Below are 55,234 nucleotides of genomic sequence, written 5' to 3'. Positions count from 1 at the left end.
ACCAGCCGTGTGCGCACCGCGGGCCGCCGCGGGGCGGGGTCGGGGCCGGCGATGACGTAGGCGAACAGGCAGCCCGAGAGCAGGAAATGGGCGTGCAGCAGCCAGTGGGGCAGGGGCCCGCGCATGGCCATGGCGGACAGCGGCGTGAGGTAGAGCACCGCCAGGCTTCCCGTGCTCAGCAACACGGCCGTGCTCCAGTGGGTGAGCACTCCGGCGGGCCGGCTGCGCAGTACGGAGGTCAGCCGGCGGCCACGGACGGCGGGCAGGGCACGCAGCACGAGGGTGACGGGCGCGCCCAGCACGAGCGCCAGGGGACCGTACATGCCGAGGAGCATGTGCTGGGCCATATGGCCGCGGAAGTCCTCGTGCGCGAACGGCGCCAGCGGCGGGAGCAGCCCCGCGGCCAGCAGGGCGAGGCCGGTCAGGAAGCTCACCGTACGCCACCGCCCCCGGCCCCGAGCCGGATGGGCGCGCTGGGCTCGGTGGGCCAGCAGGAGGTAGCCGACGGCGATCAGCAGCAGCACGAGCGCGGGCAGCAGTACCTCCAGGGTGCCGCTGCCCGCGCCGTGGCGGTGTCCGGTGTGAAGGTGTCCGGTGTGAAGGTATCCGCTCATCAGGCGGGCCGCCCCGCACGCCCGGAGGCATCGGGAGCCTCGGGGTCAAGAGGCCGGCCGCCGCGCTGGAGCAGATAGCCCCCGGCGAGCAGCAGGGCGCCCAGGACGAGGAAGCCGATGTCCCACCAGAGCTGCCACGGGCCGCCGCGGACATGGTGGATTCCGAGGATGTGGTGGTCCAGTACGCCTTCGACGAGGTTGAACATGCCCCAGCCGGCCAGCACCCATCCCCACAGCACACGCGAGGCCCACACCCGGCGTCGGTCGTGGGCGACGCGGGAGTACAGGATGGCCAGGCCCAGCAGCACGGCGAGCCAGCACACGGCGTGGAAGATGCCGTCCCACACCGTGTTCATCTCCAGGCCGGAGACGGTGTGCGGGGAGTAGTACTTCACCCCGATGCGATCGTGGTCGGTGCCGGTGAGCATGTGGTGCCACTGCAGGAGCTGGTGCAGCAGGATGCCGTCGACGAATCCGCCGAGTCCCACCCCCAGCACGATGCCGGGCAGCCGGATGCTGTCGGGTGCGATGCCGTCCTCAACCCGACCAGCCGTGGTGGCCATCCGTGTGCTCCGTCCCCTCGAGTCCTGGGTCCGTGAACCGTTCTGGTCAAGACGCGTTTCCCGGCTTGGGCGGCGCGGTCACGGGCCCGCGCGAAACTTCACCGTCCGGCCGTGGTCCGGATGGCCTATTCGGGAGACCGTCCCCCGCCGCCCATCCGGTGGCTTACGCGGCCTTGGCTCCGACCTGCTCGCCCAGCCGCTCGCAGGTGCGGCTGATCAGGCGGGAGACATGCATCTGGGAGATGCCGAACCGGTCGGCGATCCGGCTCTGCGTCTCGTCGCAGAAGAAGCGCAGGTACAGGATCTCCCGCTCCCGGTCGGGCAATGCCCGCAGCCGCGGCTTGAGGGATTCCCGCTGTATGACCCGCTCGTAGGCCGGTTCGGCCGCGCCGAGAGTGTCGGCCAGCGAGTATCCGTCGTCCGCGCCCGGCAGTTCGACGTCCAGGGAGAGTGTCCTGAAGCTCTCCAGCGCCTCCATGCCGAGGAGGACGTCTTCCTCGCTCATCCCCGTGTGGTGCGCGATGACTGCGACACTGGGCGAACGGTCGTCCGCGGAATTGGTCAGTTCCCGCACGACGGTGCGGACGCGGTTGCGGAGCTCCTGCACCCGGCGCGGGACGTGCAGACCCCACATGTGGTCGCGGAAGTGCCGCTTGATCTCACCGACGATGGTCGGGACGGCGTAGCTCGCGAACGCCGAGCCGCGCTCCGGGTCATAGCGCCTGACCGCCTTGACCAGGCCGAGCATGGCGACCTGTTCCAGATCCTCAGGCGCCTCGCCACGGTTACGGAACTGCCCGGCGAGCCGCTCGGCCATCGGCATCCAGGCACGGACCACTTCCTGTCGCAGCGCCTCCTTCTCCGGGCCGTCCGGCAGGGCTGCGATCCTGCGGAATTCGGCGGAGGTGTCAGGGGCGTCATCGTGCGAATGCTTGGAGCCAGCTGCTCGTACGGCCATCACGCGCTTTACTCCCTTGGGCTGTGGTCGGTGTTATTCAGGAGCAAACCGGACACATAGGGTCGGCGAATGACACGCCGACTGGAGCCGGGATGCTCCATGGCGTGCCTCCGGTCCGAAGCACATGAGCCCGCCTGCCCCCGCCGGCCACCGCCAAACAAGATCTTTTCTCGTTCCTCCGGACGGTTTGTGGCCGATGCCCCGGGGGCACCCGGCGTCACAGTTGTGGCGCCGACTTTCGGGAGGCAAGTGACGTGAGTGGACAGGAACAGCGTCATCCCATGAAGCAGCATCCCCAGCCGGAGTTCCCGCAACAGGACCAGCGCCATCCCGGTGAAACGGACGCGATGGAGCCGCGGCCCGACCACGGGGAGGACAGCTACCGGGGCCATGGGCTGTTGCGGGACCGGCATTCCCTGATCACCGGCGGCGACTCCGGGATCGGCCGGGCGGTGGCGCTCGCATTCGCCAGGGAAGGCGCGGACGTCGCTTTCAGCTATCTGCCCGAGGAAGAGAAAGACGCCCAGGAAACCGCGCGGCTGGTCGAGGAGGCCGGGCGGCGTGCGGTGCCGGTGGCCTGTGACATCCGCGAAGAGGCCGAATGCCGGCGGCTGGTGGACCGCGCCGTCGATGCCTTCGGTTCCATCGACGTCCTCGTCAACAACGCCGCCTTCCAGATGTCGCAGCCCGAGGGGTTGGAGGCCATCTCGACGGAGCAGTTCGACCGGGTGATGCGCACGAATCTGTACGGGATGTTCTGGCTCTGCAAGATGTCCCTGCCGCACATCCCCGAAGGCGGCAGCATCATCAACACCACGTCGGTGCAGGCATACAAGCCCAGCGCCCACCTGCTCGACTACGCCACCTCAAAGGGCGCCATCGTCACCTTCACCCAGGGCCTCGCGGGAAACCTGGCGGAACGGGGCATCCGGGTGAACGCCGTGGCCCCCGGCCCCGTATGGACGCCGCTGATCCCCGCCACCTTGCCCGACACCTCGACGTTCGGGCAGCAGAGCCCGCTGAATCGGCCGGCCCAGCCCGCCGAGATGGCACCCGCCTATGTGTTCCTGGCGTCACAGCAGGCCAGCTACATCACCGCCGAGATCCTGAACGCCACCGGGGGCACGCCACTGCCCTGACGCCACGACCGCGCCCCCGGCCCGGGCCACCGCGATCACCCCTCTGCCACACATGTCCGCATCGCCTCCGGGGTACCCCGATGCCGTGCGCAGCAACTCTCCCGAGGACGTGACGGCGTCCGAACCCTCCGTCGGAGTGGTCATCGCCACCCGCGACCGCGCCGATTCGCTCGCCACCACCCTGGAGCACGTGACGGCCCTCCCGGAGCGGCCGCCGGTCCTCGTCGTGGACAACGGCTCGACCGACCACACCAGAGCCATGATCGCCGACCGCTTCCCCCAGGTGCGCGTCCTGGCGCACTCCGCCAACCGCGGGGCGCTCGCCCGCAACGACGGCGTACGTGCCCTGGAGGTGCCGTACATCGCCTTCAGCGACGACGACTCCTGGTGGCGGCCCGGCGCGCTGGCCCGGGCCGGCCGGGTCATGACCGAGCATCCACGCCTCGGCCTGCTGGCGGCCCAGGTCCGGGTCGGTCCGGACGAGCGCCCCGACCCGATCAACGCCGCGCTGGCCGCGTCCACCGCCGGCTGGGCCGACGACCTCCCGGGACCGGAGGTCTTCGGCTTCCTCGCCTGCGCGGCCGTGGTCCGCCGCAGCGCGTATCTGCAGGCGGGCGGGTTCCATCCGGTGATCTTCTTCGGCGGCGAGGAGACCCTGCTCGCCTACGACCTCGCGGCCAACGGCTGGGGCGTCGCATACTGCCCGGAGGTGGTCGCCCACCACCACCCGGCCGCGACGCAGCGCGAGGGCCGCAGCGCCGTCATACGCCGCAATGAGCTCCTCGGCTACTGGCTGCGGCGCCCGCTCCCCCTCGCGGCCCGGCACACCGGCGGGCTCCTCCTCGACGCCCGCCGGGACCCGGTGGCACGTACGGCCCTGCGCGGCGTATGCGCCCGTCTCCCGGCCGCGCTACGGCAGCGCCGTCCGTTGCCGCCGCATGTCGAGAGGGCCGTCCGGCGGATGGAGGGGAACGGCGCGTCCGGGCCGTGAGCGCCGGGCAAGGTGAGACTGACGGGCCGGGGTGGACGCGCCGAGCACGGGGCGCCGCCCGCATGGGCCGACCCGCCCGCCTGGGCCGACCCGCCCGCCGGGGTCAGCCCCGGCGCCAGGCGTCGCTGTCGAGATGGGATCCGGCCATCGGTCCCATGCGGAGCATGCCGCCGTCGACGGCCCAGGAGGCACCGGTGACGTAGCCGGCGTCCGGGCTCGCCAGGAAGGCGATCACGGCGGCGACCTCCCGGGCGTCGCCCGGGCGGCCCAGGGGCACCCCCGGCCGGTGCTGGGTTCGGACGTCGATGTCCTCCTGGCCGGTCATCGGTGTGGCGATCTCGCCCGGGGCGACCGCGTTGACTCTGATCCCGTGCTCGGCCAGTTCCAGGGCCATCACCTGGGTGAGCAGGCCGAGTCCGCCTTTCGCGGCGCAGTAGGGTGCGGCGCCGACGCGCGGCTGGTGCTCGTGGACGCTGGTGACATTGACGATGCTGCCGCCCCCGCCCTGGCGGATCATGCGGCGGGCGGCGCGCTGCCCGCACAGGAACGGGCCGATGAGGTCGACGTCGAGGATCCGCTGAATGGTGGCGAGGTCGGCGTCGAGGAACGGGGTGGCCGTTCCGACGCCGGCGTTGTTGACCAGTACGTCGAGGCGGCCGAGCCCGTCGGCGAGCCGGTCGATCGCGTCGGCGGCGTCCGGGAGGCCGGTGAGGTCCATCGGCTCGACGACGGCCCGGCGGCCGGTCTCCCGGACCTCGGCCGCCGTCCGCTCGGCGCCCTCGCCGTCGTTGTACCAGGTGATGCCGACGTCCATCCCCTGGGCGGCCAGCCGTACGGCCGTGGCGCGGCCGATGCCGGAGTCGGCGCCGGTGACGACGGCGGCACCGGCCACGGTCATCGGTCGGCTCCGGTGAGCGTGCCGAGGGGGTCGGGGAGCCGGTTCACCGCCTCCAGCACCTCGGCCACGGTGATCCGCAGCAGCCGCTCGTCCGGGACGTCCCCATGGGCGTCCCCCGGCCGCGCCGCGTCGCTGTCCGGGTGCCACAGCACGCGATGGAGCGCGCTGGGCGGTGGCCCCCACAGCCGGGGGGCCACCGGGCCGAACAGCACGACCGAGGGGGTGCCCAGAGCGGTCGCCAGATGGGCCGGACCGGTGTCTCCGACGACCACGGCGCGGGCGCCCGCGGTGAGCGCGGCGAGGTCGGCGAACGGCACATCGGCGTCGCCTCCGAGCACGGCCGACCGGGGCAGCCCGGCGCCGCGGGCCACGGCGTGGGCCGACCGCGCCTCCCCGGCGCCCGCCGTGACGACGACCCGGTGTCCGGCCGCGCGCAGCGCGCCGCCCACGGCCGCGAAGCGTTCCGCGGGCCAGCGGCGGGCCGCGGCGTCCGCGCCGGGGTGGAGCACCACGGCGCCGGGCGCGGGCGAGGGCCGCTCGGGCGGGGGGACGCGCAGGTCCGAGGGGTCGGCCCGGATTCCGTACCAGGACAGCAGCCGGCACCAGCGGGTCCCCTCGTGCTCGTCGTCGCGCCACGCGGGCCCGGGGAGGTCCGGGGTGCCCGGGTGCGCGTAGGCGAACAGCCGGGCGGGGCGCAGTGCGCGCAGCGGCAGATGGCTGGGCGGGCCGTTGCCGTGCAGGTCCACCGCGACATCGGGGGGCGGCCCCGCCCAGTCGATCCGCCCGGGGACGCTCCGGCCGGGCGCGGACGTGGGAAGCAGCCGGTCGACGGCCCCCGTCGCTCTGGCTGCTTCCGCCATCCGGGCGGGTGCGGCCAGCATCAGCCGGTGGCCGGGGTAGGCCCGGCGCAGCGCCCGCAGGGCGGGGACGGCGGTGAGCAGATCGCCTAGCCCGAGGGCGCGCAGGACCAGCAGCCGCGGGTCGCCGGTGTGGCCGGTGTCCGTCAGCGGAGGGGCGTCCGTGCGTCGTGTCATCGGTCGGCCCGCAGCGGAGCGTCGCCGGGCAGGGACACCGGCGCGAGGGCGGCGCGGCGGGCGAGTTCGGTGGTGGAGCGGCCGTCCAGGTACGGAAGGACGAGGGCCTGGCCGTCCCACTCGCGCAACACGGCGGCCTCGGGCAGGGAGTCGGCACTGTAGTCGCCGCCCTTGACCCACACATGGGGGCGCAGCCGCCGCAGCAGCGCCTTGGGGGTGTCCTCGTCGAAGACGGCGACGGCGTCCACGCAGCCCAGTCCGGACAGGACGTGTACCCGGTCGGCCACCGGGTTGATCGGCCGGCCGGGGCCCTTGAGGCGGCCGACCGAGGCGTCGGAGTTGACGCAGACGATGAGGCAGTCCCCGGTGCGGCGGGCGTTCTGCAGCAGGCCGACGTGGCCGGCGTGGAGCAGGTCGAAGCATCCGCCGGTGGCGACGACCGTGCCGCCCCGGGCGCGGACGGCGTCGGCGAGGGCGTAGGCGTCGGTGGGGCGGCGGTCGCGCGTGCTCTGTCCCCGGGCGCCGCCGCGGGTCTGCCAGAGGTCCGCGTTCCCGGCGCCGCCCGCCGCGACGAACGTGGCGGACCGGACGACGGCCAGCTGGACCGCCTCCTCCAGGAGCCCGCCGTCGGCCAGCGCGCCGGCCGCGGTCGCGGCGAAGCAGTCCCCGGCGCCGCAGGGGTCGCCGGTGGCCCGCCTGGACGCGGGCACGTACATGGGGTTGTCGCTGTGCGGGAGGGTGAGGATGGCGCCGCGCTCGCCGAGGGTTACGGCGACGGCGGCGGCCCGCCAGCGCTCGGCGAGCCGGGCGCCGCGGCTGCCGTGGGCCTGCAGGGAGTCGGCCTCGCCCGCGTCGAGGTACGGGCCGGCCGGTACGTCGACGCGGTGCCGGGCCTCGGCGGCGTTGGGCGTGGCGAGCCGTATGCCGGGGACGGGCTCGGGGCCGCGCGGGTGCGGGTCCCAGACGACGGGCACATGGCGCGCGGCCTCGCCGAGGTACGGGCGCAGGACGGCCGCGATGCCGCGGCCGTAGTCGGCGACCAGGACGGCGCGGGCTTCACGGAGCGCGGCGACCACGGCCGGCCCCGCGTGGCCGGGGGTGCCGCCGCCGCGGTCGACGCGGACGAGCGGCCGGCCCGCGGCGCGGACCCGGGTCTTGACCGGAAGGGTGCCGTCCAGCGGCAGTTCCACGAGCGTGACATGCGGCGCCAGGGCGTCCCGTACGGCCTGGCCGACGGCGTCATGGCCCAGCGCGGTGACGAGGACGACCTCGCGTCCCTCGCGCGCGGCCAGGTAGGCGGCGAGCCCGGCTCCGCCGGGCCTGCTCCGGTCGCTGAGCACATCGACGACCGGCGCCGGGGCGTCGGGCGCCAGGCGGGTGGCCTCGCCGTTGATGTCCTGGTCGAGCAAGGCGTCACCGACGACGAGAAGCGGTCGCTGGGCGGCGGTCATGGCTACCTCCGGTCAGGGGACGGGTACGGGCCCGGGGCCGGAGCGACCGTCCGGCCGGTGATCAGGGGCTCGGCGGCGTCCGCCGCCGCGTCGAAGCTCTCGCAGAGCAGATGGAGGGCGACCAGGTGCGATTCCTGAATGGTCGCGGTCGAGCCGGAGCTGATGCACAGGGCCTCGTCGGCGCGCAGGGCGAGCGGATTGGGGCGCGGGCCGGTCATGGCCCATACCCGCAGTCCGGCGGCCCGGCCGGTGTCGGCGGCGGCCAGCAGGTTGGGGCTGCGGCCGGAGGTGGACATGAGGATCAGCACATCGCCGGGCCTGCCGTGGGCGGCGACCTGACGGGCGTACAGCTCCTCGAAGCCGTAGTCGTTGCCGATGGCGGTGGTGCTGGAGGTGTCGGCGTGCAGGGCGATGGCCGAGTACGCGGGCCGCTCGCGGTGGTAGCGCCCGACGAGTTCGGCGGTGAGGTGCTGGGCCTGGGCGGCGCTGCCGCCGTTGCCCGCGGCGAGCAGCCGGCCGCCGACGGGGAGGGTGGCGGCCAGGTGCCGGCCCCACTCGGCGACCTGCTCCAGGCCGTGTTCGCGGAAGCGGGCCAGAGCGTCCTGGAGCGCCTGGCAGTGAGCGTGGGCGGTGCGGAGTGTGTCGGTCATAACTGTTCGGGCCTGCCGGTCCCCGGGCGGACGGGGGCGTGGGCCCGTACCTCCCTCCCGCGGGCGGGGGTCACGGGACGAGTCGGCCGACGGGGCGTTCATGCCGCTCCCGGGACGGCCGCCGGGTGACGGGCCAGGACGTCGCGGTAGACGTCCTCGGTGGCCGCGGCGACCCGGTCCCAGCTGTAGCGGGTGAGGACGCGCCGACGGCCCGCGGCGCCGCAGGCCGCACGCAGCTCGGGGCGGGCGAGGAGCCCGGCGGCGGCCTCGGCCAGGGCGGCCGGGTCGCGCGGTGGGACGAGTCGGCCGGTGCCGGGGTCGGCCACGGTGTCGCGGTGGCCGCCGACGGCGGTGGCCACCACGGGTGTTCCGCAGCTCATGGCCTCCAGGGGGACGATCCCGAAGGGTTCGTAGTCGGCCGGGCACAGGACGATGTCGGCGGCGCGGAACAGGCTCGGCACCCGCTCGGGCGGCAGACCGCCGGTGAAGCGGACCCGGTCGGCGACCCCCAGATGGTGGGCGAGCGCGCGCAGCCGTCTGGCCTCCGGGTCCTGGCCCAGGCGGCCGGCCGGGGGGCCTCCGGCGATGACGAGTTCGGCGTCGGGCAGCAGGGCGAGGGCGGCGATGGACACTCCGGCTCCCTTGCGCCGTACCAGCCGTCCCAGCTGGACCAGCAGGGGCCGGCGGGTCGAGCGGGGCGCGACCGGCCCGCGCGGGGTGCACTGCTGGGGGTCGACGCCGCAGGGCACGACCGTTGTCCGGTGGTGGCCAAGGCCCATGGCGGCCAGTTCCTCAACCTCGTCGCGGCAGGTGGCGATGATGCGGTCGCAGCCCGCACCGACCGCCGTCTCCCAGCCGATCCGCTCCGGGGGGCTGCTGTCGGCGTCCTTTTGGTGGCGCCGTTTGACGGTGCCGAGCGCGTGATACGTGTGCGCGAGCGGCAGTGCGAGCGCGCGGGCCGCCCGCAGGGATGCGACTCCGGACATCCAGAAGTGGGAGTGGACCAGGTCGGGCGGCGTGTGCTGCCATTCGCGCTCCAGATACGCGCCGAACTGCGCCATGTACGGCAGGAGTTCGTCCTTGGGCAGTGCCCGGTCCGGCCCCGCGGGGACATGCCGCACCTCGACGCCCGCGCGCAGCCGTGTGCCGGCCGGCAGGTCGGGCGCGTCGCGGCGGGTGTAGACGCGGACGTGGTGACCGCGGTCGGCAAGCGCACCGGCGAGCCGGGCGACATGGACGTTCTGGCCGCCGGCGTCCACGCCACCGAGCACGGCCAGGGGGCTGGCGTGCTCGGAGACGAGCGCGATGACCAGTGGTGCGGGCGGGTCGTGACGGGGGATCATCGGGTCACCTCCTCCATCAGCCGCTCCCAGTCGTCGAGGAAGCGCTTGAGTCCGTACCGGTCAAGCGCCACCCGGCGGGCCCGCGCCCCGTCCTCGGCGGCCGCGGCCGGGTCGTGCAGATATACATGTGCCGCGCGGGCGAGGACCTCTGGCCGGGTGGAGAGCACACCGGCGCCGGCGGGCACCGCCTCGACGGCCTCCGTAGTGGCCAGGGCGACGACGGGCATGCCCAGGTGCATGGCCTCCAGGAGGGAGAGCCCCAGCGAGGTCCAGCGGACGGGGTGCAGATAAAGGCGGCGGCGCGCCATGGCCTGGTGCAGGCCGGCCTGGGGCAGTTCCTGGGCGCGGCAGCGTCCAGCGGGCAGGCCGAGCTGGTCGGCGAGCCCTTCAGTGCCCATGCCGAAGACGTCGAGGGGCGCGGCCTCGCTGAGCGCGGGAAGCAGGTCCGTGCCGGTGTAACGGCCGCGCCGTACCGGTTCGTTGACGACGAGCGCGGCGCGGGCGAGCTCGCCGGTGTACAGATGTCCGGGGTCGACGATGCCGTGCTCGATGACGGTGGCGGGGACTGCGCCGTTGTCCCAGAAGAGCCGGTTGAAGTGGGTGACGTGGACCAGCGTGAGGTCGTCCCGGCCTGCGCACGGGTGGCGGGTGCGCGGAACGTCTCCGTCCGGGGCGTTGTGCTCCAGATAGACGGCGGGCACCTCGCGCCCGGGGCGCCGGCCGCCGAGCCAGCGCTCGGCGAGCCGGGCCTCGTGCGGCCGCTGGAGGACGACGAGATCGACGGGGGCGTCCCGCAGTCGCTCGGGGGTGATCTCGGTGACGGAGTCGGGCCAGGAAAAGGTGCGGGCCCGGCCGCGCCCGTCGGGGCCCCGGCCGGGGAGGACAGGCACCAGGTAGCGGTGCGGGCCCTGGACGAAGGCCGTGGTCCAGGAGCCGTGCACATGCCAGAGAAGAATGTTCATGCGGTCGCCTCCGGACGGTCGTCGCGGGCTCGGCATGCCAGCAGCGCGTCCACCGCGGCGAGCACGTCGGTGTCGGTCACGGAGTCGAGACAGGGGTGGCCCGGTACGGGGCAGACCCGGGCGCGGCTGGCCGCGCACGGCGCCTCCTGGCGGCCGAGGAGACGGTGCGGGACGCGGTAGGGGGCCCACCGCTCGGCGGGCACGACGGGCGCGAAGAGACAGACGACGGGGGTGCCGACGGCGGCGGACAGATGGGAGGGCCCGGTGTTGCCGGTGACCACGACGCCGGCACCGGCGAGGACCCCGGCGAGCTCGGGGAAGCCGGTGCGGCCGCCGAGGTCGAGGGCGATGCCGTCGGCGACATCGGCCGTCAGCTCCTTTTCGGCCGGGCTGCCGGTGACCACCACCCGGTGACCCGCCTCGTCCAGGGCGGCGACCGCCCGGGCTGCCCGCTCGGGGCTCCAGGCGCGAGCCGGTACGGCGGCGCCGGGGTGGACGACCACATAGGGGTCGTCCCCGGTGAGCGGGGCCGTGTCGGGCAGCACGGTCAGGCGCAGGGCTCCCTCGTCGCCGGGCGGGAGGGCGAATCCGGCCGCCTCGGCGAGGTCGAGCGCCGCCCGCGCCTCGTGGTGGTGCGGCGCCCGCCGGTGCCGCAGATCGAGCAGGGTGCCGGGGTAGTGCTCGCTGTCCGCGGCGGTCCAGGGGATTCCGGCGAGCTTGAGCAGCAGGGCCGCCGGCAGCGGGCTCTGGTGGTACGAGGAGAGGATCAGGGCGCGGTCGAAGCGGCGGGCGGCGAGGGAGTCCACCAGGGCGTCGGTGGTCTCGCGCCGTACGGGCGGTGCCGAGAAGCCCACCCAGGGGGCGTTGTGGACCAGTACCTCGTCGACGCCGGGCAGCAGCCGGGCGGCCGGCTCGCCGAGCGGGCCGCACAGCATCGCGGTGTGCGCGGAGCCGGCGGCGACGGCGCGTACGGCGGGCCCCGCGAGCAGCACGTCTCCGGCGCTGTCGAGGCGGACGACCAGGGTGCGGGGCCCGGTGAGGTGGCTGCTGGTCAATGGTCACCTCCGGGGCCGGCGGATGCGCACAGCACGCCGCGTACCGCGGTCAGCAGGTCCGGCGCGGTCCGTTCGGCGGCGGCGATCTCCCCTGGGTGGGTCACCGGGGTGGGGACGAGCACCCCGCGCGCTCCGGCGGCGCGCGCCGCCGCCAGGTCCGCACCGATGTCGCCGAGCACCGCGGTCCGGCGCGGATCGACGCCCAGCGCGGCGCAGACGGTGCGGATCAGCCCCGGGGCCGGCTTGCGGCAAAGGCAGCCGTCGGCGGGGCCGTGAGGGCACACGGCCCGTACGTCGAAGGGCCCGAGCAGTTCCTCGAGGCGCTTGTGCACGGCCTGGACCGCGCCTCGGGTGAGGAGGCCGCGGGCGATGCCCGACTGGTTGGTGACCAGGCCGACGGGCAGGCCCCGGGCCCGTACGGCGTCGACCGCGGCCCGCGCGCCCGGCATGAGCCGCACGCGGTCCGGGTCGCCGTTGTACGGGACGTCGTGGATGAGCGTGCCGTCCCGGTCGAAGAGCACCGCCTCGGGCAGACCGGGCAGACCGGGCAGGCCGGGAGGGCCGAGAGGCACAGCCGGGCCGCCGCAGGGGCCGCGCCGCACACCCGGGGTGGACAGCCACGGCTCCCCTCCGGTGACCGGTGGGGCCCAACGGACTGCTGTGATGGACACCCGCCCCGAGTCTCCCGCAGACCGCATACTAAACGCGACAAAACGCTACATAGGTGTGATCTCGCCAATACCGGGCGTGGTCCCGTCCACGGCGGCCACCATCCGGTGGCGCACCAACCCGGCCAGCCAGTGAGCCGTGGCCACGGGCGGGATGAGGGCGCTGGTGACCACCATCGTGGCGATCTCGCCGGGCGTCGCGGGGCCCGGACGTATCCGGACGCGGGCGAACTCGGCCGTGCCCGCCAGCCACAACGCCGCGCCGCCCGCCGCCACCCGGCGCCGGCCCATGGCGGCGCCGACGAGCGCGGCGGCGCCTGCCACGGCGACCACCACATGCCGGGGCAGCCGGCCGCGCGGGGCGCCCGCCCTGGCCCACCAGTCGCGTCCGTGCACCCTGGTCATCAGCACGTCGTCGGCGTTCCCCGCCTGGGTGCGCACCGATACCCAGCGGTCGGCCGACCGCACGGGGTGGGCCGTACGCCGTGCGCCCGGGGTCAGCGTCCAGCCCGCGGCCATGATCCGCAGGGCCAGGTCGGCATCCTCACGGAAGGCGCGCGGAAAGCGCTCGTCGAAGCCGCCGACGGCCTCGAGCGCGGCCCTCCGGTACGCCATGTCGGCCGTGATCCAGCGGGCGGTGGCGAGCCCGGCGGTCGTGCGCTCCCAGTCGGTGGGCCTGCGGTCCGGCGGCAGCGGGACGGTGATCCGCCCCTGGACACCGGCCGTGCCGGCGCCCGCCGCCGCGAGGTCCGCGGCGAGGTCGGCCGCCCAGGTGGGACCGGGTACGACATCGTCGTCCAGGAAGACGATCCACTTCTCGCGCACCGACCGCCACCCGGTGTTGCGTGCGGCGGCGGGGCCCGCGGCGGGCCCGGAGACGGTGTCCACCACGTCGCGGAGCTCCTCGGGGACCACCAGGGGCAGCCCGGCGCAGTCGTCGAGCGGACAGTCGACGACGAGCACGATCCTGCGGGGGCGTGGCCCCTGTGCGTCGGCGAGCGCCCGCAGGCACACGGAGAGGCTGGAGCGGAGCACGGTGGGGATGACGACGGCGTACTCGGGTGCGGGGACCGGCTGCTGAGCGTCCTTCATACCTGGCTCCTCCTCCGTGGGCGCTACGCCTCCGGGGCCGTGGCCGTGGCCGTGTCCGGCAGGCCGCCGGCGAAGAAGGCGCCGCGCCGGATCACGAACGGCCCGATGGCCAGCAGGTCGACGGGAGCCGAGCCGAAGCACTCCAGCGCGTCGCGCGGATCGTCGACCATGGGCCGGCCCGAGGTGTTGAGGCTGGTGTTGACCACCACGGGCAGGCCGGTGAGCCGCTCGAACGCCCCCAGCATGCGGGCCACCAGCGGCTCAGCACCCGGGTCGACGGTCTGGATCCGGGCCGTGCCGTCCACGTGCACGACCGCCGGGATGCGCTCCCGCCACTCCGGCCGGACATCGTGGACGAACAGCATGTACGGGCTGGGCAGCGGGCCCTCGAAGATCTCTGCCGCGCGGTCGGCGAGCACCATCGGCGCGACCGGCCGGAACTGCTCCCGCCCCTTGACGTCGTTGAGCCGCTCCAGATTCCCCGACCGGCCGGGGTGGGCGAGCAGCGAGCGATGGCCCAGCGCCCGCGGCCCGTACTCGGAGCGCCCCTGGAACCACGCCACGATCGCATCGTCCGCCAGGGCCTCGGCCACCGTCTCGGCGACGTCGGCCGGGCGCTCGAACGGCACGGCGGCCGTCTTCAGCCACGCCTCCAGCTCGGCCTCCGACCAGCGGCGCCCGAGGTCGGCACCGGCCATCGGCGCGGGCCGGTCGCCGGCCTCCGCGGCGAGGTAGAGCGCACCGCCGAGCGCGGTGCCCGCGTCCCCGGCGGCGGGCTGGACCCAGACCCGGGCGAACGGGCCCTCGCGGGCGATACGGGAGTTGGCGACGCAGTTCAGGGCCACCCCCCCGGCCAGGGTAAGCACGCTGTCCCCGGTGCGCCCGTGCAGCCAGCGGACCAGCTCGAGCAGCGTCTCCTCCAGGCACGCCTGGGCGCTTGCCGCCATGTCCGCGTGCACCTGCGCCCACGCCTCGCCGGGTCGCAGCGGGGGGCACAGCTCGGCCCAGGGCACCCCGGCGGCATGGAAGCCGCCGTCGCCGGTGGCGTAGACGTACCGCCGCAGCTCGCTCAGCATCCGCGGGGCGCCGTATGAGGCCAGGGCCATCACCTTGTACTCATCGGAGGAGCGCAGAAAGCCCAGGTGCTCGGTGAGCTCCTCGTAGACGAGACCGAGGGAGTGGGGCAGCTCCTGGCCGTGGAGCGGCTCCAGCCGGCCGCCGACGCGGCGGGCTGCCAGATGCGAGGTGGCCTCGCCCCGGCCGTCGAGGACCAGGACGGAGCTGGTCTCGGCGCCGGGCGCGGCGAGCGCGCTGGAGGCGGCGTGCGCGAGGTGGTGGGGGACGAACCGCACGGCGTCCGGATCGAGCCCGGGCAGGGCGGTGCGCAGGAATCCGGGGGCCTGACGGGCATAGGTGAGCCGCAGATGGTCCCAGGGGTCGTTCAGGCCCATGCTGTCGGCCGGGTGGGCCAGGGCGGGGTCGAAGGAGTAGGCGACGGCGTCGAGGTCCTGGGGCCGCAGGCCCGCCTGCTCCAGACACCAGGTCGCCGCCCTACCGGGTAGCTCCCAGGCGGAGAAGGGCACGGGCCGTTTGCCGTGCTTGCGCCGCGAGAACCGCTCCTCCTCCGCGGCGGCCACGGTGCGCCCGTCGACCACCAGCGCGGCAGCCGGGTCGTGGAACAGGGCGTTGATGCCGAGAATGCGCATGGGCTGGCCTTTCGGCGGCCCGGGGCCGCGGCGAGGACGGGCGGTGACTCAGGCGGCGGCCTGCTCGCGGTACCAGTCGATGGTGCGGGCCAGCCCCTCGTCGGCGGGGACGACCGGCGCCCACTGGAGCTTGCCGCGCGCCAGCGTGATGTCCGGGCAGCGGACGGCCGGATCATCGGTGGGCCGCTCGACGAACTCCACGGTGGAGCGCGATCCGCTCAAGTGGATGATCTTGTGGGCGAGATCCAGCATGGTGATCTCGGCCGCGTTGCCGATGTTGACCGGTCCGAGCAACTCGGACCTCGCCATGGCGAGGACGCCGCGCACGGTGTCCTCGATATAGGCGAGCGACCGCGTCTGCCTGCCGTCGCCCGTGACCGTGAGCGGCTCCCCCGCCAGCGCCTGGCGGATGAAGGTGGGTACGGCCCGGCCGTCGTGACCGCGCATCCGCGGGCCATAGGTGTTGAACAGCCGGACGATCCCGGTGTCCGTGCCGTTCACCCCGGCCTCGGCGGTGGTCAGGGCCTCGCCGAAGCGCTTGGCCTCGTCGTAGACGCTGCGGGGGCCCACCGGGTTCACATTGCCCCAGTACCGCTCGGACTGCGGGTGCTGCTGCGGGTCGCCGTACGCCTCCGAGGTGGAGGCCAGAATGAAGCGGGCCCCGTGGCGGCGGGCCAGGGCCAGGGCGTTGCGGGTGCCCAGGCTGCCCGTCTCCAGGGTGTGCAGCGGCAGCCGCAGATAGTCGGCCGGCGAGGCCGGGGACGCGAAATGCAGGACGAGATCGGCCGGGCGCGCCACATCGAACGGCTCGGTGACATCGGCGCGCAGCAGGGTGAAGCCGGGGCGGTCCGCGAGGTCGGCGACGTTCTCGAGCCTGCCGGTGCAGAAGTCGTCCACGCACGTCACGGCGGCGCCCTGATCGAGCAGGGCCGTGCACAGGTGCGAACCGACGAAGCCGGCTCCGCCGGTGACCACGGCGTGCGACCAGGAGCGGACGGGGACGTTGGAGTCGGATCGCACCATGGCCGTTCCTTCCCTTCGCGCGATGGGCCCTCTCCGGTTACCCGCGCACTCAAGGAACAATCAGGACATCACGCTACTTACCGACGCTTGTCCGGCTATACGGCATCCGGTCAGGCGGTGGCCGGCTCCCCCACGGGCGCCCGCTGGGCGGGGATGCCCGCAGCGGCCGGTTGCGCCGGCGCGACCGACTCCACCGTCACCGGACGGGACCCGGCCCGGCGCCCATGGAGCAGCCATCCCACGCCGATCACACCGGCGATGATGAGCCCACCGGCGACCAGGGCGCCACGCACCCCCGCCCACTCCATGAGCAGCCCCAGCAGCGGCGGGCCCGCCAGCCCCCAGGCCGTCTGAGCGGTGGACCAGACCCCCAGGACACGCCCGCGCATACCGGGCGGCGGGTCGGTCTGGAGCACCGTGGTGCCGACCGTGTCGGAGACCGACTCCACGATCGCCATGGGAGCCACCAGCACCAGCAGCATGATCAGGCCGGCCGAGAACCCCGCCGCGACCTGCAGCAGCGCCCCGGTGGCGGCGAGCGCGCCGACCCACCGCACGGAGGGCCGCTGCATGCGCCCCGCCAGTACGGCGCCCGCGATGCCGCCCACGGCCAGCACGGTGGCCACGGTCCCGAACTGCTCCGAGCTCCCGGCCAGCGGGCCGGTGACGAGCACCGCCAGGGTCAGCTGGTAATTCCGCCCGAAGACGGCGCTCACCGCCGTGATCACCATGAGGCCGACAAGGCGCGGCCGACGCAGGAAGTAGGCCAGCCCCTCCCGGGCACCCATATCGGGCCGCCGCTCCTGCGGGTCGGGTGCGCGGGGCGCCGCGCCCGACCGGAGCACGAGACCGTCCCGAGCGACGGGCTTGAGGAAGGGGATGACCGCTGCCACGAAGAGGAACGAGAGCCCATTGGCCGCGTAGGCGGACGCGGTGCCGAGCGTCGCCACCGCGACACCGGCCAGCGCCACGCCGATGAGCCGTCCGGCGCTGTGCACGACGGAGCCCAGGGCGATCGCCGACGGTACGTCCTTGGTGGGCACCAGATCGTTGCCGAGCAGTGAGCAGGCCGGCGCGTCCACGGTGGCGATCAGACCGGTCACCGCGGCGAGGGCCATGAGCGAGACCATGTTGAGCAGGTCGAACGCCACCAAGGCGGCCGTGGTGAACGCGACGAGGCCGAGCGCCGCCTGACTGACGACCGCGGTGACCTTGCGTGGCCAGGCGTCCACAGCCGCTCCTCCGAGCACACCGAGGAGCAACCCGGGGGCGGCCTGTACGGACAGTGACAGCCCGGTGGCAGCAGCGGAGCCCGTGATGTGCAGCACCAGCAAGTTCTGCACGGTCAGCTGCATCCACGTCCCGATGTTGGACACCAGGTTCGCCGCCGACCACCACCGCATGCCGCGGTGGCGAAGACAGCGCCAGGGGGAACGCTCGCCCCGCTCGGGCGAGCGGGGCGTGGGTATCCAGGACAAGAGAGAGGAAGTCATCCGAAAGCCACGCCGGGTGCAGGTACAGGGCGGAAACAGTAGAGGGCAGAAAAAGAGCCCCTCTGCGAGGGCTCCGCTGACGACCGGCGTCTCGCCATGGGTCAGCAATGTGCCATGGTCACAGATCGCTCCCAGTAAGAAGGCCACAACGATCAGTGGCCTTCCTCACAGCACGGCGGGAGCCCGCCATTCGGGGCTCCCGGAACGCCGTGATGGCGCTGCTTGCGCACATGACGCCATGACTCCACATGACTCCCCCTCGGGCGGGTCAGCCCGAGGGGGAGTTCATCGTCTTCCCGGCGGCGCCACGCGCCGGCTATCCGGCCACCGTGTGGGGGCCGCCGGCTATCCGGCCACCGTGTGGGGAGCCTGGGCGAACTGGTCGAGGATGGCCGCGCAGAAGGCCGGCAGGTCCGCGGGCGAACGGCTGGAGGTGAACTGGCCGTCGATCACCACTTCCTCGTCGACGACCTCGGCTCCGGCGTTGCGCAGATCGGTCCGGACGCTCGGCCAGGAGGTCATGCGGCGGCCGCGGACGGCGTCGGCTTCCACGAGTGTCCACGGGCCGTGGCAGATCACGCCGATCGGCTTGCCACTCGCCACGAAGTCCTTGACGAACCCCACCGCGTCCTTGTTCATGCGCAGTTGGTCCGGGTTCATCGTGCCGCCCGGCAGCAGCAGAGCGTCGTAATCGTCCACGGAGGCGTCGGCCACCACCCGGTCGACGGGGAAGCTCCCCGCGGGGTTGAGGTCGAACTGCCGGGCCTGGATCTCACCGGGGTGGATGGAGATGATGTCGCTCTTGGCTCCGGCGCCGTAGAGGGCACCACGGGGCTGCTCGAGCTCCACCCGCTCCACGCCGTCGACTGCCAGGATCGCGACCTTCCGGTCGCGCAGGTCATCACGCATGATTTTTCTCCGCCTTTCTGCATCGCGTATCGGTGTGCAACGTGGATCAGGTGTTCCGCACAATGCGGGCCGGAAGGTGGCGCGCGGAGGTTGCCCCAGGTCCGGGCGTCGAAGCCACATCGCGCCACGCAGACGGCCCAGAATGAGGTGACGGCTCAGCTGCCTGCCGCACCATCGCTCCTGTTTTCACCCTCCCACTCCGCCCGGGCGTGTCAACCGAGGCCTTCGGGCCCTACAGGAGGTCGCGGGGCAGCGTCTCGTTCCAGCTGCGCGAGAACACCCGCCGCTCGTTCTCGAAACCGTCCAGCGTGGCGTCGACGAAGAACTCCGTCTCGCTGGACCGCAGCACCGTGTGCGTCACCACCCGTACGTCCCAGTCGTCGCGCCGGAACCGCATGGTCCAGGTCGACTCGCCGCTGACCGAGGTGAAGTCGTCCGCGACCGAGCTGTAGCGCTCGTAGGCGCGGCGGCCGACATCGAGGCCGATGTCCTCGTAGCGCACCGTCCCGGCGTCCTTGACGATCTCCAGCTCGGAGCGGTAGCCGACCAGGTCGCGCCTGACGTCCCAGCGCTGTTCTCGGGGCGTCAGCTGGGTGGTGGCGACCGGAGGTGTGCCCTCGGGTTCCGCGAAGGGGCGCTCCGGCGCCTCGTCGGCCTCATGGTTGCCGCGCAGCGGCAGAGTGAGTGCGCTGGAGCCCTCGTACACGGTCAGCATGGCCGGCTTGGGCGGGGCCCAGGCGAGGGGCCAGTACGACGTGGACAGCGACAGCCGGATGCGGTGGCCGGGCGGAAACGCCTGGGCCACGCCGTTGAGCCGCACGGTGGCGCGGTAGCGCCGGCCGGGCTCCAGCGGTTCGGGGGCGTCGGTGCCATCGCGGTGGGTGAGGTTCAGCAGACCGTAGGTAACCCGGGTGGCGCGCCCGTCGGGGGCCACATCGGACAGCCGGGCGGCGACCATGGCGACCGGTTCGCTGACCGACAGTTCCAGCTCGACGGAGGGGGAACCGAGGATTTCCACCCGCTCGGTGAGCACGTCGGTGTCGAACACCATCGACCCGCCGTCCTCCTCGCGCTGGTCGTACGGCAGGTCCGGCGGCGCGTTGTAGGAGGCCCACTTGCCGGCGAACTGGCCCACGGACAGCGGCGATTGCACGGTCAGCCCCTCGCCCCGCCCGGCCTCCCCGGGCGGCGGCTCACCGGGGGTGCCGATGCGGTGCCGGGTGAGGGGGTGCGGGATCGGTGTGATGTGCGGCGAGGGCCAGTCGGGCTCGCCGACCCAGCGGCCCGGCCGCTCCTCGTACGAGGTGGAGGGCGGCACGCTGTCCTGCATCCACGCCCGCAGCATGGGGCCGTCCATGACCCCGTTGTCGACGCCCTTGAGCCAGTGGTCCCACCAGCGCACGACCTCCTGCAGATAGCCGATGGCGGGGCCGGGCTCGCCCAGGTGCGGGAACTTGTGCGACCACGGGCCGATCAGCCCCTTGCGCGGTACGTCCAGATGGCTCAGCAGCCGGGTGACGGCGTTGGAGTAGCCGTCCGCCCAGCCGCTGGACGCGAGCACCGGGCACCGTACGGCCTGGTAGTCCTCGCACACCGAGGCGTGGCGCCAGTAGTCGTCGCGGCGCTGGTGGCGCAGCCATTCCAGCACCCAGGGGCGGGTGTTCTCCAGCCGTTCGTGCCACATCTCGCGCCATCGCTCGCCGACCACGGCCGGGTCGGGCGGGCAGGTGGCGTAGGCGAACATGGTGCCCGCCTCGGCCAGGTTGTCCGACAGCAGGGCGCCACCCATGTAGTGCATGTCATCGGCGTACCGGTCGTCGGTGAAGGACGCGATGACGATGGCGCGCAGGCTCGGTGGCTGCCGGGCGGCGACCTGGAGCGCGGCGAAGGCGCCCCAGGAGATCCCCATCATGCCGGTGGTGCCATCGCACCAGGGCTGGCCGGCCAGCCAGGCCAGGATCTCCTCGGCGTCGGACTGCTCCTGCTCCAGATACTCGTCCCGCAGCACGCCCTCCGAGTCTCCGGTGCCCCGCAGATCGACGCGCACACAGGCGTACCCGTGGCCGGCGATGTACGGATGGTGGAGGGAGTCGCGCACGGAGGTCAGATCGCGCTTGCGGTACGGGATGTACTCCAGCACCGCCGGCACCGGCTCCCCGTCCGAGGAGGTGGGGCGCCAGATGCGCGCCGACAGCCGGATGCCGTCGGACATCGGGATGGTGACGTGTTCTTCTTCCTTCGTCTCGCAGGGCAGGTTGCTCAGGAATCGCATGCGGCCGGATGCTCCTTTCGCCGCGGCACAGCTGCACGAGTGCCCCGGGCCCGCGGTCCTCACACCGGCCGGGCCCGGGTCCGTCCGTGCTCAGGTGTTCTTCTCGTCCCGGCCGCCCGGTGCGGTCTCGTCGAATGTGAGGTTCAGGGCCGCCACACACCGGTCGTACTTCTCACGCAGCTCGTTCTCGCTGTCCCCACCGGTGAAGATGTGCGCCAGTTCGAAGCTGTAGCTGTCCTGCTGCTCCATGTCCGACAGCCGCTGCCCCTCCTCGGGCACCACATCGATCCGCACCTCCGGGATCTCCCGCTCGATGCGCTCGATGGCCTCCTGGGTGGGCACGTTGTGCACCACACCGTCGGCGAACCACCGGTAGTACCACTTGGCGGCCATCTTGGAGGGGCCCTCGCGGTCCGGCAGGCGCGGATCGTCACCGAGGGCGAGGCTGAGCATGCAGTGGTGATTGGGCACCCCGTCGACGTACTCGAACAGCTCGGCGTGCGACTGGGAGTGCCGGGGGTTGATCTCCAGCAGATTGATCTCGTCGGTCCGCGGGTCGTAGAAGTACTCGATGCTGAACGTCGCGTCGTTCATGCCGATCTGCCGCATGACCCGCTCGGAGACGTCGCGCAACCGCCGCACCACCGGCTCCGGCAGGGCGGAGGGGTACTGGTGGCGCAGGAAGGACGAGCTGTCGGGGTAGTTGATGGAGTCCAGCGCGCCGTAGACGGTGACCTCACCCTGGTGGACGTAACCCTCCACCGCGACCTGGAGCCCCGACAGCGCTTCCTCCGCCAGACACACCTCGCCACCCACGCCGTCCATCTCCGGCGGGAGTTCGAGCATGTCCAGGATGTACTCGAAGGGCCGGCCGACGCGGCTGATGCCCTCACGGATCTCGGCGACCGCCGTCCGGAACTCCTCCATGTCCTTGACGCCGAAGGCCAGCTCCGAGGAGTACGAGAGGGCGGGCTTGAGCCACATCGGGAAGCGGACGCCCTCGGGCGGGCGCGGATCGTCCGCCGTGAGGTCGACCCGGCCGAAGCGGGGGTGTTCGTCGATGACCTTCTGCTGCTCCAGCCGACTCCAGTACTTGTGTTCACACTTGACGACCGATTCCAGACTCGTGCTGTGCGTGCCGTAGCGCTCGCTGAGGAGTGGCACCAGCGTGCTCACCGGGAAGTCCCAGTAGCCGACGATCGCGTCGATGCTGCCGTCGAAGGCGTCGAGCACCTTCTCCGCCTTCGCGCGGAGATCGGCCACCGATACCTCACCGACCTGCAGCTCCTCAATGGTGAGCAAGGGGTGGAAGCGGTACTCCGACGCCCCGGGAACATCCCGCAACGTAGGCAGGTTGGCCTCGTCCAGGCCGATCACAAAAACATTCTTCACGCTCAACGGGTCTCCTCCCCTGGTCAAAGGCTTTCGGCCACTGAGTACCCTGCTGCTCGTTCCTAATCCCCACCGCGGCATCCGCGGACCAGGGAGGTTCATGACACGGCACGTCGGGGAACGTGTGAGCGAACACGAAGGAGGCCCACCGTGCATGACCACCATGAACCAGCGACCGGCCGCGTCGAGACGAGAGAGGAGCGGGCCGACCGCAAGTGGAACGAACTGCTGCAGGAGGTGAGGGTTACCCAGACGGGTGTGCAGATCCTGTTCGCGTTCCTGCTCACCGTCGCGTTCACACCGCACTTCAAGGCCCTGGGCCGTGGGGATCACAACATCTACGTCATGACCATCCTCCTGGGCGCGGCGGCGACCGGGGCGCTGATCGCCCCCGTCTCACTGCACCGGATCGTCACCGGGCACCGGCTGAAGCCCGAAACGGTGGACTGGGCATCGCGTTTCACCAAGGCCGGGCTCGTGCTGCTGCTGTGCACGGTGGCCTCGGCGCTCCTGCTGATCCTGCGCGTGGTCGTGTCCGACGGCACTGCCTTGTGGCTGTCCGCCGGAGCTCTGGTGTGGTTCGCCGTCTGCTGGTTCGCGCCGGCGCTCTGGCTGCGCCACCGATCGGGCAAGAACCGCTGAGGGCCGTACGGCTCCCCAGCGTGCCCTCGCGCTCGCCCTTTTCTCCTCTCGGGGTGGCGGGAACCCGACCGGCATGGATCACACGGAGGTTCCCGTTCTGGAGGCCCTGGCCCGTTATCACGGGCGTGGGCACCTGCCCTTCACCCCACCCGGCCACAAGCAGGGCCGGGGCGCCGACCCGGAGGTCCGCAACCGGGAACACCACCACGTCGACGCGCACCTGGCCGACCACCGGCGCATCAGCACCCAGTTGACCCACGCGGACGATGACTCGACGACCGACGCGCTGCTGACCGCGCTGCGCGACCTCGTCGACCACGCGGACGAACTGCGGCCCACACCGGAGGTGGCCGTGCCGGCCCCGGCCGGGCTGCGGATGGACAAGTCCCGGCTTCCCCGGGACGCCTATTTCGGCTCCGTCGAGGACGTACCCCTGGACCGTGCGGTGGGCCGGGTGGCGGCCGAGATGGTCACGCCGTATCCGCCGGGCATTCCGGCTGTGCTGCCCGGCGAACGCCTGAAGCAGCCTGTCCTGGACTACCTGCGCACCGGTGTGGAGGCCGGTATGAACCTTCCCGACGCGGCCGATCCGGGCCTGCGCACCGTACGCGTCCTGGTCGAGGGGTCCAGCGCGGACTGAGCCGATCGAGGGAATGTGCCAGCCGCGCACGCTGCGGCCCAGGCCAACGGGTACAGATCTGACTTCCGCCTCAGAGGAGCCCGTATGTCCTTCAACCCTTTGGAGCAGCGGGGCATCCCGCTGGACCGCCAGGTGCGCAACTGGCGTGAGCTGGATGTCTCCCCGATCGATCCGGACCGCTGCGACCCCTACACGCGGTGCCGGATCATCGCGATGAACGGCATCGAGGTCGAGGCGATCATGTTCAGCCACCATATGGCCCGCCACTGCCCCGACCAGGAGGTGAGGCGGCAGCTGGCGAGCACCCGCTACGCCGAGGCGCAGCAGCAGAGGGTGGTGAACTGGCTGCTGCCCGGCGTGGCGTCGGTCCTGGAGACGACGATCGCCTATGAGCAGGTGGCGGTGGACCTGACCGCGTGGGTGGCCCGTATGGAGCCGGATCCGTATCTCACGCAGGCGTACGAGTTCGGTGTCCTGGAGGATTTCGACCATCTGTACCGTTACGCCAACCTGTACGAGATGATCGAACACCGTAAGGCGGAGGAGATCGTCCAGGGACTGACCGAGGTCATGCCGGGCCGGCCGACGAAGCTCCACCATCGCCATCCGGTGGACAACGTCCGCGATCCCTACGATCGTCACCAGGTCAACCCGCTGTCCAAACTCCATGCGCTGACCATCATGGCGGCGGAGCAGCAGACGATGAACTTCTACATGAACGTCGGCCCGCAGTACATGGAGCCCATCGCCAGACAGCTCTACCAGGAGATCGGCCTCATCGAGGAAGAGCACGTCACCCATTACGAGTCCTTGGTCGACCCGGGCGAGACCTGGTGGGAACAGCTGGTCAACCACGAGTACAACGAGTGCTACCTCTACTACTCCTTCATGGAGCAGGAGCCGGATCCGAAGGTCAAGTCCATCTGGGAGCTGCACCTCAACATGGAGCTGGAGCACCTGCGGATCGCCTGTGACCTCATGCGCCGCAACGACGGGCGCGAGCCCGAGGAGGTCCTCGCCCCTCAGTTCCCGAATGTGCTCACCTTCGAGCCCAACAAGGCGTACCTCCGCGAGCTGCTGGCCACCCAGGTGGACCTCACCACTCTCGGCTCGGGCTACGTACGCGAAGCCCATGAGCGCTTCCAGCGCATGCAGGCGCAGCTCCACGACAGCGAGCAGCCGCCGAGCGAGCGTGTGATGGAGCAGCATCGCGACATGTTCGGCCGGGAGTACCGGCTGGAGACCGAGGGCGAGCACCCGGTGCCGTCCCTGCGCTCACGCGACTGATCGAACCCCAGCCCTACGGAGGACACCGTGACAGACCGATCCGGAAGCGATGCCGTCGGCGGCGAGGACGATGTGGTCGCGATGCTGACGCGCCAGCACGGCGACATCCGCAACCTCTTCGACGAGGTGGAGCGGGCCACGGGCGACGACCGGCGGGATGCCTTCCGCAGACTGGTCCGCCTGCTGGCCGTCCATGAGACCGCCGAGGAGGAGGTCGTCCATCCCGTGGCGCGTCGGTCCTTCGACGGTGGCGACGGCGTGGTCGAGGAGCGCTTGCGGGAGGAGAGGGAGGCGAAGGAAAAGCTCAGCCGGCTCGACGAGATGGGCACCGAGGACCCCCGGTTCCTGCCTCTGCTCATGGAGCTGCGCACGGACGTCATGGAACACGCACGGTCAGAGGAGCGCTACGAGTTCACCCAGCTGCGACGGCGGACGGATCCCGGGCAGCTCGCCACCATGGCCAAAGCCGTCAAGGCCGCCGAGGCCATGGCTCCCACCCGCCCGCATCCGGGCGTGGAGACAGGGGCGAAGAACATCGCGCTGGGCCCGGTGGCAGCCATGATCGACCGCACCCGCGACACCGTCCGCAAGGCCATGGGCAAGGACGGCTGATCAGACGGGCGCGGACAGCGCCAGTCGCTCCAGCAACCGCGCACGGTGAAGATCGGCAACAGGCGCCATCAGGTCCGGATGGCGCAGCAACGGCGCCGCGCGGCGGTCGTACTCGTCGGGGGCCGTCAGACGGCGGAACTCGACCGGGGAGGCGGTGGTGTGCTCGCCGTCGGCGAGTGCCGCGATCGCCGCTGCCGCCAGGTCGGGAGAGGTGAGCAGATTCGCCGCCCAGCTCGCCACGGTCTCGTCCACCCAGGTGCGCCAGGCGTCGCCCTCCTGGGGCTCCGCCAGGTCCGCCCCCACGGCCCAGTCCAGCCTGGCTGAGCCGCCCGGCCCGGCCATCGCCGCCAGCGCGGCATCGGTCGCCGTCGGATACCGGAGCCAGGCGGCCACCGTCACGGCCTGCCGCGCCTGCGCGTCGGCGAGCGCGGCATTCATGGCCCCCTCAGCCGCTGGATAGGCGCGTACCAGCCACTGTGCGGTGGCCGCCACGATGGGTGACAGGTCGAGGGACAAGCGAGGCCGCTCCTTCGGTACCGGTGGGTAGGCGTCGGCCACCGTACCTCGGAACAAAAGACCTCGAAAATGACCTATGTCACTCTTTATGGCAGGTCAGCGGCCCAGAGCCTTGGCCAGCTGCTCCTTGTTCATGTTCGAGCGCCCCTCGATCCCCCGTTGCTTGGCCTCGTTGTACAGCTGGTCCCGGGTCGGGCCCTTCGAGCCGCTGTGCGAGCGCTCGCCACCGCGCTGCGGAGCGGACTTCCTGTCCTGAGTCGAGGTCTTGCTCGCGGACCGGGACTCTCCGGAGCGGGCACGTTCCTTGTTGACGGTACGGGCGGCGATCTCCTTGGCACGACCGGTGGACGTCCCGCGCTTCTCCGCGCCCTCCTTGATGTGCTCGTACTGTCGTTCACGCTTTCGACTGGATCCTGCGGGCATGGTTCTCCCTCTCTTTCCGCCTCTCAGCCGACTTCAACTCTCCCCGTCCGCTGACAAGGCCGCATCCCGGGTCCCCATCATTCGCGGCCCATAACCTGTGCCCCGGAAGGACGGGGAGGTGGCCGCGCCGGGTGAGCGACGTCTTTGATGGTGTGCGGTTCCTCCTCCGTCACCATGCCGGGCATGCTGTGGCCCTGGCGCGGATTGGTGTCCGGGACCGTGTGCGCGGGCGAGCAGTGCACGCAGGCGGACCAGTTCGCCGCCGTAACCGCCGGCCACCGGTTTCGCCCAGTTCTCCTCAGTCGCACCGCGGGCTCCGGCGTGTGCCGCCCGCGGTGGCCGTCTGATCCGCGCGGCCACCGGCACCCAGGAGCCCCGTGGCTTCAAAGCGGGTCCGGTCGGCCAGCCGTGGGAGCTCGCGCTTGGAGAGCCAGGTGACCAGCGGCGGCAGCGCGGGGCGTACCAGCTGGGTGAGGCGCAGCCAGGGCGGCGCGTAGACGGTGGGAGCGCGGCGTTCGATGGCCGCCACCATCCATGCGGCCACCGTTTCGACGGGGTAGACGCGTCTGGCCGGTGGCGGCATATGGGCCCGCAGTTCCCTCAGCACCCCGTACTGGTCCGCGTCGCGGATCATGTCGGTGCCGGTCCAGCTCAGGTAACCGACGCCGACACCGACGCCTTGGTGGGCGAGCTCGGCACGCAGAGACTGGGCGAAGGCCTCCGCACCGGCCTTTGAGGCGCAGTACGCGCTCATCATGGGCGCTGAACCGAAGGCGGCCGTTGAGGCGATCTGCAGAAAGTACCCGCGTGTGGCCAGCAGGCCGGGCAGAAAGGCCCGCGCCGTGATGGCGCTGCCGATGAGATTCACCTCGATGACCCGCCGCCAGGTGGCCGGGTCCGATTCCCCGAACGGGCCACCTTCCGCCACGCCCGCATTGGCGACGACCACCGAGGGCCGGCCGATCCGGTCCTGGACCCGCCCGGCCACCTGGGCCATCGTGCCGTCATCGGTGACGTCGGTCTCGAAGCAGTGCGCTTCGCCGGGGAGCGAGTCCGCCACCCTCCTGAGGGATTCCTCCTCCCGGCCGAGGAGCACCACGCGCGCGCCGTGCCGCACCAGCTCCCGGGCCATGCCCGCACCCAGACCGCGGGCGGCACCGGTCACGACGGCGAGACGTCCGGTCAAAGGGCTGGTGTTTCCCACGGGGGTACTCCGAGGCCGAAGGCGCACACCCTTCAGACTGACACGCTGCGCGGCCACAGCACGCGCACCGAGCCGCAGGCGTTCCCTCAGACGGCGGTACCTGGACCGAAGAAGTTGAAGCGGTGGCATACCCGGAGAGCCGGCATGGCGTTGTCCCCGGATCCACGGAAACGCATGCCGAGCCAGGATCCGTCGGCGAACCGGACCCGGAAGTAGGGGAAGTCCGGGCCGGAGGACACATGCACATCGATCCGTGCCGTGCCCGGGGGGATCTCGGTCACCACCCGCAGCCTCCGGGCCGGGCCCGGGTTCCAGAGCCCGGCACTGCCGCGCACCCGTTCTGTCGCCATGCGGATCAGGCTAGTTGAGCGGATGGCCGCCGACGTTCGGCACCGGCATCCCGCTCTGCGAGTCCACCTCCTCACTCGGGCGTTACCACGTCGTCTCGGGTAGGGCCTTCGAGAGCGGTGTCACGATCATGAGCTGCGCACCGCAGGACTCACACGAAGGTGGGGAGACCAAGGTGAGCAGCCGGGCCTGAACGGGCGTACTGAAGGTGAAGAGCAACCAGCCCACGCAGTCAGTCCCCCACCGGAGGTACCTCACCCGTGGCCACCACCAAGGCAGCCCCGCCCCGGGCTGACCACCGCGACGCGGACGAATCGCGGAGTTGGCGGTTCAACTCGCCCCTCGTCCTGATCATGCTCCTGCTCCTGGTGGTCGCCGTGCAGGGGCCGATCCGCCGGTCGCTGTCCGCGCCGGTGATGGAGAGCTGGATGACCGTGTTCGTCGCGGTGATCGTCCAGGCCCTGCCCTTCCTCGTCCTCGGGGTGCTGCTGTCGGCGGTCATCGCGGTGTTCGTCCCCCCGTCCTTCTTCGCCCGCGCGCTGCCGAAGAGGCCCGCTCTGGCGGTGCCGGTGGCCGGGGTGGCCGGGGCGGTTCTGCCCGGCTGTGAGTGTGCCTCCGTGCCGGTGGCCGGGGCGCTGGTGCGCCGGGGCGTCAGCCCTGCGGCGGCGTTCGCGTTTCTGCTGTCCGCCCCGGCGATCAACCCGATCGTGCTGACCGCCACCGCCGTCGCGTTTCCCCGACAGCCGCAGATGGTCCTGGCCCGATTCGTGGCGAGTCTGCTCGTGGCGTGCGCGATGGGCTGGTTGTGGCAGCGGCTGGGCCGGACCGACTGGCTGCGACCACCGGCCCATCCGTCGTTCGACGGCCCCGGCAAGGGGGCGGCGTTCTGGGGATCCGTACGGCACGATGTGATGCACGCCGGCGGCTTTCTCGTCGTCGGCGCGATGGCGGCGGCCACGCTCAAGGCCGCCGTACCGGCGAGCTGGCTGCACACCGCGGCCGATAACCCTGTGGTGTCGATCCTCACCCTGGCGATCCTCGCGGTGGTGTTGTCGATCTGCTCGGAGGCCGACGCGTTCGTGGCCACGTCGCTGTCGCAGTTCTCGCTCACCGCCCGGCTGGCGTTTCTCGTCGTCGGCCCGATGATCGACCTGAAATTGTTCGCCATGCAGGCCGCCACGTTCGGTCGCCGATTCGCGCTGCGGTTCGCTCCCGTCACGTTCACCCTGGCCATCCTGGTGTCGGCCCTGGTCGGGGCGGTGCTGCTGTGAATCGTCAAGCGCAGGCAGCCGTGCTGTTCCTCCTGGGCGTGGCGCTGCTGCACGCCGGTTTCACCGACCTCTATCTGCGCTACGTCAAGGCCGGGTTGCGCCCGTTGCTGCTCGTGGCCGGCGTCGTGCTGATCGCCGCCGCCATCGCCACCGTCTGGTACGAACTGCGCGGGGCGCGCGCGGCCCGGGAGAGTCGGGAAAGCGAGGAGAGCGAGGAGAGCGAGCAGGGCCGGGAGAGCCGGCCCGAGCGTGAGCACCTTGAGCACTACGCCGACCACGGCGGCCACGCCCACCGCGAGCCCGGCATCTCCTGGCTCCTCGTCCTGCCCCTGCTCGCTCTCATCCTGGTCGCCCCGCCCGCGCTGGGCTCCTACAGCGCCATGCGCACCGGCACGGCCCTGCAACCGCCCTGGGGCTTCCCCGCCCTCCCCGCCGGCGCGCCTCTCCGGCTCAGCGTCGCCGACTACGCCGGCCGTGCGGCCTACGACCACGGACGCTCGCTCGGCGACCGGCGGGTCACCTTGACCGGCTTCCTCGCCCTCGACCGCGGCGGCGACCCCTACCTCGTCCGGATGACCCTCAGCTGCTGCGCCGCCGACGCCCAGCCCATCAAGATCGGCCTGTCCGGGCGAATTCCTCCGGTTCTGCAGCCCGACACCTGGGTCCAAGTCACCGGCACCTACACCGCCAAACGCACCAAGGACCCCGTCAACGGCGGCGCCATCCCGTTCCTCGACATCAGCCGGGTCAGGCCCGTCCCGGCGCCCCATGACCCGTACGAGGACTGGACCGGTTGAGCCGGTTTCCTCACTGGTGCTGTCCTGACCATGGACGGAGGCCGGACAGCCCCAGTGAGCAACCTTCCGAACACGGTGAGCGACGGTCGCCACGCGCCGTGTCATCCGCAATGCGGCGGGGGTCACTACCCCTTGAACACGGCTTTCTGGACGTCGTCGGGGCCTTCGAAGCGGCCCTTCTTGAGGTGGGACAGCTGGTCGACGAGCTCACGGTCCGCCCCGTTGTCCTTGGCGCGTTCCACCAGGGACTCCTTGTCGGCCGGATAGCTCGCGTTCTTGAGTGCCTTCTGCAGGTCGGTGGGGTTGGGCTTCGCCATGACCAAATCCTTCCCTTCACAGACTCGAGCACCATGCTCCATTCCGTCGTGCCTCGCCATGAGGTGCCCATGGTCCAGGGAACCAATCAGCTGACACACCGGTTTCCGCCGCCCGATTCTGGTCACCCTATGGCGGGGCATCCATCGAAAAACGGAGGGCAGCGTCATGAGCAGTGCGCAGACCGAACGTGCGGAGGCGGCCAAGCTGCCGAAGGGTGATGTGGTGGCCATTCTGCTTGAGCAGCACGCTCGCATCCGTGACCTGTTCTCGGATGTGAGGACTGCCGAGGGCCGGCACAAGCAGCAGGCTTTCGATGAGCTGCGGGCCCTTCTGGCGGTGCACGAGACCGGCGAGGAGATGATTCTGCGCCCGGTCGCGAAGGAAGCCGCCGGTGAGCAGGAGGCCAGCGCCCGCAACAAGGAAGAGAAGGAAGCGAACAAGGTTCTCGCCGAGCTCGAGAAAATGGACGTCTCAACCACTGAATTCGACAAGAGGCTTGCCGAATTCGAGAAGGCCGTCATCGACCACGCCGAGCACGAGGAGCGGGACGAGTTCCCCGCCGTGCTGCGGGAGTGCCCCGAGGACAAGCGCCGAAGCATGGGAACGAAGCTGCAAATGACGGAGAAGATCGCCCCGACGCACCCACACCCGGGCGTGGCCGGGTCTCCCGCGGCTCAGTGGGTGGTGGGGCCGTTCGCATCCCTCGTCGACCGGACAAAGGATCTGCTGAAGAGCGCCGCCCGTTGACCGTGGCGCGACGGAACCACTGGGCCGGCCACACGTCGAAGGCCGCGCGGGTCGCCGTCGCGACCCGCCCCCGACGGGCGGCAGCGGTGCCCGGGCCGCCGTGAGTGCACGGCGGCCCGGGCGTCATGTACCGGACGGCGGGTACTCGCATGGCGCGAAAGAGCGGGACGTCCAGCCCCCACCGCCGTTTCCAGCCGCGAGGAGGACCCATGCACCCGCAGATTCCACTCCCGGCTCGTGTGCCGGCTCACGCCAATGAGGAAGGCGATGGCATCGTCGTCGGCAACGGCCCGGTGATCATCGATGCGTATATCGACTTCCAGTGCCCCTTCTGCCGGATGTTCGAGGAGGCGTCGGGGCCGCTGCTCGATGCCATGGTCACCGAGGGCCAAGTGACGTTGGTCTATCACCCGATGGGCTTCCTTGACGCCATGTCGACCAGCCGGTACTCCACCCGCGCCTCGGCCGCCTCGGGCTGTGCCTCCGACGGCGGGAAATTCATGGAGTACCTCTACACACTCTTCGCCAACCAGCCGCCGGAGGGCGGGCCCGGGCTCAGCGATGAGGAGTTGATCGCGCTCGGCCGGCAGGTAGGGCTGACCGACGCCTTCGCCGTGTGCGTGCGCGATGGCCTGCATCTGGACTGGCCTCCGTACGTCACCGCGCGGGCGGCCGAACGCGGGGTGAGCTCGACGCCGACCGTCCTCGTCGAGGGCGCCATCGTACGGCCCCACCCGAGCCTGATCAGGACCGCGGTGGGGGCCGCGCTCCACTCCGGAGTGTGACGTGCGGGCAGCGCGCGAGAGGAAGGTCCGTACGACGGTGAAACTTGCGGCGGAGTGCTCTCCCTGAAGTGCGCGCGGGACACAGCAGGAATACGCGGATATCGAGACGGCTGCCGCTCACCTGCATGGCTTGCTGGACGGCATGCGGTCCCGGAAGCGGTGAGCCGACACACCCTACGCGGTGACCACCGTGCACAGCTCGATGGCGGTGAACTCCCGTACCGCCTCCGGTTCGGCTCCGCCGTCGGTGAGCAGGGTCCAGGGCCGCTGCGGCAGCGCGTGGTAGGGGAATGGGCTGCTGCCCAGCTTGGTGGCATCGGCGAGCACGCACACCTCCCGGCCGCACTGCGCCATCAGCCGCTTGTTGTGCGCCTGTTCGAGGGACGGGCAGGAGAGGCCGTCCCGCGCGTGGACGCCGTCGGCGCCGAGGAAGACACGGTCGGGAGTCATCAGCCGCAGCATGTCCTCCCCCGCGGGGCCCAGGATCGCCCCGTTCGGCCGACGGACCCGGCCGCCGAGCACGATGAGCTCGACGCCCGGTGCGTCCGCCAGGTGACGCAGCGCGGTGGTGGAGTTGGTGATGACCGTGAGTCCGTCGCGCGAGCGCAGGTGCCGGGCGAGCCGCCCTGTGGTGGTGCCCGCGTCGATCAGCACCACATCGCCGTCCGCGACCCACTCGGCCGCGACCTGGGCGATGGCCTCCTTCTGTGCGCGGTTGCCGGACTCCTTCTCGTCCAGCGTGCGCTCGGCCGTGTGCTCCCCGGCGACCGCGCCGCCGTAGGTGCGGTGGATGTGGCCCTCTTCGGCCAGGTGTTGCAGATCGCGCCGGATCGTGGAGACCGACACTCCGAAGCGGACGGCGAGTTCGGCGATGTCGCCGTTGCCGGCGAGCACCTCCCGCAGCATGTCGCCACGGCGCTGGGCGGTACTGCGGTGCGGGGTACGAGGGCGGGCGCCGGTCATCGCGCCCCCTCGACGGTCCGGGCGGGGGTGGCGGCCGGGCCGGGGGCCTGTGGCCTCAGCCCCAGTGTCACCAGGGCCACGGCCACGGCGAGGAAGCCGGCGAGCACCGCGAATCCGGTCAGGCTCGTCCCCGTGACGTCGGTGAGCCACCCGACGAGGTACGGGCCGACGAAGCCGCCGAGGTTGCCCAGCGCGTTGATCAGCCCCATGGCGACCGCCACCACCTCGATCCGCAGCAGCTCTCCCGGTATCGCCCAGAACGGACCGTAGGGCGCGTACACCGCCGCCGCGACCACGCACAACAACACCATCTGGAGGAACGCCCCGTCGACCGTCCGGCCGAGCAGCAGTGCCACGATGCCGACGACGAGGGGCAGCGCCACGGCCTGCCGCCGCTGGCCGGTGCGGTCGGACCAGGCCGCGCACGCCACCATCGCCGCCAGCGCCGCGGTGAACGGAATGGCGGTGAGCAGGCCGACTTCCGTCGCGGAGCCGTCGTGGGAGAGCGTCTTGATGACCGACGGCAGCCACAGGCTGAAGCCGTAGAAGCCGGTGATCCAGAAGAAGTAGACGGCGATGAGCACCAGGACGGACTTCTGCCGGATCGCGGAGAGGTACGAGCCGCTGCCCGCGGCCGGTTTGGCGGCCTCGTCGGCGGCCAACTCGCGCCGCAGATGATCGGCTTCGGCGGAGGAGATCCAGCGTGCCTGATCCGGCCGGTCGGCGACGGCGAACCACCACACCACCCCCCACACCAGCGGCGGAACACCCTGCGCGATCAGCACCCAGCGCCAGCTCATGTGGTCCAGCATCACCCCGGACAGCGGCGCCATGAGGATGGAGGAGATCGGCAGACAGGCCATCCACAGAGCGTTGGCGCGGGCGCGCTCGCGCAGCGGAAACCACGAGGCGAGCAGTATGAGCACGGCCGGCCACACCCCGCCCTCGAAGAAGCCGAGGAGGAGGCGCGCCGCGTAGAACTGCGCCTTGGTCTGGACGAGTCCGCAGACCATCGCGGCCAGGCCCCATGCGACCATCAGGATCAGCACGGTCTTACGGGCGCTCCAGCGCTGGGCCAGGATCGCGGCGGGTATCTGCAGAAAGACGTACCCGATGAAGAAGATCCCGCTGACCAGGCCCTGGTCGGCGCCGGAGAGTTCGAGATCGCCGTCCAGGTACGGCAGCACCACCGAGATGTTGTTGCGGTCGAGATAAGCCAGCATGTACATGAAGGCGGCGACGGGGATGACGTACTTCCAGCGCTGAGCGGGTATCGCGCCGGTGGCCGGCGGCGCGGCCGGGTTCGGGGACATGACGGCTCCTGCGGGCGGGGAGGGGGAGGCGGAGAGGGGACGGTACCGTTCGGCGGTCTGCTCAGCTGCTGGATCCGGTGCCGTAGGCGGCCCGGATGCGGTCCTTGGAACCGCTGAACTCGGCGGCGGCGCGGAAGGCGGCGGCCATGGTCGCGGGGGACGCCTGCCCGGTGCCGGCGATGTCGAAGGCCGTGCCGTGGTCCACCGAGGTACGCAGGATCGGCAGTCCGACGGTCACCGACACCGTCCCCTCGAAGTCCACGGTCTTGGCCGGGATGTGGCCCTGGTCGTGGAAGTGCGAGAGGACGCCGTCGAAGCGGCCCTGCAGGCCCTGGTGGAACACCGAGTCGGCCGGGATGGGGCCGACGACGCCGAATCCCTCGGCGGCGGCCTTCTCCACGGCCGGGCGAAGTGCGGTGATCTCCTCGTCGCCGAAGTGGCCGCCTTCGCCACCGTGCGGATTGATCGCGGCGACGGCGAGCCGCGGCTCCGGGTGGCCGAAGACGCGCAGCGCGGTGAGAGCATGACGGATGCTGTCCGCCACCCGCTCCTCGGTGATCTGGTCCAGCGCCTTGCGCAGGGACACATGGCGCGTGGTGAAGAAGATCTTCAGTCCGCGGACCACGAACATGGTGTCGAAGTGCGCGGCGCCGGTGAGCTCGCCCAGCATCTCGGTGTGGCCGAGGTGCTCCGAACCGGCGGCCCAGATCGCCTCCTTGTTGATGGGCGCGGTGACGATGCCGTCGACCTCGTCGGCCAGGGCGGCACGGGTGGCGGCCTCGATGGCGGCCACGGCGGAGCGTCCGGCGGTGGCACTGACCGTGCCCCACTCCAGGTCGTCGCCGGCCATGCCGAGGTCGAGAACATCGATGGTGCCGGGCTCGAAGCGGGCCTCGCCGACCGAACCGACAGTGTTCACGGCGACGTCCAGGCCACACACCGCGACGGCGCGCCGCAGCACGGCCGCGTCTCCGACCGCGATGCCGTGCGTGAGGGCACCGGTGTCCGGGTCGGCCAGGGTCCGGGCGGTGATCTCCGGGCCGATGCCCGCGGGGTCGCCGAGGGTGACGGCGAGGACAGGGAGGCGGCTGGTCATGGTGGTGCCTTTCCACTGGTGCGGATGGGGCTACTGGCGCGGATGGGGCTACTGGCGCGGATGGGGCTAGCTACTGGTGTGAATGGGGCTACTGGCGCGGATGGGGCTAGCTACTGGTGCGGATGGGGCTACTGGTGCGGATGGGGTGCGAGACGGGAGTCGCCGGGATACCGGGCGTCGGTGGCGGCGGGGCCGGTTCTTCGCTTCTCCTCCGGAGCCCGGGCGGCCTCTCGCCGCGTGCACATGGCCCGCAGATGCTCCAGACAGGCCGCGGTGGCATCCGGCCCGCCGATCAGGCCGCCCTTGGTGGCGAAGAGCAGCCCGTCGTGCGGCCCGCCCATCAGATGACCGGCCACCGCGAGCGGCATCACCTCGGACTCGACGGCGAAGCCGTCCGCGCCCAGGGCGGTGGTGACGGCGGCGGCGACATCGCCGCCCGAGACGTACAATCCGCCGGGGCGCAGCCGTGGCACCGCCAGGGCGGCCACCTCCGACAGGCAGCGCAGGATGCGGCTGGCGGCGGCCGGGTCGTGAACGACGCCGGGTGCGACACGTACCCCGAGCATGGATGTCCCGGCGTCGGCCGCCCGTTGCAGGTCACGGACGAGCCGTTCGGCGTCGGGGGCCGGGTCGGCCGGGTCGAGCTCGACGTAGCGCGCGCCGAGCGAGGTCTGCGTCCTGGCGAGCTGTTCACGGGTGCGCTCGGTGGCGCTGCCGACGACGGCCAGGATGCGCGCGGGGCCGGCGCCGGTCTGCCGGATGCCGAGTTCCGTCGCGAAAGCCGCGCCGAACGGGCCGGAGTCCAGCGAGACCCAGCGCACCGTGCCCTCGGCCGCCACCCGGGCGGCGGCGATGGCGACGGTGCGCAGATGCTCGTTCTCGGTGGCATCGCACACCACGATGTCGGCGGACGTGCGCAGCGCCGTCGCGACGGCCGCGGCGCCGTACTCGACGATGTCGAGGGGGATTTCGGTGACGGTCAGCGCGCTCTGGTCGCCGAGGACGGCGGCCACGCGGGAGTGGCGTACGGGGTCGAAGGGATCGCGGGCGACCGCCGTGCGGGTCAGCGGCACCCCGTCCACCAAGTGCATGCCGCCGACGGTGGTACGGCCGGCGTCCGGGAACGCGGGTACGGCGAGCACCTTGACCCGCTCCCCCGGGTGCCGGGAGGCCAGTGCCTCGACGACCGCGTCGAGTTCACGGCCGGGATTTCCACGGAGGGTGGTGTCGACGCGCTTGACGACGAGGGAGACGTCGCCGGCGGCTTCGGCGACGGCGCGCACGGCGGCGTAGCCGTCGGCCTCGGGAAAGTGCCGCGAGCCGGTGTTGACCACCAGGACGTCGACGCGGTCCGCGTAGCGCGGCACCTGGGCCAGGTCGCTGACCGTAACCGCCCTCAGCCCGAGACGGGCGAAGAGCGCGCCGGTGGCGTTGGAACCGGTGAGGTCATCAGCGACCACGAGCACCTGTGCCACGGGGTTCCCCTCTCGGCTGCCATCGGCGTCATTGTCTTTCTGACTGCTTCGCGCAACTTTCCCTGCGTGAACCAGCCATCAAACCGTGATGGCTGCCTGATGCACCTGTCAAGAGCTGTGCAGGCACTGGATTTCTGCGCGGATCGCGCATCGAGGGGCTTCGGCGCTCGCCAACGGCGCGACGCCGTGGTGCGCTTGCTCAGGAATTCATTCGCGGCCTTGCCGGGTGACCGCATGACCGGCCGTCCCCGCCGCCAGGCCGAGGACGATCATGATGATGTAGCTGTAGATCTCGTAGCCGTCGGGGGCGAGGAACCGGACAAAGCCCATGAAGTGGATCCAGCCGAGCCATTCGTGCAGAAGGCCGCTCCCGCCGCCGACGATGAGCGCGAAGCAGAGCAGATCCGACAGGGCGGCCACGGGCGACGTGGAAGGGGTGGAGGTCATGGCTCGACGGTAGGCAGGCGGCGCCGGGCCCGGGATCGGGCACAGGGCGGCCGGGTGGTGACCAAAGTCGGCCGCCCGCCGCTGAGGGGGCGTACTTAAGTATCCGGTGGCTCCACCCACACCCGGCCATGGGCGGGCGCGCGTAGATTGCCGGGGTATGCGCCGCATCCACCGCACCCACCGGGACTGGGCCGCCGACCTGGGGCTGTTCCTCTTCGCCGCCTGCTTTGCCGCCGTCAGCTCGCAGTCCGTACCGGTAGCGGAGGGTTTCGGGCCCTGGTGGCGCGCCGCCGATCAGACGGTCGGCGGGCTGGGGTGCGCGGCGGTACTGCTGCGGCGGCGGTGGCCGGTGTGGCTGGCGGTGGCGCTGCTGCTGGCGGGCACGCAGGCGCACTACCTGACCGGCCCGGCGATGGTGGCGGTGTTCACGGTGGCCGCGACCCGGCCGTGGCGGGCCACGGCGTGGGTCGCGGCGCTGATCTTCGCGCAGTTTTCCATCTTTCTCTGGGAAATACCGGAGATGCCCGAGAACCGAGCGGGCTCGGCGCTGACCTACTTCGCGCTGATCGCCGGGGCCATCGGATGGGGATTGTTCCGGAGGTCCCGGCAGCAGCTGATCGCCTCGCTGCGGGAGCGCGCGGAACTGGCCGAGGCGGACGCCGAGTTGCGGGCCGAGCGGGCCCGGCAGGAAGCGCGGGAGGAGATCGCCCGTGAAATGCACGATGTGCTCGGGCACCGGCTGTCGCTGCTGAGCGTGCACGCCGGGGCTCTGGAGTTCCATTCGAGCGCCCCCCGGGCGGAGATCGCGCGGGCCGCCGGGGTGATCCGGGAGAGCGCCCATCTGGCCCTGCGGGATCTGCGCGAGGTGATCGGGGTGCTGCGCGCGGGGCCCACGGAGGGGGAGCGGCCACAGCCGGAACTGCCGGACCTGGCCCGGCTGGTGGCGGAGGCGCGGGCGGCGGGCGGCCGGATCGAGCTGACCGGCCCGCCAGACGAACCGGCGCCGCCGCCCGTGGTGGGGCGCACGGCGTACCGGATCGTGCAGGAAGCGCTGACCAACGCGCGCAAGCACGCGCCCGGCGCGGACATAGCGGTACGGGTGGCGAGGGGACCCGCTGACCGGCTGACGGTGGAGGTGTGCAACACGCCGCCGCCCGGTTCGGCCCCGGGTGCGGGCGGGAGCACAGGAGGTGGGCAGGGACTGATCGGGCTGGCCGAACGGACCCGGCTGGCAGGCGGCGAGCTGAGGGCCGGCCCGGCCGACGGAGGGTTCCGGGTGTCCGCCTGGCTACCCTGGCCTGCGGTGGACACCGCGTCCGCCGCAGGCCGGAGGTGAGGAAGGGGGGCGCGGGTGATCCAGGTCCTGCTCGTCGACGACGACGCGATCGTGCGGGCCGGGCTGCGTCTGATGCTGGGCGGTGCCCAGGACATCGAGGTCGTCGCGGAGGCCGCCGACGGGGCCGAGGTGCCGGCGCTGGTCGCCGCGTACGGACCCGGCCTGGTGCTGATGGACATCCGGATGCCTGGCATCGACGGGCTGGCCGCCACCGAGGCGCTCCGGGCCCGCCCCGGCGCCCCGGAGGTGCTGATCCTGACCACCTTTCACACCGATGCACACGTACTGGCCGCGCTGCGCGCCGGCGCCGCCGGGTTTCTCCTCAAGGACACCCCGCCGCAGGACATCGTCACGGCCATCCGGACGGTGGCGGCCGGGGACCCGGTCCTCTCCCCCGCCGTCACCCGCCGGCTCATCGAGCAGGTGGCGGGCGAGTCCGGTCAGGAGGCCCGGGCCACCGCCGCGCGGGCACGGCTGGCACTCCTGGCCGAACGGGAGCTGGAGGTGGCCCGGGCGGTCGGGCGCGGCCGTACCAACGCGGAGATCGCACAGGAGTTGCATCTGGCGCTGCCGACGGTGAAGGCCCATGTGTCCCGCATCCTGACCCGGCTGGACCTCAACAACCGCGTTCAGATAGCCCTGTTGGTCCACGACGCCACTGCGCCGGAAGACGCCTGAGCGACCCGCAGGGTGCCCTGCGGGCGGACGCGTGCGGACCCCTTGACTCCGGGCGGCCTTACGCCCCGGCAGTCGCCGCCCCGGCCGTACGGTCCGCCGGGCGGGGTTTGATGTTGTGGTTGAGCCGGAAGACGTTGGCGGGGTCGTACCGGGCCTTCACCCCGGCCAGGCGCTGGTAATTCTCCGGGCCGAAGCCCGGGACGACGCGGTCGCCCTCCTTGCGGACCGCTCGCCACAGGGGCCACTCGTCTGTCGTGAGAACCCGCGGAGACACCATTCCCGCACCAGTCAGTGGTCATGGCTCCCTGACTGGTGAACCGGATCCCGGACGCCTACGTGGAACTCCGCGCGGCCGGCCTTCCCGTGGTTCCGGGAGAGCCGGCCGACCGCATGGGCGGCGTCGCCCTGTTCGTGGCTGCCCCGGCTGACGACGACCGGCGGAATCGTCGCGTAGTCCACGGTGTATGTCACTCGCCCTGGGGCCACGCTCTCCCTCTCCGGTGCCGCGGTGGTCCAAAACCGTGAACAGACCGTACCTCGGCAGCCCTTCAGCCCGTCCGGAGGTGACTCCGGGTGCGGCGCCGCGGGTCAGGCCGCCCGGTCGCGCTCTCGCCGGACGATGGGCTTCCGGCCCTTGAGGGTGGTGCCCCGCAACGCGCGGATCACGTCGTTGGCCGCGGAGGCGGGGACCTCCACCAGGGAGAAGCGGTCGGCGATCTCGATCGAGCCGATGTCCCGCCCGCTCAGCCGGGACTCGCCGGCGATGGCACCCACCAGATCCTGCGGGCGGATGCCCGCGCTGCGCCCGGCACCGATGAACAAGCGCGTCATGCCCTCCGCGGGGGCCCTGGTTCCCCGCGGCCCGCGGCCCGGTCCACCGCGCCCCTCACGCTCCCCGCGCCCGCTGCGCAAAGCGACTTCGGGAATCTCCTCCTCGTCGACCACCGCGCCCCCTGCCTCATGCGCCAGCTTGACGGCGGCCAGCGCCACGTCCATCACGTCGAACTCGTCCGTGAGGGTCTCCACCACCACCCGGAAGTGGTCGAGGTCGTCCTCGACGATGGACTCCTGCAGTGCCGCTCGGGTCAGTTCCAGCCGGCGAGCCCGCAGGTCGGCGACGGTCGGCACCTTCTCCACGCGGATCTGCCGCCGAGTCGTCCGCTCGATCGCCTTGAGCATCCGATGCTCCCGGGGCTCGGCCAGCGTGATCGCGACGCCCTCGCGCCCGGCCCGCCCGACCCGGCCGATCCGGTGGACATAAGACTCCGGCGCGGAGGGCACGTCGTAATTGACCACATGGGTGAGCTGTTCGATGTCCAGCCCGCGGGCGGCCACATCGGTGGCGACCAGCAGGTCCGCGGTGCCGCCGCGCAGCCGGCCCATGACCCGGTCCCGCTGTTCCTGGCTCATTCCGCCGTGCAGTGCCTCGGCCCGGTACCCACGTCCGTTGAGGGTTTCGGTGAGCTGGTCGACCTGGTCCCGCGTCCGGCAGAAGACGATGGTGGCCTCCGGCGACTCCACGTCCAATACCCGCCCGAGCGCGGCGGGTTTCTGCGCCCGTGCGACGACGTATGCGGACTGCCGCACCCGCGGCGTCTCACCGGGGGCCGGTTTTTCCCGTTCGATCTGGATGCGCACCGGGTCGCGCAGGTGACGCCGGGCCATGGCGTCGATGCGCGCCGGCATCGTCGCGGAGAAGAGCACGGTCTGGTGTTCCGGCGGTGTGCCCTCGAGTATCGAGTCGATGTCCTCGGCGAAGCCCATGTCGAGCATTTCGTCGGCCTCGTCGAGCACCAGTGTTGCCAGGCTGTCGAGCCGCAGCGTCCCGCGCCCGATGTGGTCCAGCGCCCGGCCGGGTGTCGCCACCACCACGTCGACGCCGCGCTCCAGGGCGCGCAACTGCCGCCCGATCGGCTGCCCGCCGTAGACGGGCAGGACCCGGGTGCCCAGGTCGCGCCCGTAGCGATGGATGGCCTCCGAGGCCTGCATGGCCAGCTCACGGGTGGGCACCAGGACCAGGGCCGACGGCTCCGCTCCACCGCCGTCCTGGGTGATGCGCTGAAGCACCGGCAGGGCGAACGCGGCGGTCTTTCCGGTGCCCGTGGCGGCCTGGCCCAGCAGATCGCGGCCCTCCAGCAGCGGAGGGATGGCCTCGCGCTGGATAGGGGTCGGCTCCTCGTAGCCCAGCCCCGCGAGTGCCCGCAGTAGCTCAGAGCGGAGTCCCAGGTCGGCGAAGCCGATCTGTTCGACGGTCGCGTCTGTTGTCATGGCCGCGCGGCAGGTCAGGCCGGCATCTGGACGAGTTCCTCGAACTCCTTCGGCAACTGCGACATGACATGGCGGAACTCACCGCCGCTGACCGCTTCCCGGACGGTGCTCAGCACCGCTGCCGCGCCTTCCCGGGCGGTCTCCGGGCTGGTCTGGGCTCGCCGGCTCACCCTGTTGACGAACTCGTCGAGCCCGAAGCCCTCGGCTTCCGGGGTCGGAGAGATGAGCGACTCCTTGAGCGCCTTGGGCAGCTCCGAGGCAAGGTCGTCCGCCTCGCCCCTGGTGATCCGTTCGGCCAGGGTCGACAGGGTGGCGTGGGTGAGGGCCTCCGCCTGCTCGCGCGGGAGGCCGGAACGCTGGGAGACGGTGCTGACGAACGTCTCGTAATCCATGAGAGGCCTTCCTCTTCTCGGCATTTCTGGCTTTTTGGACTTCTGTGGGTTTCTGCCGCCGAGGGTCACCAGCATGGCGACCCGGGCGGCCTGCCGCGTGCGCACGCGAGGTCGAAATGCGCACCCTGAGTCGATCCGCCATGCCGAAGCGGTCGGCCGGCAACGGCGGTTGCCAACCGGAGGAGCCTCCAGTTACAGTCAGGAGAAATGGAGGCATCTCCGCTTCCGAATGCCACAGGAGAAGACGATGAGCCCCTCGCTCGCGCTCGAAGGAAAGGTCGCCGTGGTCACGGGCGGCGCGTCCGGTGTCGGCCTGGGTATCGCCCGGGAATTCGTGGATCATGGGGCCCGCGTCGTCCTCACCGATCTTCACCAGGCCCAGCTGGACGAAGCCGTCGCAGCGATCGGACCGGCCGGTACGGGGATCGTCGCCGACGTCACGCGGCTCGCGGACATGGAGGCGATGTACCGGGAGGTCGCGTCGTGCCACGGACGGCTCGACGCGGTCGTCGCCAACGCCGGGATCGGCGACCACGCGCCGCTCGGCTCCCTCACCGAGGAGCAGTTCGACCGAACCTTCAACGTCAACGCGAAGGGCGTCATGTTCACCGTCCAGCCCGCGCTGCCGCTGATGCGGGCGGGCGGGACCGTCGTGGTCATCGGATCGACTGCGTCCATCCAGCCTCCCGCCGCGATGAGCCTGTACGGCGGCTCCAAGGCCGCGGTGCGCAACTTCGTCCGCGCCTGGATCCAGGACATCAAGGGCTCGGGCATCCGGATGAACGTCCTCAGCCCCGGCGCCGTCGACACGGACTCCCTCCGCAGCGCGGCGGCGATGGCTCAGGGAGCCGACCGGGTGGACGCCTTCGTCACGGCGATGGGCGAGGGCAACCCCACCGGCCGGATCGCGGATCCCCGGGAGATGGGCAAGGCCGCGGTGTTCCTCTCCAGCGACGCATCCAGCTTCGTCACCGGCGTGGAGCTGTTCGTGGACGGCGGGATGGCGCAGGTGTGAGCCCCATCTCCCGCGTCCCGATGACCGAGATCAGCCCCAGCTGGGCGGCGCCCCGCGCCGCAGGCCGGGCCCCCGGCGCCGGGCCGACGCCGGGCCGACGTCGGCCCGGCGGACACGGTCGCCACGGGACTTCAGGAACGCCGCGGGTTCGGGAAGGTTCACGCCTTCATCGTGGCCCGTACGGCGCGGTGCGATCCAGGGAGTGACAACCCCAGGGTAGGCGCAGCCCTGGGCTGCGGGCGGAGCACCGGCAGATCCGAGGAGGTCCCCGACGGCGGCCGGCATCGGCGGCGAGGCCCTGACCCTGGCCAAGCTCCGGGACAGACCCGACCGCTGACGGGGAGTCGGTCAGCGCGGGCCTGCCCGCGCTGAGCGGGCTGCACCTCGACGGCGAGGACGTCCACTGGCTGGAGTGGCGCCCGGACACCGGCCGTACCGTGGCCGTCCGCCGTACGCCCGGCGGAGGTACGGCGGATGTCACCGGCGAGGACGTCGATGTCCGCTCGCGCGTCCATGAGTACGGCGGCGGCCCCGTCCGTGCGCACGGCGGGGTCGTCCACTACGTGGCCGGTGGCGACCAGCGCGTCCACCACAAGGACCCCCGGCACGACCGCCCCCTCACTCCCGACGGCACCGGCACGGCACACCGCTACGGACCAGCCGTGGATTCGCCGTGTCCGAGCTCAACTACCGCGGCAGCTCCGGCTGGGGCCGTGCCCACCGCGCGGCCCTCGACGGCCACTGGGGCGTCGCCGACGTCGAGGACTGCGTCGACGCCGCCCGGCAACTGGCCGCGCTGGGGAAGGTGGACGGGGACCGCATGGTGATACGCGGCGGCAGCGCCGGCGGCTTCACGGTGCTCGCCACGCTCGCCTCCTCGGACATCTTCGCCGCGGGGATCAGCTACTTCGGCATCGGCGACCTGCGGCGGCTGCGCACCACCACGCACAAGTTCGAGCGGCGCTCGCTCGACCTGCTGGTCGGCCCCTGGCCCGAGGCGGCGACGGACTACCGGCACCGCTCCCCCATCGAACGGTGCGATGCCATCTCCGCGCCGGTGCTCTTTCTGCACGGGCGGCAGGACACGGTCGTACCGCCCGAGCAGTCGGTCTTGATGGCGGAGCGCCTGACGGCGTCGGGTATCCGCTGTGACACGGTCTTCTTCGAAGACGAGGGGCATGGATTCGGCAGGCGAGCGAACATCGTCGCGGCGCTGGAGAGCGAGCTGCGCTTCCTCACCGAGGTGCTGCGGCTGTAGCCGCCCGTGCCGTACGGACGCTACCCCTCGGCCGCCGTCCGGTAGGTGCACACCTGCACGCCCGTGCCGCTGGTGACCGTGGAGACCAGCTCCAGCGTCCGCAGCGCGCCGTCGTCCGGGAAGATGGTTTTGCCGCCGCCGAGGATCACCGGCATGATCATGAGCCGGAGCTCGTCCACCAGTCCCTCGCTCAGGAGGGCGCGTACGAGCGTGGGGCTGCCCATGACCAACAGGTCGCCGCCCGCGGTCTCGCGCAGCTTCCGGATGTGGGCGACGGCCTCGTCGCCGGGGATGCGCGTGGTGTTGTTCCAGGTGAGCTCATCGTCACCGAGCGTCTTGGACACGACGTACTTCGGGATGGCGTTCATCCGGTCGGCGAACGGGTCGCCGGCCCGCTCGGGCCACGCGGCGGCCATCGTCGACCATGTGCGGCGCCCGAACAGCAGTGCCGCGGCCTTGGACAGCGCGTCGGCGAAGGCGCCGCCCACCACCTCCGGGTCGAAGAACCGGTGCGTCCAGCCGCCGTGGGCGAAGCCACCCTCGGTGTCCTCCTCGGGTCCACCCGGCGCCTGCACCACGCCGTCCAGGCTCATGAACTCACTGATCACGATGCGCATGGGACTCGCTCCTCTTCCACGTTCGGGGGTTACGGCTATTGAGACGGCCGGGCCGTCCGAAAATCATCGCGCTCGCTCGATTCCTACGCCCGGTGATTGGTCGAAATGCGGGCAACGCGAGCCAATCGTGACCGACCGGTGAGCGCGGTGGCGACGATCCGGTGCGCCACCGTCACCCCTCCGTCATCGGCCACACACCCACTCCTCGGCGTTGCGGTACTCCAGCCCATGGCGGCGCAACTCCTCTCCCAGCGTGGGAAAGGCCGGGCCGGAGACGAACAGCGGGTGCCAGGAGGAGTAGGTGTCGTGCAGATAACCGGGCAGGGTGCGCTCCTCGGTCGCGATGAAACCGCCGATGTCCTGGTTGCGCTCCACCACGACAACGGACCAGCCGGCCAGGGCCAGCTCTGCCGCGGCGACGAGACCATTGACACCGGAACCGACGACGACGGCATCGGCTTCAGCCATCCCGTATTCCTCCCCATGCGTGCGCCGCGGCCAAGGGACACGCGCCGCGACCTGAGGCGCTTTCATCTTGCTTGCCATGCTATGTCCCTCATCGCGGTCGGCACGGGATGGGACTTTCGACAGTGTCCGCTGATCGATGGGTTTCCGTAGGGTCATCCCCGTGAGGCGACTGACCACTGAGCACCTTCTGTTCGCGGGCACCTTGGCGGCGGCCGGACTGAGCGTCATCAGTCCGTGGTGGGTGCTGCCCATGATGGCCGGGGCGTTTCTGGCGGGGCGGCGGCCGGGACCGACGTGGTCCACGGCGGTGGGGCTGTCCGCGGTGCTCGCGGCCGGGTGGTGGCCATCTCGCTGGTGCCCTCGTGGATTTCGTGGGCCGGCCGATGCGTGGCCGTGGTGGCAGGCGCCGTCATGCCGCCGTGGTCCCTGGGGCGATGCGCCCACATCACGGCTCCCCCGGCCGGCCCCCGACAACGCCAGCGCGCACACCAGTCGACGGCCGAGGCCGTATCGCGTATCCGTTTTCATGGCCACCGACCGTAGAGACGGCAGGTGGCCCGGCACCTCGGCCGAACGACAGGGCGAGGGCCTGGACCATCGTCAGGGTTGACACGGTGCGCTCCGTCCGCTCCCGGCATCGGCCGACAGCGGACGAGGTGCGGACCCTCAGGCGTTGGGGTCGAACGGGATACCGGCCGGCTTGGCCTTCTGGAGGTGAGAGGCGAAGTTGCCGTCCTTGAGGCCGAAGACGGCGCTGCCGAAGTCGGCCTGGCTCAGCTTGTCGCGCAGACCGGCGGGGTAGCCGTTCCAGCCGACCAGCGCGGGGAGCTGCCACCGGTGGTAGTGGTTCTCCGGCGGCTCGTCGTTGTTGTTCGCCGGACGGAAGCAGTGCGTGCTCAGGCCGTCCTTGTGGTATACGACCTTGGGATGGGTGCCGTCCCACCGGATCTGGTCCCGGTTGTAGACGTTGAAGTTGCCGTGGGCCGAGGTGGACACGTAACGGGCCTCGCCGTTCTGCACCCAGAGCACGACGTGCTCCCAGTCGTGGCGGTGCCCGCCGAGACCGCTGCCGGCCACCGCCTGGTCCTTCTCGAAGTACAGGCCGTAGATGATCGCGCACCAGCCGTTGTTGCACTTGGAGCGCGCGTACCCGTTGGTGTTGTCGAGGTCCCAGGAGTCACGGCACTGGCCGTTGAGGGCACCGCTTGGTTTGAGACCGGGAGCTATCGCCCCGTCGGACCCGATGGCGGGCGTGGGGTAGCAGCCGTCCGTGTCGTAGTCGAAGGCCGGCTGGAACGTCTGCTCCAGTCCGTCCGCGTTGGCGGGCAGGGCCTTGGGCGGGTCCGCGAGCGCGCTGCCCGGAAAGGCAACGACCAGCGCGACGGCGCTGCCAAGAATGAGGGACCCTCTACGCATCCGCGAACTCGTCTTCACCGCGTCCTCCCGATCAATTGCTGTGGGGGGGCCATGCCATGAGGATTGGCATGCCCAAGTCAGCATGATCTCATCTGCTGACCCAGCGAGTCTCGGCATGTTGCGCAGCGGTGAAAAGTCAACCAACAGTAGTGCGGCGGGACTTGAGCGGGCTGGAGGACAGAGTCAACCGCGCGGCGGGCGTACCGCTATACGCCGCCCGCGCCCGGCCGAGGTCCTCCCCGTTGCTCGCCTGCCAGGGCCTCCGTGGCGATGACCGCGGCCTGGACGCGACGCTCCACCCCGAGCTTGGCCAGCAGCCGGGAGATGTGGTTCTTCACCGTCTTCTCGGCGAGGTAGAGTCGCTGTCCGATCTGACGGTTGGTCAACCCCTCCCCGACCAGAACCAGGATCTCGCGTTCGCGGTCGGTCAGTCCCGCCAGCGCCTGCGGCTGGTGCAGGTCCTCCTCGCCTCCTCTCAGCCGTGTCATCAGGCGAGTCGTCGCGCCCGGGTCCAGCATGGACTGGCCGGAGGCCACGGTGCGCACGGCCGTGACCAGATCGGTGCCGCTGATCTGCTTGAGGACATAGCCCGCCGCGCCCGCCATGATGGCGTCCAGAAGTGCCTCCTCGTCGTCGAAGGAGGTCAGCATCAGACACGCCAATTCCGGCATCCGCGAGCGCAACTCCCGGCACACCGTCACGCCGTCCCCGTCCGGCAGCCGTACATCGAGCACGGCGACGTCGGGGCGCAGGGCGGGGACACGGGCCAGTGCCTGCTGCACGGTACCCCCCTCGCCGACCACGGTCAGATCGGGCTCGGCGTCCAGCAGATCGTGTACGCCCCGGCGCACCACCTCGTGATCGTCGAGAAGGAAGACCCGCACCGATGTACCGGGCTCGTCCGCCGCACTGTCCGACATTCCCATACTCTCCATCACCTGAACGGCCCGTCAGCGGAAGGGGTCTGACGGGTATCTGCGTAGGCAGCCTGCCCGTCCCACCAGCGTCCGGCCAGGGCCTAATGGCCCCGCCTCCCGGCTTTCCACCATATCGGGCCTTTTACGGCGCACCGCCCGCGCGGCCCGGCCGGGCGCCGCCCGGGCCGGTCGGGCCCGGACCGGGACCTCGGACCCCTACCGCCCCGGGCCCTCGGCCGAGAGGGTGCGAGCGCTTGCCTCACAAGGAGGTCCCTCATGTCCCGCACCGTCACCGTCGGCCTTGACGGTTCGCCTCGAAGCCTCGCCGCGGCCCACTGGGCGGCCGGTGAGGCATGGAGCCGCCGACTCGCGCTGCGTCTCGTCCACGCGCTGGACTGGCACTCGTTCACCTACGCACCGCTGACCGGAACCGACACGCTGACGCAATGGACCCAGCGGATGCCGCACGAGGCCGAGACGAGGCTGCGACGCGACCACCCCGATCTGCGCATCATCAATGAGCAGATCACCCGGGAGCCGGTCGCCTCGCTGCTGGCCGCCGCCGAGGACGCCGAGCTGCTGGTCCTCGGCTCCCGGGGCCTGAGCAGGGTCGCCGGATTCCTGGTCGGCTCCGTGGCGCTGTCGGTCGTGGCCCGGGCCGAGATTCCCGTCGTCCTCGTACGCGCCGACGCGGCACCCGACGAGGAGGGCCGACCGCGCCACCCGGCGATCGCCTCCCGGGCGGCCGTGTGCCGCGATGTCGTGCTGGGGCTCGATCTTCGGCGACCTGCCGACAGGTTGCTCGAGTTCGCGTTCGACGCCGCGGCCCGCCGAGGGGCGGCACTGCGGGTCGTCCACGGCTGGAGCCAGCCCGACACCTATGGGTACACCGCCCCCTTCGACGCCGAGCTGGCGATACAGGACGCGAGCGAGCTGAGGGACGTACTGCGCCCGTGGCGGGAGAAGTTCCCCGACATCGACGTGAACGAGCAGTCCGTGGTCGGCAGCGCCGCCGGGCACCTGGTGGACGCTTCGGCCGACGCCGCCCTGGTGGTCGTCGGCCGCTTCACACACGGCCCGTGGCCCGGCCCGCGCATCGGCCCGGTCACCCACGCCGTGCTGCACCACTCCTCGGCACCGGTCGCCGTCGTCGCCTACCGCTGACGCCCCGGCACAGAGGGCAGCACCCATCAGGACACGTCATGTGGTCGCCGGAGTCGACGGCGCGATCACCGCCGTACGAGCCCTTGACCGAGCCGCCGAGGAGGCGGCACGGCGCGGGACCGGCCTGGAGGTGGCCCCCGAACCGGGCGTCGCCGCCGGCGTCGGCGAACAGCCCCACCAGATCCGTCACCAGCTCCTGCCGCGGGTACACGAAGTGGTGGTTGCCGCTGAGCTCCGCGTACCGGAAGGTGTGCCGGGCACCGTCGAAGCGGAACTCGAACGCCCCCTGGCGCTCCGCCTGCCGCACCAGGCGGTCGGCCGGCCCGTGGCGCTCAAGGGCGCGGACCGCCCACTCCTCCAAGTACCCCGCGCGGGGCCGCTCTTCGATGCAGGCGCGGCTCTCCGTCTCCAGCAGCACGCAGTCGATCCCCTGCTTCCGCAGCAGGTTGGCCACCGTCAGACCGGCGGGCCCGGCGCCGCCGACGACGACCCGGGTGTTCATGGATGTCACGCGCAGTCTCTCCCCGTACGGACCGGATGCCGCGGCGAGCGTAGGGCATCAGCGCCCCTGCCGGGGAGGGCCCGGGCGGCCGGCGGCCCGCTCACGGTTCCTCGCGGGCGACGTCGCGGGCCGGTTTGTCGCGGCGCGGTCCCAGGAAGCGGGGGTGGCGCCGGCTCCCTTCGCACCACCATGACGACGCCGCCGCTCGCGGCTGCACGCCGCCCTCACTCCCCTCCCGTGCGATTCTCGTTCGCCTCCCCGAGCGTGCTGTTCGTCAGCCGGTCGCCGAGGCGGCTGCGGCGGTACAGCACCTGCCGTCCGTCGCGGGCCCGGGTGACCAGCCCCGTCGCGTACAGCACGCGCAGATGCTGGGACACGGCGCTCGGCGTCACCCTCAGACGACGGGCGAGCTCGACCGTGGCGAGCGGTTCTTGGAGGAGGCAGAGCAGTCGTGCCCGAGGTGCGCCGAGCAGCGACACAAGGGCTGTGGGGCCAGCGGCCGGCGCGGTGTCCCACAGGGTGGCCACACCTCGGCTGGGATACACCAGCCGGGGTGGCTCCTGTGGACTGACCGGAGGAGCGGGCTTGTGAGCGAACACGGACGGCAGGAGCAGCAGCCCCCGCCCGGCCGCCGCGACGCGATGCCTGCTGATCATCTTGTCGATGTACAGCACCCCGTCGTGCCAGCGCAGATTCGGGTGCATCCCAGAGAACAGCAACCGGGCGCCGCCCAGGGCCAGTTGCCGCGCGCGGTAGGTCATGTCGGCTTCCAGCAGCAGGCGCATCCGCGGCCACAGCGGTTCGATGGCCAGCTCCCAGAACCGCCGCAGGAGCTCGCAGACACCATCACGGAGTACGACGACGGAGGCGTCGTCCCCGGTGATGGCGTCGTGCAGGGCCGCGGGAAGCGGGTCCGGTGCGTGCGCCTCCACGAGGTCGTGGCGAACGCGATCGAGGGATGCCCGGCGCACGACGGCCAGCTGTTCCTCGAAGGCCGGCGCGAAGGTGGTGGGCTGCGGGGTCAGGAAGTCGGGGATGGTGCGCCGCTGCGCGACCAGCGACATCAGCAGACCGGTGTCGAGCGTGCCGAGTCCGCCGAGTACGGACCTGCGCCACGGGAGATGCACCGCGGACAGCCCGGGGTCCCGCACCACCCGCAGGCTCAGGAGCGTTTCGTGCAGGGGTGAGACGGCGAAGCGGGTGTCCGCCAGGTCCTCGACCCCGAGCACAAAGCTGATCATTAAGCCGTACGCTACATCGATTGGCAACGCACCGTCGATGCCCTGAACTTCCGGGCATGACACACACCACTCATGGTTCCCGCACGGAGACCCGCCGCAGACCAGTGGACGGCGGATGAGCCGCCGGATGGTCCTCATCCTGGCCGTGGCCTGCGCCGTGGCCGTGGGAAACCTCTACTTCCCGCAGGCGGTCGTCCCGCTGATCGCCACCGGACTGCATACGTCGCCCGACGCGGCCTCCCTGGCCGTGACGGCCACCCAGATCGGCTACACCACCGGGATCTTCCTGCTGGTGCCGCTCGGCGACCGGCTCCCGCACCGCCCGTTCCTCGTCGTCCTGCTCGCCCTCACCGGCCTGGGCCTGCTCGCCGCGGGCTGCGCGCCGACCCTGCCGCTCCTCGTCGCCGCCAGTACCCTCATCGGCCTCACCACCCTGGCCGCGCCGATCATCGGCCCACTGGCGGCCGGGCTGACAGCCGCCCACCGGCGCGGAGCGGTGATAGGCACCTTGCTGAGCGGGTCGATAGGCGGCATGCTGCTGGCCCGCACCTTCAGCGGGGCACTCGGCGAGTGGCTGGGGTGGCGGGCCCCCTACCTGGTGGCCGCGGCCCTGGTCCTCCTTCTCGCGGGCGTCCTCGCCCGCACGGTGCCGGCCACAGCCGCATCCTCGCACCAGCCGTACCCCGCACTCCTGGCCGAGTCACTGCGCCTGCTGCGCACCGAGCCGGAACTGCGCCGCTCCTGCTTCTACCAGGCAACGGTCTTCGCCGGGTTCTCCGCCGTGTGGACCTGCCTGGCGCTTCTCCTCACCGGCCCGGCCTACGGCTTGGGCTCCCAGTCCGTCGGGATGCTCGCCCTGGCCGGCGGGGCCACCATGCTCTGCACGCCGCTGGCCGGACGTCTGGTGGACCGCCGGGGGCCCGACCCGGTGAACCTCGTCTGTCTGCTCGGGGTCCTCGTCTCGACCACGGTCCTCGCCGCGGGGTCGCGCGGCGGCGCGTCGGGCCTCGCGGCCCTGGTCGCCGGCACGCTGCTGCTCGACGTCGCCATGCAGTCCGGCATGGTCGCCAACCAGGCGCGGGTCTACGCCTTGCGCCCCGACGCCCGTGCCAGGCTCAACACCGCCTATATGACCTGCGCCTACGGGGGTGGCAGCGCGGGCTCCTGGCTCGGTGTGCGCGTCTACGGCCTCGGCGGATGGTGGGGCGTGTGCACGCTCGTCGCGGTGCTCGCCTCACTCGCTCTGGCCCGCCATCTCCTCGTACTGAACGGCCGAAGGTCCGAACCGGCCAAGGATGCGGCCGAGCCGACGGCCTGTCAACGCGGGTCGGGGTCCGCCTCGGCGGGCTGCGACGCCTAGTTGTTGCCGGCCATGACGTTGTTGGCAGCGGCCGGTCGAGTCACCTTGGCTACGGGTGCGTTCGGCTAGTCGTGTCGGCAGTGTGCTGCTGGAAGCGACCGTTAGCGTCAGGTGTGTTCGATGTTTCCGTCGCTGCGGCGTGGTGTCGTTGCCCAGGATGGGAGCCAGGCTGTCTCGGGGAGCGGTGCCAGGCTTCCGAAGTGGTTGATGATTGCCCGGAGTCCTGGGTGTGGATTCGATCGGGGGAAGATGAGCGAGATCGGGTATGCGAGCGACGGATCGCGAGGGAGTCGCATGCGCGTGCGGTTGGGGCGCAGTTTCGGTTGGCTGTGGTGGGCCTACGCCGTCAGTACATACGGTACGTGGATCGCCTTCGGCGCGTTCCCGCTGCTCGCGGTTCGAGTGCTGCACTCGCCGCCATTCGCCGTGTCGCTGCTGGAGGCGGCCGGGCTTGCCGTCGCGGCGATTGTCGCGTTCTCGCTCGGGCCGTGGGTTGAGCACCGGGCCAAGCGTCCGGTGATGATCGCGATGGACCTGATCCGGTTCGTCGCGATGGCAAGTGTCCCGATCGCGTACGTCCTCGGCTCGCTTTCCTACGGCCAACTGCTGGTCGTCTCGGTCATCTCCGGGACCGCGAGCATCGCCTTCACGGCCGCATCCGGCGCGTATCTGAAGTATCTCGTCCGTAGCGATCACCTCCTTGTGGCGAACGGGAGATTCGAGGGCACGAGCTGGGTGGCGACCGCGGCGGGCCCGCCCCTCGGTGGTGCACTCATGGGGCTGCTCGGCCCGGTCATCACTGTCATGGCCGACGCCCTCAGCTACCTGCTGTCCGCGTTCGGGGTCCTCCGCATCCGCGGAGGCGACGTCGCGGCACCCCGCGACCGGGCCACCAGGCTGCGCGGAACCGACCTTCTCAGCGGCTGGCGGTTCATCCTCCGCGACCGCGTACTGAGGCGCCTGTTCCTCAACCAAATCCTGGTCGGCAGCCTCATCATGGCCACCGTCCCGCTTCTGTCCGTCCTCCTGCTGGGCCAGTACCACTTCCAGGCCTGGCAATACGGTCTTGCCTTCGGCATCCCGGCACTCGGCGGATTCGTCGGCGCCCGCCTCTCCGCGCGCCTCGTGACCCGCTACGGCCGGTACCGGGTCATGATCGTCTCCGGCTGGCTGCGATCGCTCTTCCCACTCGGTCTCACGTTCGTCCATCCCGGCATCCCCGGACTTCTCACCGTGATCATCGTCGAGGGCCTGCTGATCACCTGCATGGGCATCTTCAATCCGATCTACGCAACAGAACGCCTGCAACGGACTCCCGCGGATCACACCGCCCAAATCCTCAGTACATGGAGTGCCATCAGCAAACTCCTACAAGCTGCCCTGATGGTGATCTGGGGCGTTCTCGCCACACTCACCAGCCCGCTCGCCGCGATCACCATGTCCGGCGTTCTCCTGCTCGCCACCCCGCTCTTGCTGCCCAAACGGATACATTTGTCCGCCCCTGAGCCCGCCGCGTCGGCCGAAGACCTCCGGCACGCATGACTCACCGCAACGCCCCGTTCACCCCGGAAGGGCGCCGCCGGCTCATCGAGCGCTGTCGCACCCGCCCGGTCGCGCGTGTTGCCGCCGAGATGGGGATATCGCGAGTGACGGCGTCGAAGTGGGTGAATCGTTACCGTCGCTACGGCGAGCTCGGACTGCTTGACCGGTCCTCGGCCCCCGCACCGGCAGCCGACCGCTACACCTGGTCCTCTGGTTGACCGGACCGAGAGGATGCGCCGCGAGCGCAAGTGGCCTGCCTCGCCGATCGCGTTCGAGCTGGAGCAGGACGGCACGCCCGTCAGCCCACGCACCATCACCCGGCTCCTCGCACGGCTCGGCTCGAACCGGCGGCGATTCATCGACCCGACCGGCGAGACGAATCGTGAACCGCAGCAGATCATCGCCGCATACCCAGGCCATATGGTGCACATCGACGTGAAGAAAGTCGGGCGTATCCCGGACGGCGGCGGTTGGCGCGTACACGGGCGGGGCAGCAGCCCGCAAGCGCGGCGTCAGCGACGCCCTGGCCTCCTACACCTGGTCGTCCTCATAAAGTGCCTCGTCGTGCTGGGGTGGCCACTGACAATCCGAGCGAAGTGCGCGGCTCACCCCGCGGTGCGGTAGTGATAACCGCACAGTTCGCTGAAGCCCGTCCGTTCGTACAACCGGAGAGCCGGGGCGTTGTCGCGCTCCACCTGGAGGTACATGCGGCCGGCCGCGTGTGCGCCGGCCCAGTCGGCCAGCGCGACAAGCACAGCGCGGGCCGCGCCTTTGCCGCGTGCCGCGGGGAGCGTGGCCATACTGAACACCCCCGCCCAGCCGGTGTCGGCGACCGTACGGCCCACCGCGACCACGTCGTCTCCGATGACCGCACAGGCGTAGGCAGTCGGCGGCTCCACGCGAGCGAGCATGTCCCACTCGGAGCGAGCGTCCCCACCATCAGCGTGCACGGCCCGCCAGATGTCGAACCACGCGCGGGTCGGACGCTCTTCCAGCCGCACCCGCAGCGAGCCTGCCGCCGCCTGTTCCCGCACCCGCGCGACCGACGCCACCTGCAACGACACCGCGCTCTGACGGCGGTAGCCACGCTCCGCCAAGACGGTGTCCAGCCCTTCCGGGCACGCGCCGGGGCTGATTTGGAACCGCGCGGCCTTGCCGTGACCGGCGTAGAACCCCTCCGCCCCGACGACCCTGCGCGCCAAGTCGTCCGGCTGGGCGTCACCGTGCGGCAGCACCGATCCCACCCACCAGGAGCAGCTGGGGGCAAGGCGCAGCCGCCACCCTTCAACGTCTCTGACGTGCTCGGCCGGAAGAGCCCGGGCCGCTCTCTCCTGGAGGCCTCTGACCATGTCCATGTTGCTCATGGTTGCTCATGGCAGATCCCTACCCACTCTTGACTTTACCGTTTGTTTGCGATGAGCTGAGACTTCTGGTTGAGATCCGGGGGGGGATCGCCTATGCATCGTGCTCTCCGTATCGCCCTGTGCTCCATTGCCGCCGCCGGGCTCGCGCTCGGCCTGTCGGCCTGCTCGGATGCCACCGACAAGGCTGTCGACAAGGCGGTGGACGAGACCTATGAAGTCACCTACGAAGTCACCGGCAGGAACGTTGACTCGATCGAATTCCACGGGGGCGGCGGCACGGCGCTGCACCCGAAAGTCACCACGGTGCAGAAGCCCACGCTGCCCTGGAGGAAGACGGTGACGCTGCGGGGCATCATGCCCTCGTCGGTGGTGCCGGTGGCTCTGCACCCCGTCGGCTCCGAGGTCAGCTGCAGAATTCTGTACCAGGGCAAGGTCATCGCGGAGGAGAGGGGCAAGGGCCTGATCTCTGCCGGTGGCTGCGTCGGGGAATCCCCGGTCGGCGGCTAGTACTCCAGTGCGGTTTCGTGATCTATCCAGCAGGTTCGTCGGCGGATCGTCGTTGGTAGTGGCTGTGTCGGGCTGTCGCCTGGTGGCGTCTG

Annotated in this window: 53 protein-coding genes and 6 pseudogenes (1 of these 59 cut by a window edge); 19 read left to right on the top strand and 40 right to left on the bottom strand. The window is 71.5% G+C overall.

Features of this window, described 5'->3' with window-relative positions:
- The 3 genes from ABZU99_RS09295 to ABZU99_RS09285 form a co-directional block, all read right to left on the bottom strand.
- A protein-coding gene (locus ABZU99_RS09295) for a cytochrome c oxidase assembly protein (protein WP_356049530.1) crosses the window boundary here: on the bottom strand, nt 1–614 show its 5' portion. It extends 577 nt beyond the left edge of the window; 614 of the gene's 1,191 nt are visible here — the first part of the coding sequence; its start codon is at nt 612–614; its stop codon lies beyond the left edge, outside the window.
- Nucleotides 614–1,177, bottom strand: coding sequence for a DUF2243 domain-containing protein (locus tag ABZU99_RS09290; protein WP_356049528.1), 564 nt, complete (start codon nt 1,175–1,177; stop codon nt 614–616). Before ABZU99_RS09290 ends, ABZU99_RS09295 begins: the two co-directional genes overlap by 1 nt.
- Before the next feature lie 163 nt (nt 1,178–1,340).
- A complete protein-coding gene (locus tag ABZU99_RS09285; protein ID WP_356049526.1) occupies nt 1,341–2,135 on the bottom strand; it encodes a SigB/SigF/SigG family RNA polymerase sigma factor in 795 nt (264 codons plus the stop codon).
- A gap of 281 nt (nt 2,136–2,416) precedes the next feature.
- On the opposite strand from ABZU99_RS09285, the gene ABZU99_RS09280 reads away from it, so the two are divergent.
- Nucleotides 2,417–3,274, top strand: coding sequence for an SDR family oxidoreductase (locus ABZU99_RS09280; protein ID WP_356049524.1), 858 nt, complete (start codon nt 2,417–2,419; stop codon nt 3,272–3,274).
- An 85-nt stretch (nt 3,275–3,359) separates the two neighbouring features.
- Nucleotides 3,360–4,265: a glycosyltransferase gene (locus tag ABZU99_RS09275; RefSeq protein ID WP_356049522.1), complete on the top strand. Its 906-nt coding sequence runs from the start codon at nt 3,360–3,362 to the stop codon at nt 4,263–4,265.
- Between the two features lie 103 nt (nt 4,266–4,368).
- Here ABZU99_RS09275 and ABZU99_RS09270 read toward each other — a convergent pair whose 3' ends face one another.
- From ABZU99_RS09270 to ABZU99_RS09200, 15 genes are all read right to left on the bottom strand, one after another.
- On the bottom strand, nt 4,369–5,163 hold the full coding sequence (locus ABZU99_RS09270) for an SDR family oxidoreductase (protein WP_355942047.1): 795 nt from the start codon (nt 5,161–5,163) through the stop codon (nt 4,369–4,371).
- On the bottom strand, nt 5,160–6,197 hold the full coding sequence (locus tag ABZU99_RS09265) for a glycosyltransferase family 9 protein (RefSeq protein ID WP_356049520.1): 1,038 nt from the start codon (nt 6,195–6,197) through the stop codon (nt 5,160–5,162). The genes ABZU99_RS09270 and ABZU99_RS09265 overlap by 4 nt, the downstream gene beginning before the upstream one ends.
- Complete coding sequence (gene rfaE2 / locus ABZU99_RS09260) at nt 6,194–7,648, bottom strand: D-glycero-beta-D-manno-heptose 1-phosphate adenylyltransferase (protein WP_356049518.1); 1,455 nt, start codon at nt 7,646–7,648, stop codon at nt 6,194–6,196. Before rfaE2 ends, ABZU99_RS09265 begins: the two co-directional genes overlap by 4 nt.
- A 2-nt stretch (nt 7,649–7,650) precedes the next feature.
- Nucleotides 7,651–8,298: an SIS domain-containing protein gene (locus ABZU99_RS09255; RefSeq protein ID WP_355942056.1), complete on the bottom strand. Its 648-nt coding sequence runs from the start codon at nt 8,296–8,298 to the stop codon at nt 7,651–7,653.
- A gap of 98 nt (nt 8,299–8,396) precedes the next feature.
- Complete coding sequence (locus ABZU99_RS09250) at nt 8,397–9,641, bottom strand: glycosyltransferase (RefSeq protein ID WP_356049516.1); 1,245 nt, start codon at nt 9,639–9,641, stop codon at nt 8,397–8,399.
- Complete coding sequence (locus tag ABZU99_RS09245) at nt 9,638–10,603, bottom strand: glycosyltransferase (RefSeq protein ID WP_356049514.1); 966 nt, start codon at nt 10,601–10,603, stop codon at nt 9,638–9,640. The genes ABZU99_RS09250 and ABZU99_RS09245 overlap by 4 nt, the downstream gene beginning before the upstream one ends.
- Nucleotides 10,600–11,658, bottom strand: coding sequence for a glycosyltransferase family 9 protein (locus ABZU99_RS09240; protein WP_356049512.1), 1,059 nt, complete (start codon nt 11,656–11,658; stop codon nt 10,600–10,602). Before ABZU99_RS09240 ends, ABZU99_RS09245 begins: the two co-directional genes overlap by 4 nt.
- Nucleotides 11,655–12,230: an HAD family hydrolase gene (locus ABZU99_RS09235; protein ID WP_356049543.1), complete on the bottom strand. Its 576-nt coding sequence runs from the start codon at nt 12,228–12,230 to the stop codon at nt 11,655–11,657. Before ABZU99_RS09235 ends, ABZU99_RS09240 begins: the two co-directional genes overlap by 4 nt.
- A gap of 144 nt (nt 12,231–12,374) precedes the next feature.
- The gene (locus tag ABZU99_RS09230) at nt 12,375–13,418 is read right to left on the bottom strand and encodes a glycosyltransferase family 2 protein (RefSeq protein ID WP_356049510.1); all 1,044 of its coding nucleotides are present in this window, start codon (nt 13,416–13,418) and stop codon (nt 12,375–12,377) included.
- Between the two features lie 23 nt (nt 13,419–13,441).
- Complete coding sequence (locus ABZU99_RS09225; RefSeq protein WP_356049508.1) at nt 13,442–15,124, bottom strand: carbamoyltransferase C-terminal domain-containing protein; 1,683 nt, start codon at nt 15,122–15,124, stop codon at nt 13,442–13,444.
- Nucleotides 15,125–15,172: 48 nt separating this feature from the next.
- Nucleotides 15,173–16,147 (bottom strand): NAD-dependent epimerase/dehydratase family protein, encoded by a 975-nt coding sequence (locus ABZU99_RS09220; protein WP_356049506.1) that lies wholly within the window; start codon nt 16,145–16,147, stop codon nt 15,173–15,175.
- 110 nt (nt 16,148–16,257) lie between these two features.
- Nucleotides 16,258–17,640, bottom strand: a complete 1,383-nt coding sequence (locus tag ABZU99_RS09215) for an MFS transporter (RefSeq protein ID WP_356049504.1) — start codon at nt 17,638–17,640, stop codon at nt 16,258–16,260.
- A 345-nt stretch (nt 17,641–17,985) separates the two neighbouring features.
- Nucleotides 17,986–18,549: a type 1 glutamine amidotransferase domain-containing protein gene (locus ABZU99_RS09210; protein ID WP_356049502.1), complete on the bottom strand. Its 564-nt coding sequence runs from the start codon at nt 18,547–18,549 to the stop codon at nt 17,986–17,988.
- 232 nt (nt 18,550–18,781) lie between these two features.
- On the bottom strand, nt 18,782–20,821 hold the full coding sequence (locus tag ABZU99_RS09205; RefSeq protein ID WP_356049500.1) for a CocE/NonD family hydrolase: 2,040 nt from the start codon (nt 20,819–20,821) through the stop codon (nt 18,782–18,784).
- A gap of 90 nt (nt 20,822–20,911) precedes the next feature.
- Complete coding sequence (locus tag ABZU99_RS09200) at nt 20,912–22,219, bottom strand: ATP-grasp domain-containing protein (protein ID WP_356049498.1); 1,308 nt, start codon at nt 22,217–22,219, stop codon at nt 20,912–20,914.
- Between the two features lie 144 nt (nt 22,220–22,363).
- Between ABZU99_RS09200 and ABZU99_RS09195 the strand changes: the two genes are divergently transcribed.
- The 4 genes and pseudogenes from ABZU99_RS09195 (at nt 22,364) to ABZU99_RS09180 (ending at nt 25,394) form a co-directional block, all read left to right on the top strand.
- Complete coding sequence (locus ABZU99_RS09195) at nt 22,364–22,855, top strand: DUF6328 family protein (protein ID WP_355942085.1); 492 nt, start codon at nt 22,364–22,366, stop codon at nt 22,853–22,855.
- Between the two features lie 193 nt (nt 22,856–23,048).
- Nucleotides 23,049–23,495, top strand: a pseudogene (locus ABZU99_RS09190) (ornithine decarboxylase); the annotation flags it as partial.
- A gap of 84 nt (nt 23,496–23,579) precedes the next feature.
- Entirely contained in the window at nt 23,580–24,782 is a 1,203-nt protein-coding gene (locus ABZU99_RS09185) for a hypothetical protein (protein ID WP_356049496.1), read from the top strand.
- Between the two features lie 81 nt (nt 24,783–24,863).
- Complete coding sequence (locus tag ABZU99_RS09180) at nt 24,864–25,394, top strand: hemerythrin domain-containing protein (protein ID WP_356049541.1); 531 nt, start codon at nt 24,864–24,866, stop codon at nt 25,392–25,394.
- On the opposite strand, the gene ABZU99_RS09175 is transcribed toward ABZU99_RS09180, so the two are convergent.
- The 4 genes from ABZU99_RS09175 to ABZU99_RS09160 form a co-directional block, all read right to left on the bottom strand.
- On the bottom strand, nt 25,395–25,910 hold the full coding sequence (locus tag ABZU99_RS09175) for a hypothetical protein (RefSeq protein ID WP_355942093.1): 516 nt from the start codon (nt 25,908–25,910) through the stop codon (nt 25,395–25,397). It lies immediately after the preceding gene.
- A gap of 96 nt (nt 25,911–26,006) precedes the next feature.
- The gene (locus ABZU99_RS09170) at nt 26,007–26,333 is read right to left on the bottom strand and encodes a plasmid stabilization protein (RefSeq protein ID WP_355942096.1); all 327 of its coding nucleotides are present in this window, start codon (nt 26,331–26,333) and stop codon (nt 26,007–26,009) included.
- A gap of 298 nt (nt 26,334–26,631) precedes the next feature.
- Entirely contained in the window at nt 26,632–27,519 is an 888-nt protein-coding gene (locus ABZU99_RS09165) for an SDR family oxidoreductase (protein WP_356049494.1), read from the bottom strand.
- A 104-nt stretch (nt 27,520–27,623) separates the two neighbouring features.
- Complete coding sequence (locus ABZU99_RS09160) at nt 27,624–27,887, bottom strand: hypothetical protein (protein ID WP_356049492.1); 264 nt, start codon at nt 27,885–27,887, stop codon at nt 27,624–27,626.
- Between the two features lie 258 nt (nt 27,888–28,145).
- Here ABZU99_RS09160 and ABZU99_RS09155 point away from each other — a divergent pair, with 258 nt between their 5' ends.
- Both ABZU99_RS09155 and ABZU99_RS09150 read left to right on the top strand, forming a co-directional pair.
- Nucleotides 28,146–29,156 carry a permease gene (locus tag ABZU99_RS09155; RefSeq protein ID WP_356049490.1) on the top strand — a complete coding sequence of 337 codons (1,011 nt, stop codon included), beginning with the start codon at nt 28,146–28,148 and terminating at the stop codon, nt 29,154–29,156.
- On the top strand, nt 29,153–29,953 hold the full coding sequence (locus tag ABZU99_RS09150; protein ID WP_356049488.1) for a TIGR03943 family protein: 801 nt from the start codon (nt 29,153–29,155) through the stop codon (nt 29,951–29,953). Before ABZU99_RS09155 ends, ABZU99_RS09150 begins: the two co-directional genes overlap by 4 nt.
- A gap of 125 nt (nt 29,954–30,078) precedes the next feature.
- Here the strand turns inward: ABZU99_RS09150 and ABZU99_RS09145 are convergent, their stop codons facing one another.
- Nucleotides 30,079–30,270 (bottom strand): DUF2795 domain-containing protein, encoded by a 192-nt coding sequence (locus ABZU99_RS09145; RefSeq protein WP_355942108.1) that lies wholly within the window; start codon nt 30,268–30,270, stop codon nt 30,079–30,081.
- 166 nt (nt 30,271–30,436) lie between these two features.
- Here ABZU99_RS09145 and ABZU99_RS09140 point away from each other — a divergent pair, with 166 nt between their 5' ends.
- Entirely contained in the window at nt 30,437–31,018 is a 582-nt protein-coding gene (locus ABZU99_RS09140) for a hemerythrin domain-containing protein (RefSeq protein ID WP_355942111.1), read from the top strand.
- A 209-nt stretch (nt 31,019–31,227) separates the two neighbouring features.
- The gene (locus tag ABZU99_RS09135; RefSeq protein WP_356049485.1) at nt 31,228–31,803 is read left to right on the top strand and encodes a thioredoxin domain-containing protein; all 576 of its coding nucleotides are present in this window, start codon (nt 31,228–31,230) and stop codon (nt 31,801–31,803) included.
- A 174-nt stretch (nt 31,804–31,977) separates the two neighbouring features.
- On the opposite strand, the gene ABZU99_RS09130 is transcribed toward ABZU99_RS09135, so the two are convergent.
- From ABZU99_RS09130 to ABZU99_RS09110, 5 genes are all read right to left on the bottom strand, one after another.
- Nucleotides 31,978–32,766 (bottom strand): DeoR/GlpR family DNA-binding transcription regulator, encoded by a 789-nt coding sequence (locus ABZU99_RS09130; protein ID WP_356049483.1) that lies wholly within the window; start codon nt 32,764–32,766, stop codon nt 31,978–31,980.
- The gene (locus ABZU99_RS09125; protein WP_356049481.1) at nt 32,763–34,079 is read right to left on the bottom strand and encodes an MFS transporter; all 1,317 of its coding nucleotides are present in this window, start codon (nt 34,077–34,079) and stop codon (nt 32,763–32,765) included. Before ABZU99_RS09125 ends, ABZU99_RS09130 begins: the two co-directional genes overlap by 4 nt.
- Nucleotides 34,080–34,140: 61 nt before the next feature.
- The gene (gene pdxA / locus ABZU99_RS09120; RefSeq protein WP_356049479.1) at nt 34,141–35,175 is read right to left on the bottom strand and encodes a 4-hydroxythreonine-4-phosphate dehydrogenase PdxA; all 1,035 of its coding nucleotides are present in this window, start codon (nt 35,173–35,175) and stop codon (nt 34,141–34,143) included.
- Between the two features lie 128 nt (nt 35,176–35,303).
- The gene (locus ABZU99_RS09115) at nt 35,304–36,650 is read right to left on the bottom strand and encodes a four-carbon acid sugar kinase family protein (RefSeq protein WP_356049477.1); all 1,347 of its coding nucleotides are present in this window, start codon (nt 36,648–36,650) and stop codon (nt 35,304–35,306) included.
- 207 nt (nt 36,651–36,857) lie between these two features.
- Nucleotides 36,858–37,097, bottom strand: coding sequence for a hypothetical protein (locus ABZU99_RS09110; protein WP_356049475.1), 240 nt, complete (start codon nt 37,095–37,097; stop codon nt 36,858–36,860).
- Between the two features lie 157 nt (nt 37,098–37,254).
- On the opposite strand from ABZU99_RS09110, the gene ABZU99_RS09105 reads away from it, so the two are divergent.
- Both ABZU99_RS09105 and ABZU99_RS09100 read left to right on the top strand, forming a co-directional pair.
- Complete coding sequence (locus tag ABZU99_RS09105; RefSeq protein ID WP_356049473.1) at nt 37,255–38,433, top strand: histidine kinase; 1,179 nt, start codon at nt 37,255–37,257, stop codon at nt 38,431–38,433.
- Nucleotides 38,434–38,448: 15 nt separating this feature from the next.
- Nucleotides 38,449–39,111, top strand: coding sequence for a response regulator transcription factor (locus ABZU99_RS09100; protein WP_355942135.1), 663 nt, complete (start codon nt 38,449–38,451; stop codon nt 39,109–39,111).
- A 58-nt stretch (nt 39,112–39,169) separates the two neighbouring features.
- Here ABZU99_RS09100 and ABZU99_RS09095 read toward each other — a convergent pair.
- From ABZU99_RS09095 to ABZU99_RS09080, 4 genes and pseudogenes are all read right to left on the bottom strand, one after another.
- Nucleotides 39,170–39,328, bottom strand: a pseudogene (locus ABZU99_RS09095) (BBE domain-containing protein); the annotation flags it as partial.
- A gap of 71 nt (nt 39,329–39,399) precedes the next feature.
- Nucleotides 39,400–39,582, bottom strand: coding sequence for a hypothetical protein (locus ABZU99_RS09090; RefSeq protein WP_356049471.1), 183 nt, complete (start codon nt 39,580–39,582; stop codon nt 39,400–39,402).
- A 117-nt stretch (nt 39,583–39,699) separates the two neighbouring features.
- Nucleotides 39,700–41,379, bottom strand: coding sequence for a DEAD/DEAH box helicase (locus ABZU99_RS09085; protein ID WP_355942138.1), 1,680 nt, complete (start codon nt 41,377–41,379; stop codon nt 39,700–39,702).
- Between the two features lie 14 nt (nt 41,380–41,393).
- The gene (locus ABZU99_RS09080; protein ID WP_356049469.1) at nt 41,394–41,771 is read right to left on the bottom strand and encodes a DUF2267 domain-containing protein; all 378 of its coding nucleotides are present in this window, start codon (nt 41,769–41,771) and stop codon (nt 41,394–41,396) included.
- Between the two features lie 247 nt (nt 41,772–42,018).
- Here ABZU99_RS09080 and ABZU99_RS09075 point away from each other — a divergent pair, with 247 nt between their 5' ends.
- A complete protein-coding gene (locus tag ABZU99_RS09075) occupies nt 42,019–42,786 on the top strand; it encodes an SDR family oxidoreductase (protein WP_355942144.1) in 768 nt (255 codons plus the stop codon).
- A 54-nt stretch (nt 42,787–42,840) separates the two neighbouring features.
- Here the strand turns inward: ABZU99_RS09075 and ABZU99_RS09070 are convergent.
- Nucleotides 42,841–42,948 (bottom strand): annotated as a pseudogene (locus tag ABZU99_RS09070) (transcriptional regulator); the annotation flags it as partial.
- Between the two features lie 493 nt (nt 42,949–43,441).
- Between ABZU99_RS09070 and ABZU99_RS09065 the strand changes: the two are divergent.
- Nucleotides 43,442–44,044 (top strand): annotated as a pseudogene (locus ABZU99_RS09065) (prolyl oligopeptidase family serine peptidase); the annotation flags it as partial.
- A gap of 20 nt (nt 44,045–44,064) precedes the next feature.
- On the opposite strand, the gene ABZU99_RS09060 reads toward ABZU99_RS09065, so the two are convergent.
- From ABZU99_RS09060 to ABZU99_RS09045, 4 genes are all read right to left on the bottom strand, one after another.
- On the bottom strand, nt 44,065–44,661 hold the full coding sequence (locus tag ABZU99_RS09060; RefSeq protein ID WP_355942146.1) for a dihydrofolate reductase family protein: 597 nt from the start codon (nt 44,659–44,661) through the stop codon (nt 44,065–44,067).
- A 183-nt stretch (nt 44,662–44,844) separates the two neighbouring features.
- Nucleotides 44,845–45,129 (bottom strand): FAD-dependent oxidoreductase, encoded by a 285-nt coding sequence (locus ABZU99_RS09055; RefSeq protein ID WP_355942149.1) that lies wholly within the window; start codon nt 45,127–45,129, stop codon nt 44,845–44,847.
- A 666-nt stretch (nt 45,130–45,795) separates the two neighbouring features.
- Nucleotides 45,796–46,563, bottom strand: a complete 768-nt coding sequence (locus ABZU99_RS09050) for an NPP1 family protein (RefSeq protein ID WP_356049467.1) — start codon at nt 46,561–46,563, stop codon at nt 45,796–45,798.
- A gap of 188 nt (nt 46,564–46,751) precedes the next feature.
- Nucleotides 46,752–47,465, bottom strand: coding sequence for a response regulator transcription factor (locus ABZU99_RS09045; protein WP_356049465.1), 714 nt, complete (start codon nt 47,463–47,465; stop codon nt 46,752–46,754).
- A 273-nt stretch (nt 47,466–47,738) separates the two neighbouring features.
- Between ABZU99_RS09045 and ABZU99_RS09040 the strand changes: the two genes are divergently transcribed.
- The gene (locus ABZU99_RS09040) at nt 47,739–48,626 is read left to right on the top strand and encodes a universal stress protein (RefSeq protein ID WP_356049463.1); all 888 of its coding nucleotides are present in this window, start codon (nt 47,739–47,741) and stop codon (nt 48,624–48,626) included.
- 136 nt (nt 48,627–48,762) lie between these two features.
- On the opposite strand, the pseudogene ABZU99_RS09035 reads toward ABZU99_RS09040, so the two are convergent.
- Nucleotides 48,763–49,128, bottom strand: a pseudogene (locus ABZU99_RS09035) (FAD-dependent monooxygenase); the annotation flags it as partial.
- Between the two features lie 224 nt (nt 49,129–49,352).
- On the bottom strand, nt 49,353–50,369 hold the full coding sequence (locus tag ABZU99_RS09030) for an ArsR family transcriptional regulator (protein ID WP_356049461.1): 1,017 nt from the start codon (nt 50,367–50,369) through the stop codon (nt 49,353–49,355).
- A gap of 115 nt (nt 50,370–50,484) precedes the next feature.
- Between ABZU99_RS09030 and ABZU99_RS09025 the strand changes: the two genes are divergently transcribed.
- The 3 genes and pseudogenes from ABZU99_RS09025 to ABZU99_RS09015 all read left to right on the top strand — a co-directional run.
- Nucleotides 50,485–51,729 (top strand): MFS transporter, encoded by a 1,245-nt coding sequence (locus tag ABZU99_RS09025; RefSeq protein WP_356049459.1) that lies wholly within the window; start codon nt 50,485–50,487, stop codon nt 51,727–51,729.
- Nucleotides 51,730–52,023: 294 nt separating this feature from the next.
- Nucleotides 52,024–53,271, top strand: a complete 1,248-nt coding sequence (locus ABZU99_RS09020) for an MFS transporter (RefSeq protein ID WP_356049457.1) — start codon at nt 52,024–52,026, stop codon at nt 53,269–53,271.
- Nucleotides 53,268–53,766: pseudogene (locus ABZU99_RS09015) on the top strand (leucine zipper domain-containing protein); the annotation flags it as partial. The gene ABZU99_RS09020 and the pseudogene ABZU99_RS09015, both read left to right, overlap by 4 nt.
- Nucleotides 53,767–53,876: 110 nt before the next feature.
- Here ABZU99_RS09015 and ABZU99_RS09010 read toward each other — a convergent pair.
- Nucleotides 53,877–54,635, bottom strand: a complete 759-nt coding sequence (locus tag ABZU99_RS09010) for a GNAT family N-acetyltransferase (protein WP_356049455.1) — start codon at nt 54,633–54,635, stop codon at nt 53,877–53,879.
- Between the two features lie 93 nt (nt 54,636–54,728).
- On the opposite strand from ABZU99_RS09010, the gene ABZU99_RS09005 reads away from it, so the two are divergent.
- The gene (locus ABZU99_RS09005) at nt 54,729–55,142 is read left to right on the top strand and encodes a hypothetical protein (protein WP_356049453.1); all 414 of its coding nucleotides are present in this window, start codon (nt 54,729–54,731) and stop codon (nt 55,140–55,142) included.
- Nucleotides 55,143–55,234 lie beyond the last annotated feature (92 nt).

The sequence above is a fragment of the Streptomyces sp. NPDC005266 genome (genome assembly GCF_040607655.1).
Classification (GTDB): Bacteria; Actinomycetota; Actinomycetes; order Streptomycetales; family Streptomycetaceae; genus Streptomyces.
Note: the sequence above shows the minus strand (reverse complement) of the source record. Positions and strands in the feature narration are given on the sequence as shown.

Excerpts from the sequence above, each read along its gene's own strand:
- ABZU99_RS09025 (WP_356049459.1), top strand. The coding sequence starts at position 50,485 with ATGAGCCGCCGGATGGTCCTCATCCTGGCCGTGGCCTGCGCCGTGGCC.
- rfaE2 (WP_356049518.1), bottom strand. The coding sequence starts at position 7,648 with ATGACCGCCGCCCAGCGACCGCTTCTCGTCGTCGGTGACGCCTTGCTC.
- ABZU99_RS09170 (WP_355942096.1), bottom strand. The coding sequence starts at position 26,333 with ATGCCCGCAGGATCCAGTCGAAAGCGTGAACGACAGTACGAGCACATC.
- ABZU99_RS09040 (WP_356049463.1), top strand. The coding sequence starts at position 47,739 with ATGTCCCGCACCGTCACCGTCGGCCTTGACGGTTCGCCTCGAAGCCTC.
- ABZU99_RS09215 (WP_356049504.1), bottom strand. The coding sequence starts at position 17,640 with ATGACTTCCTCTCTCTTGTCCTGGATACCCACGCCCCGCTCGCCCGAG.
- ABZU99_RS09085 (WP_355942138.1), bottom strand. The coding sequence starts at position 41,379 with ATGACAACAGACGCGACCGTCGAACAGATCGGCTTCGCCGACCTGGGA.
- ABZU99_RS09145 (WP_355942108.1), bottom strand. The coding sequence starts at position 30,270 with ATGGCGAAGCCCAACCCCACCGACCTGCAGAAGGCACTCAAGAACGCG.
- ABZU99_RS09280 (WP_356049524.1), top strand. The coding sequence starts at position 2,417 with ATGAAGCAGCATCCCCAGCCGGAGTTCCCGCAACAGGACCAGCGCCAT.
- ABZU99_RS09030 (WP_356049461.1), bottom strand. The coding sequence starts at position 50,369 with ATGATCAGCTTTGTGCTCGGGGTCGAGGACCTGGCGGACACCCGCTTC.
- ABZU99_RS09265 (WP_356049520.1), bottom strand. The coding sequence starts at position 6,197 with ATGACACGACGCACGGACGCCCCTCCGCTGACGGACACCGGCCACACC.
- ABZU99_RS09020 (WP_356049457.1), top strand. The coding sequence starts at position 52,024 with ATGCGCGTGCGGTTGGGGCGCAGTTTCGGTTGGCTGTGGTGGGCCTAC.
- ABZU99_RS09105 (WP_356049473.1), top strand. The coding sequence starts at position 37,255 with ATGCGCCGCATCCACCGCACCCACCGGGACTGGGCCGCCGACCTGGGG.
- ABZU99_RS09060 (WP_355942146.1), bottom strand. The coding sequence starts at position 44,661 with ATGCGCATCGTGATCAGTGAGTTCATGAGCCTGGACGGCGTGGTGCAG.
- ABZU99_RS09180 (WP_356049541.1), top strand. The coding sequence starts at position 24,864 with ATGCTGACGCGCCAGCACGGCGACATCCGCAACCTCTTCGACGAGGTG.
- ABZU99_RS09290 (WP_356049528.1), bottom strand. The coding sequence starts at position 1,177 with ATGGCCACCACGGCTGGTCGGGTTGAGGACGGCATCGCACCCGACAGC.
- ABZU99_RS09230 (WP_356049510.1), bottom strand. The coding sequence starts at position 13,418 with ATGAAGGACGCTCAGCAGCCGGTCCCCGCACCCGAGTACGCCGTCGTC.
- ABZU99_RS09160 (WP_356049492.1), bottom strand. The coding sequence starts at position 27,887 with ATGGCGACAGAACGGGTGCGCGGCAGTGCCGGGCTCTGGAACCCGGGC.
- ABZU99_RS09110 (WP_356049475.1), bottom strand. The coding sequence starts at position 37,097 with ATGACCTCCACCCCTTCCACGTCGCCCGTGGCCGCCCTGTCGGATCTG.
- ABZU99_RS09225 (WP_356049508.1), bottom strand. The coding sequence starts at position 15,124 with ATGCGCATTCTCGGCATCAACGCCCTGTTCCACGACCCGGCTGCCGCG.
- ABZU99_RS09285 (WP_356049526.1), bottom strand. The coding sequence starts at position 2,135 with ATGGCCGTACGAGCAGCTGGCTCCAAGCATTCGCACGATGACGCCCCT.
- ABZU99_RS09185 (WP_356049496.1), top strand. The coding sequence starts at position 23,580 with ATGTCCTTCAACCCTTTGGAGCAGCGGGGCATCCCGCTGGACCGCCAG.
- ABZU99_RS09075 (WP_355942144.1), top strand. The coding sequence starts at position 42,019 with ATGAGCCCCTCGCTCGCGCTCGAAGGAAAGGTCGCCGTGGTCACGGGC.
- ABZU99_RS09140 (WP_355942111.1), top strand. The coding sequence starts at position 30,437 with ATGAGCAGTGCGCAGACCGAACGTGCGGAGGCGGCCAAGCTGCCGAAG.
- ABZU99_RS09205 (WP_356049500.1), bottom strand. The coding sequence starts at position 20,821 with ATGCGATTCCTGAGCAACCTGCCCTGCGAGACGAAGGAAGAAGAACAC.
- ABZU99_RS09010 (WP_356049455.1), bottom strand. The coding sequence starts at position 54,635 with ATGAGCAACATGGACATGGTCAGAGGCCTCCAGGAGAGAGCGGCCCGG.
- pdxA (WP_356049479.1), bottom strand. The coding sequence starts at position 35,175 with ATGACCAGCCGCCTCCCTGTCCTCGCCGTCACCCTCGGCGACCCCGCG.
- ABZU99_RS09270 (WP_355942047.1), bottom strand. The coding sequence starts at position 5,163 with ATGACCGTGGCCGGTGCCGCCGTCGTCACCGGCGCCGACTCCGGCATC.
- ABZU99_RS09210 (WP_356049502.1), bottom strand. The coding sequence starts at position 18,549 with ATGCGTGATGACCTGCGCGACCGGAAGGTCGCGATCCTGGCAGTCGAC.
- ABZU99_RS09130 (WP_356049483.1), bottom strand. The coding sequence starts at position 32,766 with ATGACCGGCGCCCGCCCTCGTACCCCGCACCGCAGTACCGCCCAGCGC.
- ABZU99_RS09045 (WP_356049465.1), bottom strand. The coding sequence starts at position 47,465 with ATGTCGGACAGTGCGGCGGACGAGCCCGGTACATCGGTGCGGGTCTTC.
- ABZU99_RS09250 (WP_356049516.1), bottom strand. The coding sequence starts at position 9,641 with ATGATCCCCCGTCACGACCCGCCCGCACCACTGGTCATCGCGCTCGTC.
- ABZU99_RS09125 (WP_356049481.1), bottom strand. The coding sequence starts at position 34,079 with ATGTCCCCGAACCCGGCCGCGCCGCCGGCCACCGGCGCGATACCCGCT.
- ABZU99_RS09220 (WP_356049506.1), bottom strand. The coding sequence starts at position 16,147 with ATGGTGCGATCCGACTCCAACGTCCCCGTCCGCTCCTGGTCGCACGCC.
- ABZU99_RS09055 (WP_355942149.1), bottom strand. The coding sequence starts at position 45,129 with ATGGCTGAAGCCGATGCCGTCGTCGTCGGTTCCGGTGTCAATGGTCTC.
- ABZU99_RS09255 (WP_355942056.1), bottom strand. The coding sequence starts at position 8,298 with ATGACCGACACACTCCGCACCGCCCACGCTCACTGCCAGGCGCTCCAG.
- ABZU99_RS09135 (WP_356049485.1), top strand. The coding sequence starts at position 31,228 with ATGCACCCGCAGATTCCACTCCCGGCTCGTGTGCCGGCTCACGCCAAT.
- ABZU99_RS09005 (WP_356049453.1), top strand. The coding sequence starts at position 54,729 with ATGCATCGTGCTCTCCGTATCGCCCTGTGCTCCATTGCCGCCGCCGGG.
- ABZU99_RS09245 (WP_356049514.1), bottom strand. The coding sequence starts at position 10,603 with ATGAACATTCTTCTCTGGCATGTGCACGGCTCCTGGACCACGGCCTTC.
- ABZU99_RS09080 (WP_356049469.1), bottom strand. The coding sequence starts at position 41,771 with ATGGATTACGAGACGTTCGTCAGCACCGTCTCCCAGCGTTCCGGCCTC.